Origin of the sequence: Streptomyces sp. NBC_00647, assembly GCF_045207245.1 — a bacterium.
Lineage (GTDB): Bacteria > Actinomycetota > Actinomycetes > Streptomycetales > Streptomycetaceae > Streptomyces.
The window spans coordinates 4,874,910-4,931,039 of record NZ_CP109040.1 but is presented as its reverse complement, the minus strand read 5'-3'; the positions used below and the strand labels follow the sequence as shown (position 1 = coordinate 4,931,039).

51 protein-coding genes, 1 pseudogene and 1 riboswitch (1 of these 53 cut by a window edge) are annotated in these 56,130 nt (G+C 71.5%); of the genes and pseudogenes, 26 read left to right on the top strand and 26 right to left on the bottom strand.

Annotated features, from left to right (window positions below; translation table 11 throughout):
* Window positions 1–341: 341 nt before the first annotated feature.
* Window positions 342–533: a hypothetical protein gene (locus tag OG788_RS21470; RefSeq protein ID WP_406372800.1), complete on the top strand. Its 192-nt coding sequence runs from the start codon at window positions 342–344 to the stop codon at window positions 531–533.
* A gap of 262 nt (window positions 534–795) precedes the next feature.
* Here the strand turns inward: OG788_RS21470 and OG788_RS21465 are convergent, their stop codons facing one another.
* Window positions 796–1,275, bottom strand: a complete 480-nt coding sequence (locus OG788_RS21465; protein ID WP_406372799.1) for a GNAT family N-acetyltransferase — start codon at window positions 1,273–1,275, stop codon at window positions 796–798.
* Window positions 1,276–1,453: 178 nt separating this feature from the next.
* Here OG788_RS21465 and OG788_RS21460 point away from each other — a divergent pair, with 178 nt between their 5' ends.
* Both OG788_RS21460 and OG788_RS21455 read left to right on the top strand, forming a co-directional pair.
* Window positions 1,454–2,107: a rhomboid-like protein gene (locus tag OG788_RS21460; RefSeq protein ID WP_406372798.1), complete on the top strand. Its 654-nt coding sequence runs from the start codon at window positions 1,454–1,456 to the stop codon at window positions 2,105–2,107.
* Window positions 2,108–2,117: 10 nt separating this feature from the next.
* Window positions 2,118–3,524: an NAD(P)/FAD-dependent oxidoreductase gene (locus tag OG788_RS21455; RefSeq protein ID WP_406372797.1), complete on the top strand. Its 1,407-nt coding sequence runs from the start codon at window positions 2,118–2,120 to the stop codon at window positions 3,522–3,524.
* 147 nt (window positions 3,525–3,671) lie between these two features.
* Here the strand turns inward: OG788_RS21455 and OG788_RS21450 are convergent, their stop codons facing one another.
* The 3 genes from OG788_RS21450 to OG788_RS21440 form a co-directional block, all read right to left on the bottom strand.
* Complete coding sequence (locus OG788_RS21450) at window positions 3,672–5,102, bottom strand: MFS transporter (RefSeq protein ID WP_406372796.1); 1,431 nt, start codon at window positions 5,100–5,102, stop codon at window positions 3,672–3,674.
* 149 nt (window positions 5,103–5,251) lie between these two features.
* Window positions 5,252–6,235, bottom strand: a complete 984-nt coding sequence (locus OG788_RS21445) for a zinc-binding dehydrogenase (protein WP_406372794.1) — start codon at window positions 6,233–6,235, stop codon at window positions 5,252–5,254.
* A gap of 87 nt (window positions 6,236–6,322) precedes the next feature.
* Window positions 6,323–7,489 (bottom strand): FAD-dependent oxidoreductase, encoded by a 1,167-nt coding sequence (locus tag OG788_RS21440; protein WP_351537265.1) that lies wholly within the window; start codon window positions 7,487–7,489, stop codon window positions 6,323–6,325.
* A gap of 147 nt (window positions 7,490–7,636) precedes the next feature.
* Between OG788_RS21440 and OG788_RS21435 the strand changes: the two genes are divergently transcribed.
* Window positions 7,637–8,353 (top strand): pentapeptide repeat-containing protein, encoded by a 717-nt coding sequence (locus OG788_RS21435; RefSeq protein WP_406372793.1) that lies wholly within the window; start codon window positions 7,637–7,639, stop codon window positions 8,351–8,353.
* 181 nt (window positions 8,354–8,534) lie between these two features.
* On the opposite strand, the gene OG788_RS21430 is transcribed toward OG788_RS21435, so the two are convergent.
* Entirely contained in the window at window positions 8,535–9,035 is a 501-nt protein-coding gene (locus OG788_RS21430) for a hypothetical protein (protein ID WP_351537270.1), read from the bottom strand.
* Between the two features lie 239 nt (window positions 9,036–9,274).
* Here OG788_RS21430 and OG788_RS21425 point away from each other — a divergent pair, with 239 nt between their 5' ends.
* On the top strand, window positions 9,275–10,684 hold the full coding sequence (locus OG788_RS21425) for a M1 family metallopeptidase (protein ID WP_406372791.1): 1,410 nt from the start codon (window positions 9,275–9,277) through the stop codon (window positions 10,682–10,684).
* A 97-nt stretch (window positions 10,685–10,781) separates the two neighbouring features.
* Here OG788_RS21425 and OG788_RS21420 read toward each other — a convergent pair whose 3' ends face one another.
* Window positions 10,782–11,357 (bottom strand): TerD family protein, encoded by a 576-nt coding sequence (locus OG788_RS21420; protein ID WP_121402233.1) that lies wholly within the window; start codon window positions 11,355–11,357, stop codon window positions 10,782–10,784.
* 193 nt (window positions 11,358–11,550) lie between these two features.
* Between OG788_RS21420 and arfB the strand changes: the two genes are divergently transcribed.
* On the top strand, window positions 11,551–11,976 hold the full coding sequence (gene arfB, locus OG788_RS21415) for an alternative ribosome rescue aminoacyl-tRNA hydrolase ArfB (protein WP_351537277.1): 426 nt from the start codon (window positions 11,551–11,553) through the stop codon (window positions 11,974–11,976).
* Between the two features lie 85 nt (window positions 11,977–12,061).
* Window positions 12,062–13,025, top strand: a pseudogene (locus tag OG788_RS21410) (sigma-70 family RNA polymerase sigma factor).
* Window positions 13,026–13,059: 34 nt separating this feature from the next.
* On the opposite strand, the gene OG788_RS21405 reads toward OG788_RS21410, so the two are convergent.
* Window positions 13,060–13,569, bottom strand: coding sequence for a flavin reductase family protein (locus OG788_RS21405; protein ID WP_406372788.1), 510 nt, complete (start codon window positions 13,567–13,569; stop codon window positions 13,060–13,062).
* Window positions 13,570–14,093: 524 nt separating this feature from the next.
* Between OG788_RS21405 and cdgB the strand changes: the two genes are divergently transcribed.
* Both cdgB and OG788_RS21395 read left to right on the top strand, forming a co-directional pair.
* Complete coding sequence (cdgB, locus tag OG788_RS21400) at window positions 14,094–15,818, top strand: diguanylate cyclase CdgB (protein WP_406372787.1); 1,725 nt, start codon at window positions 14,094–14,096, stop codon at window positions 15,816–15,818.
* A 117-nt stretch (window positions 15,819–15,935) separates the two neighbouring features.
* A complete protein-coding gene (locus OG788_RS21395; RefSeq protein WP_406372785.1) occupies window positions 15,936–16,904 on the top strand; it encodes a CBM35 domain-containing protein in 969 nt (322 codons plus the stop codon).
* A gap of 73 nt (window positions 16,905–16,977) precedes the next feature.
* On the opposite strand, the gene OG788_RS21390 is transcribed toward OG788_RS21395, so the two are convergent.
* From OG788_RS21390 to OG788_RS21375, 4 genes are all read right to left on the bottom strand, one after another.
* Window positions 16,978–17,328: a hypothetical protein gene (locus OG788_RS21390; protein ID WP_356758336.1), complete on the bottom strand. Its 351-nt coding sequence runs from the start codon at window positions 17,326–17,328 to the stop codon at window positions 16,978–16,980.
* Between the two features lie 142 nt (window positions 17,329–17,470).
* Complete coding sequence (locus OG788_RS21385) at window positions 17,471–18,400, bottom strand: 1-phosphofructokinase family hexose kinase (RefSeq protein WP_406372783.1); 930 nt, start codon at window positions 18,398–18,400, stop codon at window positions 17,471–17,473.
* A 145-nt stretch (window positions 18,401–18,545) separates the two neighbouring features.
* Window positions 18,546–19,694 (bottom strand): N-acetylglucosamine-6-phosphate deacetylase, encoded by a 1,149-nt coding sequence (nagA, locus tag OG788_RS21380; protein ID WP_406372781.1) that lies wholly within the window; start codon window positions 19,692–19,694, stop codon window positions 18,546–18,548.
* A gap of 7 nt (window positions 19,695–19,701) precedes the next feature.
* Window positions 19,702–20,697 (bottom strand): ROK family protein, encoded by a 996-nt coding sequence (locus tag OG788_RS21375; RefSeq protein WP_406372779.1) that lies wholly within the window; start codon window positions 20,695–20,697, stop codon window positions 19,702–19,704.
* Window positions 20,698–20,840: 143 nt separating this feature from the next.
* Between OG788_RS21375 and OG788_RS21370 the strand changes: the two genes are divergently transcribed.
* The 3 genes from OG788_RS21370 to otsB all read left to right on the top strand — a co-directional run bounded on the left by OG788_RS21370 (window position 20,841) and on the right by otsB (window position 23,625).
* Window positions 20,841–22,109, top strand: coding sequence for an ABC transporter substrate-binding protein (locus OG788_RS21370; RefSeq protein ID WP_406372777.1), 1,269 nt, complete (start codon window positions 20,841–20,843; stop codon window positions 22,107–22,109).
* A 90-nt stretch (window positions 22,110–22,199) separates the two neighbouring features.
* Window positions 22,200–22,427, top strand: coding sequence for a DUF3263 domain-containing protein (locus tag OG788_RS21365; protein ID WP_266760020.1), 228 nt, complete (start codon window positions 22,200–22,202; stop codon window positions 22,425–22,427).
* 343 nt (window positions 22,428–22,770) lie between these two features.
* Window positions 22,771–23,625 carry a trehalose-phosphatase gene (otsB, locus tag OG788_RS21360; protein WP_406372776.1) on the top strand — a complete coding sequence of 285 codons (855 nt, stop codon included), beginning with the start codon at window positions 22,771–22,773 and terminating at the stop codon, window positions 23,623–23,625.
* 192 nt (window positions 23,626–23,817) lie between these two features.
* On the opposite strand, the gene OG788_RS21355 is transcribed toward otsB, so the two are convergent.
* Together OG788_RS21355 and OG788_RS21350 are read right to left on the bottom strand one after the other, a co-directional pair.
* Window positions 23,818–25,275, bottom strand: a complete 1,458-nt coding sequence (locus OG788_RS21355) for a trehalose-6-phosphate synthase (protein ID WP_406372775.1) — start codon at window positions 25,273–25,275, stop codon at window positions 23,818–23,820.
* Between the two features lie 78 nt (window positions 25,276–25,353).
* Window positions 25,354–26,298: a glucosyl-3-phosphoglycerate synthase gene (locus OG788_RS21350; RefSeq protein WP_351537309.1), complete on the bottom strand. Its 945-nt coding sequence runs from the start codon at window positions 26,296–26,298 to the stop codon at window positions 25,354–25,356.
* Window positions 26,299–26,503: 205 nt separating this feature from the next.
* Window positions 26,504–26,660, top strand: a riboswitch (SAM riboswitch).
* Window positions 26,661–26,677: 17 nt separating this feature from the next.
* On the opposite strand from OG788_RS21350, the gene thrC reads away from it, so the two are divergent.
* The 4 genes from thrC to groL all read left to right on the top strand — a co-directional run bounded on the left by thrC (window position 26,678) and on the right by groL (window position 30,900).
* Entirely contained in the window at window positions 26,678–27,985 is a 1,308-nt protein-coding gene (gene thrC / locus OG788_RS21345; protein WP_351537312.1) for a threonine synthase, read from the top strand.
* On the top strand, window positions 27,982–28,257 hold the full coding sequence (locus OG788_RS21340) for a MoaD/ThiS family protein (protein WP_266760012.1): 276 nt from the start codon (window positions 27,982–27,984) through the stop codon (window positions 28,255–28,257). Before thrC ends, OG788_RS21340 begins: the two co-directional genes overlap by 4 nt.
* Before the next feature lie 441 nt (window positions 28,258–28,698).
* Window positions 28,699–28,902, top strand: coding sequence for a cold-shock protein (locus OG788_RS21335; RefSeq protein WP_005315736.1), 204 nt, complete (start codon window positions 28,699–28,701; stop codon window positions 28,900–28,902).
* A gap of 372 nt (window positions 28,903–29,274) precedes the next feature.
* Window positions 29,275–30,900, top strand: coding sequence for a chaperonin GroEL (groL, locus tag OG788_RS21330; RefSeq protein WP_266760010.1), 1,626 nt, complete (start codon window positions 29,275–29,277; stop codon window positions 30,898–30,900).
* Between the two features lie 126 nt (window positions 30,901–31,026).
* On the opposite strand, the gene OG788_RS21325 is transcribed toward groL, so the two are convergent.
* A complete protein-coding gene (locus OG788_RS21325) occupies window positions 31,027–33,525 on the bottom strand; it encodes a phospholipase D-like domain-containing protein (RefSeq protein WP_406372774.1) in 2,499 nt (832 codons plus the stop codon).
* A 414-nt stretch (window positions 33,526–33,939) separates the two neighbouring features.
* On the opposite strand from OG788_RS21325, the gene OG788_RS21320 reads away from it, so the two are divergent.
* A complete protein-coding gene (locus tag OG788_RS21320) occupies window positions 33,940–35,061 on the top strand; it encodes an NADH:flavin oxidoreductase (protein WP_356464049.1) in 1,122 nt (373 codons plus the stop codon).
* Between the two features lie 83 nt (window positions 35,062–35,144).
* On the opposite strand, the gene OG788_RS21315 is transcribed toward OG788_RS21320, so the two are convergent.
* Both OG788_RS21315 and OG788_RS21310 read right to left on the bottom strand, forming a co-directional pair.
* Window positions 35,145–35,351: a DUF397 domain-containing protein gene (locus OG788_RS21315; RefSeq protein ID WP_406372772.1), complete on the bottom strand. Its 207-nt coding sequence runs from the start codon at window positions 35,349–35,351 to the stop codon at window positions 35,145–35,147.
* Window positions 35,332–36,174, bottom strand: coding sequence for a helix-turn-helix domain-containing protein (locus OG788_RS21310; RefSeq protein WP_406372770.1), 843 nt, complete (start codon window positions 36,172–36,174; stop codon window positions 35,332–35,334). The genes OG788_RS21315 and OG788_RS21310 overlap by 20 nt, the downstream gene beginning before the upstream one ends.
* Window positions 36,175–36,295: 121 nt before the next feature.
* On the opposite strand from OG788_RS21310, the gene OG788_RS21305 reads away from it, so the two are divergent.
* Together OG788_RS21305 and OG788_RS21300 are read left to right on the top strand one after the other, a co-directional pair.
* Entirely contained in the window at window positions 36,296–36,526 is a 231-nt protein-coding gene (locus OG788_RS21305) for a hypothetical protein (RefSeq protein ID WP_266848518.1), read from the top strand.
* The gene (locus OG788_RS21300; protein WP_351537425.1) at window positions 36,523–36,723 is read left to right on the top strand and encodes a hypothetical protein; all 201 of its coding nucleotides are present in this window, start codon (window positions 36,523–36,525) and stop codon (window positions 36,721–36,723) included. The genes OG788_RS21305 and OG788_RS21300 overlap by 4 nt, the downstream gene beginning before the upstream one ends.
* Before the next feature lie 60 nt (window positions 36,724–36,783).
* On the opposite strand, the gene OG788_RS21295 is transcribed toward OG788_RS21300, so the two are convergent.
* The 4 genes from OG788_RS21295 to OG788_RS21280 form a co-directional block, all read right to left on the bottom strand.
* Entirely contained in the window at window positions 36,784–37,371 is a 588-nt protein-coding gene (locus OG788_RS21295; protein WP_266759998.1) for a hypothetical protein, read from the bottom strand.
* A 46-nt stretch (window positions 37,372–37,417) separates the two neighbouring features.
* Window positions 37,418–38,830 (bottom strand): PTS transporter subunit EIIC, encoded by a 1,413-nt coding sequence (locus OG788_RS21290; protein WP_406372768.1) that lies wholly within the window; start codon window positions 38,828–38,830, stop codon window positions 37,418–37,420.
* A 16-nt stretch (window positions 38,831–38,846) separates the two neighbouring features.
* A complete protein-coding gene (gene murQ / locus OG788_RS21285) occupies window positions 38,847–39,782 on the bottom strand; it encodes an N-acetylmuramic acid 6-phosphate etherase (RefSeq protein WP_351537339.1) in 936 nt (311 codons plus the stop codon).
* A gap of 154 nt (window positions 39,783–39,936) precedes the next feature.
* The gene (locus OG788_RS21280) at window positions 39,937–40,857 is read right to left on the bottom strand and encodes a MurR/RpiR family transcriptional regulator (RefSeq protein ID WP_351537342.1); all 921 of its coding nucleotides are present in this window, start codon (window positions 40,855–40,857) and stop codon (window positions 39,937–39,939) included.
* Window positions 40,858–40,913: 56 nt separating this feature from the next.
* On the opposite strand from OG788_RS21280, the gene OG788_RS21275 reads away from it, so the two are divergent.
* Complete coding sequence (locus tag OG788_RS21275; protein WP_406372765.1) at window positions 40,914–41,309, top strand: hypothetical protein; 396 nt, start codon at window positions 40,914–40,916, stop codon at window positions 41,307–41,309.
* Entirely contained in the window at window positions 41,306–41,569 is a 264-nt protein-coding gene (locus OG788_RS21270) for a DUF4031 domain-containing protein (RefSeq protein ID WP_406372763.1), read from the top strand. Before OG788_RS21275 ends, OG788_RS21270 begins: the two co-directional genes overlap by 4 nt.
* A gap of 28 nt (window positions 41,570–41,597) precedes the next feature.
* On the opposite strand, the gene OG788_RS21265 is transcribed toward OG788_RS21270, so the two are convergent.
* The 3 genes from OG788_RS21265 to OG788_RS21255 all read right to left on the bottom strand — a co-directional run bounded on the left by OG788_RS21265 (window position 41,598) and on the right by OG788_RS21255 (window position 44,843).
* Window positions 41,598–42,704 carry a GNAT family N-acetyltransferase gene (locus tag OG788_RS21265; RefSeq protein ID WP_406372761.1) on the bottom strand — a complete coding sequence of 369 codons (1,107 nt, stop codon included), beginning with the start codon at window positions 42,702–42,704 and terminating at the stop codon, window positions 41,598–41,600.
* A gap of 20 nt (window positions 42,705–42,724) precedes the next feature.
* Window positions 42,725–43,933 (bottom strand): Cmx/CmrA family chloramphenicol efflux MFS transporter, encoded by a 1,209-nt coding sequence (locus tag OG788_RS21260; RefSeq protein WP_406376809.1) that lies wholly within the window; start codon window positions 43,931–43,933, stop codon window positions 42,725–42,727.
* Between the two features lie 226 nt (window positions 43,934–44,159).
* On the bottom strand, window positions 44,160–44,843 hold the full coding sequence (locus OG788_RS21255; protein ID WP_406372759.1) for a hypothetical protein: 684 nt from the start codon (window positions 44,841–44,843) through the stop codon (window positions 44,160–44,162).
* Window positions 44,844–44,891: 48 nt separating this feature from the next.
* On the opposite strand from OG788_RS21255, the gene OG788_RS21250 reads away from it, so the two are divergent.
* The 3 genes from OG788_RS21250 (at window position 44,892) to OG788_RS21240 (ending at window position 47,919) form a co-directional block, all read left to right on the top strand.
* Complete coding sequence (locus tag OG788_RS21250) at window positions 44,892–45,569, top strand: maleylpyruvate isomerase family mycothiol-dependent enzyme (protein WP_406372757.1); 678 nt, start codon at window positions 44,892–44,894, stop codon at window positions 45,567–45,569.
* A gap of 138 nt (window positions 45,570–45,707) precedes the next feature.
* Complete coding sequence (locus OG788_RS21245; RefSeq protein ID WP_406372755.1) at window positions 45,708–46,412, top strand: copper homeostasis protein CutC; 705 nt, start codon at window positions 45,708–45,710, stop codon at window positions 46,410–46,412.
* Window positions 46,413–46,701: 289 nt separating this feature from the next.
* Window positions 46,702–47,919 carry a trypsin-like serine peptidase gene (locus OG788_RS21240; protein WP_406372753.1) on the top strand — a complete coding sequence of 406 codons (1,218 nt, stop codon included), beginning with the start codon at window positions 46,702–46,704 and terminating at the stop codon, window positions 47,917–47,919.
* Window positions 47,920–47,976: 57 nt separating this feature from the next.
* Here the strand turns inward: OG788_RS21240 and OG788_RS21235 are convergent, their stop codons facing one another.
* Window positions 47,977–50,046 (bottom strand): HelD family protein, encoded by a 2,070-nt coding sequence (locus OG788_RS21235; RefSeq protein WP_406372751.1) that lies wholly within the window; start codon window positions 50,044–50,046, stop codon window positions 47,977–47,979.
* A gap of 426 nt (window positions 50,047–50,472) precedes the next feature.
* Between OG788_RS21235 and OG788_RS21230 the strand changes: the two genes are divergently transcribed.
* Window positions 50,473–50,667, top strand: a complete 195-nt coding sequence (locus OG788_RS21230) for a hypothetical protein (RefSeq protein WP_351537372.1) — start codon at window positions 50,473–50,475, stop codon at window positions 50,665–50,667.
* Between the two features lie 836 nt (window positions 50,668–51,503).
* On the opposite strand, the gene OG788_RS21225 is transcribed toward OG788_RS21230, so the two are convergent.
* Entirely contained in the window at window positions 51,504–53,150 is a 1,647-nt protein-coding gene (locus OG788_RS21225) for a DNA repair helicase XPB (RefSeq protein WP_406372749.1), read from the bottom strand.
* A 75-nt stretch (window positions 53,151–53,225) separates the two neighbouring features.
* Window positions 53,226–55,769: a helicase C-terminal domain-containing protein gene (locus tag OG788_RS21220; RefSeq protein WP_406372746.1), complete on the bottom strand. Its 2,544-nt coding sequence runs from the start codon at window positions 55,767–55,769 to the stop codon at window positions 53,226–53,228.
* Between the two features lie 196 nt (window positions 55,770–55,965).
* On the opposite strand from OG788_RS21220, the gene OG788_RS21215 reads away from it, so the two are divergent.
* Window positions 55,966–56,130, top strand: partial view of an HAAS signaling domain-containing protein gene (locus tag OG788_RS21215; RefSeq protein ID WP_406372744.1) — the 5' end (the start) only. The gene runs 846 nt beyond the window's last position; only the first 165 of its 1,011 coding nucleotides appear in the window; the start codon lies at window positions 55,966–55,968; its stop codon lies beyond the right edge, outside the window.

Below are 56,130 nucleotides of genomic sequence, written 5' to 3'. Positions count from 1 at the left end.
GTGGCCCGTCGGTTGCTTCGTGTTATTCTGATCGTCGCGACGCGACACCCTCCAAGGGAGACGCGCCTACATGGTCTGTACGGGTAGCGATGGATGCCCGGAGGGCCGGTGAGTACGGGCAGTTGGCGGTTCCCGTACATCCGCCACTGGAGCGGCCTAAGGGCCCCCAGAAAGTGATAGCGCTGAACGACGATAAACGACAGTAAGACCCTGAGGAAACCAATCCATCTGCGGCGACCTCAACCGAAGCGACCTGTGTATGACGGGTGGCTCGGTTGAGAGCTGCTCGCATCACGCTTCTCTGCCGAGTTCACCCTTGTGTGAAAGGGATGAAGACAGGCATGAGCGACAACTGGGATCGGTTCGCATGGATCCTTGCGATCCTCGCGATTTCTCTGACCCTCGGATTGGTGGTCAGCGCCGGCATCTGGGGATGGACGCGCAACCCTGGGATTACCGCGACCGTCGGCACCGCCGTATGGATCGGACTCAGCACAGTCGGCTTGATGGCGTTGGCGATCCTTCGTACGTAGCGGGTCACCTGTGGTCTCATCTGCGGTCTCGTCTGCTGTGAGTTCCGGAGTCGTCTGCTGCTGTCCGCCGGAGTCCTGGAACGCTTCCGAGCTGGGAAGACGACCTCTTTGAAGACGGCTATGGACTCCCCCGGATTGAGATCCGACAACTTGTAATGCGTAGGTCGTCGGTTCGAATCCGACAGGGGGCTCGGGCACACGTCATCGAGGGCGGCGCGGACATCCGCGCCGCCCGCGGTCGTGGGCCTTCCGTGCGAGGGGCTCAGCCCTGGTTCCCCAGGGCGTCCAGGGGCTCGTCCGTCAGCCGGTACATCGTCCACTCGTCCTGCGGGCGCGCGCCCAGCGACTCGTAGAAGTCGATCGAGGGGCGGTTCCAGTTCAGGACGGACCACTCCAGGCGCTGGTAACCGCGCTCCCGGCAGATCCGCGCGAGCTCCGTGAGCAGCGCCTTGCCGTGGCCCGCGCCGCGCGCCGTGGGGCGTACGTACAGGTCCTCCAGGTAGATGCCGTGGACGCCGCGCCAGGTCGAGAAGTTCAGGAACCACAGCGAGAAGCCGACCGGCTCGCCCGTGGTGTCGTCCTCCGCCATGTGCGCGTACGCGGCCGGGTTCTCCCCGAACAGCGCCTCGCGCAGCTGCTCCGGTGTCGCCCTCGCCTCCTCCAAGACCTTCTCGTACTCCGCGAGTTCACGGACCAGGGCATGGATGACGGGGATGTCGTCGGGGGTCGCGGTACGGATCATGCGGCGAGACTAGCCGCGGCGGTCGCGCGGCCGCCGTCCGATTCGAGACGCTCCGGGTCCGGGCGACGGCTGTTCTCGAGTTCCCGCAGGGAGTTCCGCGGACTTCGCCCGCGACGCGGTCGGGCCGCCCGGGATGTCGATCGCATAAGGGACACTCCTGGCATGGGTGAATCGGGTCATGCGTATTGACCGGGGCTTCCACAGGGTGTGGATGTACGTGCGCGGCGCCCCGGGCACGTACATCTGGCTGACGATTCTCTTCATCACCACCGTGGCCATGCACCACATGTCTCCGGATTTCGAAGAGGACTTCCTGCGGCAGCGCTCGACGAACATCCATGAGCTGTCGAACAACCCGGTGCGGGTGCTTTTCGCCAGCGCGATGTGGATCGACGGCGGGCACTGGCTGCCGTACGCCGTTCTCTACACGGTCTTCCAGGCGCCGGCCGAACGCTGGCTCGGAACCGCCCGCTGGCTGGCGGTCAACGCGGCCGCGCATGTGCTGTCGACGCTGATCAGCGAAGGTGCGCTGCTCTGGGCGATCCGGCACGGCATGGCACCGCACTCCGCGGTCGACACCCTCGACATCGGGGTGAGCTACGCCCTGGCGGGGGTGATCGGCGTGCTCACGTACCGGATCGCGACACCCTGGCGGTACCCGTATCTGGCGGTCGTGCTGGCGGTGTACGGGGTTCCGTTCGCGACCGCGCGCACCTTCACCGATCTCGGGCATTTCACCTCCGTCCTGATCGGTCTCGCCTGCTATCCGCTGGTCAGAGGGCGGGGAAAAGCATGGAATCCGAAGGAGACAGTGACCGCTCGTCGGGGTTAACGTCCCGCTCATGAGCAGTTCGACGAGCAACGTCGTGAACGGCGGCATCTCCTTCTGGTACGCGGACGACGGCCTCCCCGCCCCCCGGGAGCCCCTGCCCGGCGACACCACCGCCGATGTCGTGGTGGTCGGCGGCGGCTACACCGGACTGTGGACCGCGTACTACCTGAAGAAGGCGGCCCCGTTCCTGCGCGTCACCGTCCTGGAGCAGAAGTTCTGCGGCTACGGCGCCTCGGGGCGCAACGGCGGCTGGCTCTACAACGGCATCGCGGGCCGCGACCGGTACGCGAAGCTGCACGGCCAGGAGGCTGCCGTACGCCTTCAGCAGGCCATGAACGACACCGTGGACGAGGTCGTGCGGGTGGCAGCCGAGGAGGGCATCGAGGCCGACATCCACCAGGGCGGCGTCCTCGAAGTGGCGTACACGCCCGCCCAGCTGGCCCGGCTCAAGGCCTTCCACGCGCACGAGCTGTCCTACGGCGAGAAGGACCGCGAGCTGTACGGCGCGAAGGAGACCGCCAAGCGGATCCGGGTCGCCGACGCGGTGGGCTCGACCTGGACCCCGCACGGGGCCCGGCTGCACCCGGTGAAGCTGGTCAAGGGCCTCGCCGCGGCCGTCGAGGCGCTCGGCGTCACCATCCACGAGCAGACGCCGGTGACCGAGATCCGCCCGAAGCACGCGGTGACGCCGTACGGCACCGTCCGTGCCCCCTACGTCCTGCGCTGCACCGAGGGCTTCACCGCGAATCTCAAGGGCCAGAGGCGGACCTGGCTGCCCATGAACTCCTCCATGATCGCGACGGAGCCGCTGACCGCCGAGCAGTGGGCGGAGATCGGCTGGGAGGGCCGCGAGACGCTCGGCGACATGGCGCACGCGTACATGTACGCGCAGCGCACCGCCGACGGCCGCATCGCGCTCGGCGGCCGGGGTGTCCCGTACCGCTTCGGCTCGCGCACCGACAACGACGGCCGCACCCAGCAGGCGACCGTCGACGCCCTGCACGAGATCCTCGTCCGCTTCTTCCCCTCGCTGACCGGCGTCCGGGTCTCCCACGCCTGGTCGGGCGTCCTCGGCGTCCCGCGCGACTGGTGCGCCACGGTCACCCTGGACCGCTCGACGGGCCTCGGCTGGGCCGGCGGCTACGTCGGCTCCGGCGTCGCCACCACCAACCTCGCCGCCCGCACGCTGCGCGACCTCGTGCAGTGGGACTCCGGCCAGGCGGGCGCGACCGACCTGACCGCCCTGCCCTGGGTCGACCACAAGGTCCGCAAGTGGGAACCGGAGCCGTTCCGTTGGATCGGCGTCCACGGCATGTACGCGACCTACCGCACGGCGGACCGCCGCGAACTGACCACCCACAGCGCGGACTCGTCGCGGCTGGCGCGGCTCGCGGACCGGGTGGCCGGACGGCACTGACCGGGCCCGACGGGCGGGGGACGGGCCCGACGGGCGGGGGACGGGCCCGGCGGGCGGGGGACGGGCTCGGCGGCCGAGGAGACGGACTCGGCGGCCGGGACCATGGCCTCCGGCGGCCGAGGGCGCCTCTGGCGGGGGCCGGTGCCGTCAGACGGCGGATTCCGGGACGGTCGCGTTCGAAGGCGTCTGCCTCGGGGCCTTGGCCGTGACCATGAGGCCGGCGACCAGGCCCGCCAGCAGCATGATGCCGGTGGCCCACCAGATGGCCACGGTGTAGCCGTGGACGACGCCCTCGCTGACGATCTGTGCCTTCTGGGCGGGGTTGCGGAGATGGGCGGCGATGTAGGTCGCGCTGCTGGTGGTCGCGATGGTGTTCAGCAGGGCCGTGCCGATGGAGCCGCCCACCTGCTGCGAGGTGTTGACCGTCGCGGAGGTCACGCCCGCGTCCTGCGGGGCGACGCCGGCGGTGGCCGTGGCGAAGACCGGCATGAAGGTCAGGCCCATGCCGAGACCCAGCAGGAGCAGCCCCGGAAGCAGCTCGCCGGCGTAGTCGGATTCGACGGTGAGCTGGGTGAAGAACAGCATGCCGCCGGCCGCGAGGATCATGCCCGGGACCATCAGCATGCGCGGCGCCACGTGGGGCAGCAGCCGCGCCGAGATCTGCGTCGAACCGATGATGATCGCGACCGTCAGCGGCAGGAACGCGAGACCGGTCTTCACCGGCGAGTACCCGAGGATGACCTGGAGGTAGTAGGTCATGAACAGGAAGACGCCGAACATGCCGATGACCGCCAGACCCATCGTCAGGAAGCAGCCGGCGCGGTTGCGGTCCTTGACGATGTGCAGCGGCAGGAGCGGGCTCGGCGCCCTGTTCTGCCACCACACGAACGCGACCAGCAGCGCGACTCCGCCCGCGATGAGGCCCAGCACCAGCGGGTCCGTCCAGCCGTGCCCGTTCGCCTCGCTGACCCCGTAGACGATCGCCACCAGTCCGCCGCAGCCCAGCACCGCGCCGGGCACGTCGAGCCGGACGTTCTTGTGGCCCGGCCGGTCGCTCAGCAGCGCGAGCGCGCCGATGACCGCGATGACCGCGATGGGGATGTTGACGTACAGACACCAGCGCCAGTTCAGGTACTCCGTCAGCAGGCCGCCCACGATGAAGCCGATCGCCGCGCCCGAGCCCGCGAGCGCCCCGTAGATGCCGAAGGCCTTCCCGCGCTCCTTCGGATCGGTGAAGGTCGTGGTCAGCAGGGACAGCGCGGAGGGGGCGAGCAGGGCGGCGAAGGCGCCCTGGAGCGCGCGGGCGCCGAAGAGCATCCCGGAGGTGGTGGCCGCGCCGCCGATCCCGGACGCGACGGCGAAGCCGATCAGCCCGATGACGAACGTGCGTTTGCGGCCGACGAGGTCGGCGATCCGGCCGCCGAGCAGCAACAGCCCGCCGAAGGCCAGCGTGTAGGCCGTGATGACCCACTGCCGGTTGCCGTCGGACATGCCGAGGTCGCGCTGTGCGGACGGGAGCGCGATGTTCACGATCGTCGCGTCCAGCACGACCATCAGTTGGGCGAGAGCGATGATCACCAAGCCCCACCAACGATGGGGATCGGGACCCGCGAGAGCCTCTGGTTCACCTGTCCGGGTGACACTCACCCGCCCAGAAGACCATGAAACGGGATGTGTCGCATCTTCGGTCGGGACGGCGTCTCGGGACGCGTTCTTCGGGTTCGTGGTCATGGCTCCAGCACCACCTTTCCGATCGTGGCCCTGTTCTCCAGGGCCCGGTGCGCGGCTGCCGCCTCGGCCAGCGGGAAGCGGGTGACGGCCGGGGTGAGGCGCCCGGCCGCGGCCTCGGCGAGGGCCCGCAGTTCCAGGGTCCGTACGGGGTCGGGGCCGCCCGCCCTGCGCATCATCACGGGGCCGAGCACCTGCTCGGACACCCCTTCCACGAGGTACGGGGAGCCGTCGCGGATGCCCTCGCCCGACCAGCCGAAGACGATGTGCCGGCCACCGGGTCCGAGCAGGGCGACGGCGTCCCGGGCGACGTCGCCGCCGACGCCGTCGAGCACGACGGTCGCCGCCCGGCCGCCGAGGTGCGCGCGGACCTTCTCCGGCCAGCCGGGGTCGGTGTAGTCGACGGCCGGATCGGCGCCGTTCGCGCGGGCCCGCGCCACCTTCTCCGGGCCGCCTGCGAGGCCGACCACGGTCGCTCCCGTGTGGTGCGCGTACTGCACGAGGAGCGTGCCGATGCCGCCCGCGGCCGCGGGCACGACGACCACGGAGGAGGGGCCGAACTCGGCGAACTGCACGATCCCCATGGCCGTACGCCCTGTTCCGATCATCGCGACGGCCTGCGCGAAGTCGAGGTTCTCGGGGATGTCGTGGAGGCGCTCGACATCCGTGACGGCCAGTTCGGCGTAGCCCCCGGGGGCGAAACCGAGGTGGGCGACGACGCGCCTGCCGAGCCAGAGTCCGGCGACGCCCTCGCCGAGGGACTCGACGGTTCCGGCGACCTCGCGGCCGGGGACGGTCGGCAGGGCCGCGGGCGCGGGGGCCGGGCCGCCCCGCATGCCCTCGCGCAGGGCGGCGTCCAGGAGATGGACGCCGGCGGCGGCCACGGCGATACGGACCTGGCCGGGGCCCGGCTCGGGGTCCTCGGTCCGCTCGTGGACGAGGTTCTCGGCGGGACCGAAGGCGTGCAGGCGGATCGCGTACATCGGGGCTCCTCAAAATCTACGAGGTTCGGGGTCCGTGAGGTCCGCGGGAGCGCCTCGTGAGGTCGGTGGAATGTCCACTCTTCAACCTCAAGCTCGCTTGAGGTCAAGGCGCTCCCGGATCCGCAGGGCCAGTGCCACCGCCTCCATCGCGCTGTTGAAGGAGACCTCCGAGAGCACCCCGGGAGCGGCGACCTGGTCGCCCACGAGGTAGACGCCGTCGCCGCGGTCGATGCGGGGCCGGTCCCGCCAGCTGGTGCCGGGCAGGTCGACCGCGCCCGTACGGCCGTTCGCGACGCTCTCGCGCCGCCAGGTGACCCGCTCGCGCCAGCCCTCGAAGGCGAGGTCGAGCAGGTGCTCGGCGCGCGCGACGCCATCGGCCCCGGACTCTCCCGGCGCGATCGGGATCTGCCCCTGGAGCAACTGCTCCCCGGCCGGGGCGAGGGTGCGGTCCCGCGCGGTGAACCGTTCGATCCAGCCCGGCGCGTCCAGGTCGGAGACGGCGAACGCGTCGCCGCGCCGGCTCCGCAGAGCCAGGTCGACGAGGGCGGTACGGCCGCTCGTCCAGGTCAGCGACGCGTCCTTGAGGAGACGGCGGGCGGAGTCGAGCGAGGTGGCGACGACGACCGGGCCCCGGTCCACGGGGAGCGTGTCCACCCGGGCCAGCGTCTCCATCCGTACGCCGAGGTTCCAGGCCCGCGCCGCCATCCGGTCGATGACGTTCGCCCAGCCGCCCCGGGGGCAGTGCGCCTCCGGCGGCAGTTTCATGGTCCGGCGCAGCCGCTCCTGGACGAACGCCGCCGACAATGACCCGGGATCGTGATGGAAGAGGGCGACGGCGGAGTAGTGGGCGGCGGCCCGCGCGCCCTCCGCTCCGGCCTGTCCGGTCGCCCAGGTCATGAAGTCGACGTCCACGGGGGCCTGTTGGCAGGAGCGGCGGAGCAGCTTGAGCATCGCGAAGGGCGGGGTGCGGCGCAGCACGCCCTTGTGGCGCAGCCGAAGCCGCGCGGCTTCCAGGGGCGGGATCGGGGCGAGTGCCCCGATCAGGTCGCGCTGTTTGAGCCATGTCCAGTGCGGGCCGGCGCTGTAGAGGGCGTGCGGGCCCTCGTTCGTCCGGTACGGGCCCTCGGCGGTCCGGGCGCGCCCGCCGAGGGTGTGGTGCGCTTCGTACACGGTGACCTCGGCCCCCGCTTCGGCGGCGGTGATCGCGGCGGTGAGTCCGGCGAAGCCGCCGCCGATGACGGTGATGCGGTACATGGCTGGAGGTCTCCTCTGCTCGGGGTCCGACGGGGTCTGGCTGCGGGCCTTCCTGTGAGTACGACTGGTTGGGGCGCCGGAATGTGACATGCGGGGAGTCCTCGCAGGTCAGGGGCGACTGTCAGTGGGGGCGGGCAGGATGAGGGCATGGCGAGGAGAGTGGCGGGCGGGCAAGGCGGGACGGCTGCGAGGGCACCGGGGCCGAAGGCGGCTCGGCGGCCGGAGGTGCGGCTGCCCGCGCTGGAGCCGTACGGGGGCGCGGAGTTGGAGCCGGACGGTGATTACGACGGACTGGAGTTCCGGGACCAGGACTTCGCCGGTCAGGACGGCGGGGGAGCCCGCTTCATGGACTGCGCGCTGACGGGCTGCGCGCTGGACGAGACGCGCCTGCACCGCGCGCGCGTGCTGGACTCGGTCCTGACGGGCATACGGGGTGTGGGCACCGATCTGGCCGAGTCGACGCTGCGCGATGTCGAGGTCGTCGACGCCCGCCTCGGCGGAGTGCAGCTGCACGGCTCCGTCCTGGAGCGGGTGCTCGTGCGCGGCGGGAAGATCGACTATCTGAATCTGCGCAAGGCGCGGCTCAAGGACGTCGTCTTCGAGGGCTGCGTCCTGGTCGAGCCGGACTTCGGGGGCGCCCGCCTGGAGCGGGTGGAGTTCGTGGACTGCGTCCTGAAGGGGGCGGACCTCACCGGGGCCACCCTGACGGACGTGGACCTGCGCGCGGCGGCGGAGCTGGACATCGCGCGGGGCGTGGACCGGCTCGCGGGCGCGGTCATCAGCACGGCCCAGCTCCTGGATCTGGCACCGGTGATGGCGGCGGCGCTGGGGGTGCGGGTGGACGGCGGCCCGGAGGGGGGCTGAGGCTCCCGCCCGGACGGGGCGGCGGCTCTGGGGCAGGGGGCGCGGGGCCCGCGGGAAGGCCGCCGGAGCGCGGGGCTGCCCCGGGACGCGGAGGAGGTCTCCGGGGTGTGCGGCCGACGGGACCGTGGCGTGACGGAAGGCCGGGGCCGGCGTTTGCCGGACGGGGTCTGCCGGACGGGGTCTAGGAGATGCGCGGGAAGCGGGCCTGGAGGGTCCAGATCGCCGGGTTCTCGGCGAGGTCGTCGTGCAGGTCGGTGAGGTCCGCGAGCAGGTCGTGCAGGAAGTCACGGGCCTCGCGGCGGAGCTCGGTGTGGGAGAAGGTCAGCGGTTCCTCCTCGCCCGGCATCCAGTCGGCCTCGATGTCCACCCAGCCGAAGCGGCGCTCGAAGAGCATGCGGTCGGTCGACTCGGTGAAGTCCAGCTCCGCCTGCTGGGGGCGGGAGGCCCGGCTGCCGAGCGGGTCGCGGTCGAGCTGCTCCACGATGTCGCACAGCGCCCACGCGAAGTCGAGCACCGGCACCCAGCCCCAGCCCGTGGACACCTCGCGGTCCGCCTTGGTGTCGGCGAGGTAGACGTCACCGCAGAACAGGTCGTGCCGCAGCGCGTGGACGTCCGCGCGGCGGTAGTCGGTCTGCGGGGGGTCGGGGAAGCGGTTGGAGAGGGCGTAGCCGATGTCGAGCACGTAGGTGATGGTGTCACGCCGGGGGTACCGCTTCCCGTCCGGCGGTTTCCTGTCGCCGGCCGGGGGTGTGGGGCCGGGGGAGCTCAGGGCCGTCTCGCGGGTGCGCGAGGTGCGGGGCCGGGCGCCTTCGCCGGCTCGGCGGCACAGGGCGGCGGTTTTCGGTCCGGCTCGGGGGCCTCTGGCCGGTGGGTGCCGCTCGCCCCGCGGCCCGGGGCGTGCGGCCGCCTAGGATCGCGGATGTGCCCCGATCTTCCGTCACCGTCCCCTTTGCCCTGGCCCTCTCGCTCGTCCTCGGCGTCACCGCCTGCGGTGGGGACGACGTGCACGGGAAGCCCGGCGCGTCCGGTGTCGGCGACCCGTACTTCCCGAAGATGGGAAACGGCGGGTACGACGTCACGCACTACGGACTGACCCTGTCCTACGAGCCGCGGGGCAAGCGGCTGAAGGGGACGGCCGAGATCACCGCGCGGGCCTCGCAGGACCTCAGCGCCTTCCATCTGGACCTGCTGGGGCTGAAGGTCTCCGACGTCACAGTCGAGGGCCGTGAGGCCGGCTGGAGCCGGGCCGGGCAGGAGCTGACCGTGCGCCCGCACGACGACCTCGACAAGGGGGAGACGTTCCGTGTGACGGTCCGCTACTCCGGAAGCCCCGAGACGATCACCGACCCCGACACCTCCGAGGAGGGCTGGCTGCGCACGGCCGACGGCGCCCTCGGGCTCGGGGAGCCCACGGGGTCGATGACCTGGTTCCCCGGCAACCACCACCCCTCGGACAAGGCGGCGTACGACGTCAGGATCACCGTCCCGGAGGGCCTCCAAGCCGTCTCCAACGGTGAGTTGACGAGCGAGACGACCGCGAAGGGCCGTACGACGTACGCCTGGCACACGGCCGAACCGATGGCGAGCTATGTGGCGACACTGGCGATCGGCCGGTACGACATCACCCGCTCCACGACGAAGAACGGGCTGCCGGTGTACGTGGCGGTGGACCCGACCCAGGCGGAGGCGAGCAAGAAGGTGCTCGGGGGGATCCCCGGGATCATGGACTGGGCGGAGTACAACTTCGGCCCCTATCCGTTCTCCTCCACCGGGGCGATCGTGGAGCGCGGCGAGGACGCGGGCTACGCCCTGGAGACCCAGACGCGCCCCGTCTTCCCCGGTGCCCCCGACACCGCGACCCTGGTCCACGAACTGGCCCACCAGTGGTTCGGCGACTCGGTCACCCCGAAGTCCTGGCGGGACATGTGGCTCAACGAGGGGTTCGCCACCTACGCGGAGTGGCTGTGGCAGGAGGACCACGACGGCGACACGGCCGACGAGATCTTCAACTCCCTCTACCAGGGCGACTACCGCGAACCGGCCGACAACAGCGAGATCTGGGCCTACCCGCCCGCCGATCCGCCCGGGGCCGCGCAGATCTCCGACCCGCCGGTCTACTACCGCGGCGCGATGGTCCTGCACAAGATCCGCGAACTGGTGGGCGACGACACCTTCTACGACATCGTCCAGGGCTGGGCCGCCACCCACCGCCACGCGAGCGCGGACACGGCCGACTTCACCGCCTACGTCGAGAAGACCGCGCCGGACAAGGACTTCAGCGGGATCTGGAAGGACTGGCTGTACGGGAAGGGCAAGCCGGACCAGCCGTGAGCCGCCGGGCGCCGTGGCCGGCACGCCTCGCAGACCGCACGAGAGGAGCCCCCGGCCGAAGTCCGGGGGCTCCTCTCGGTCGTGCGTGTGCTCAGGGTCAGACGCTGACGCCGAAGTCCTGGGCGATGCCCACGAGGCCCGAGGCGTAGCCCTGGCCGACCGCGCGGAACTTCCACTCCGCGCCGTTGCGGTAGAGCTCGCCGAAGACCATGGCGGTCTCGGTGGCGGCGTCCTCGGAGAGGTCGTAGCGGGCGATCTCGGCGCCGCCGGCCTGGTTCACGATGCGGATGTACGCGTTGCGGACCTGGCCGAAGTTCTGCGAGCGGTTCTCCGCGTCGTAGATGGAGACCGGGAAGACGATCTTCTCGACGTCGGCGGGGAGGCCCGCCAGGTTGACGTTGATCGCCTCGTCGTCGCCGGCGCCCTCACCGGTCCGGTTGTCGCCGGTGTGGACGATCGTCTGGTCCGGCGTCTGCTTGTTGTTGAAGAAGACGAAGTGGCCGTCCGAGTAGACCTTGCCCTGGGGGTTGACCGCGATGGCCGAAGCGTCCAGGTCGAAGTCGGTGCCGGTGGTGGTGCGGACGTCCCAGCCGAGGCCCACCGTGACGGCGGTCAGGCCCGGAGCCTCCTTGGTGAGCGAGACGTTGCCACCCTTGGACAGGCTTACAGCCATTGTTGGGAGTCCCTTCCCTCGTTGACGTACGGGCTTCGTACTGGGGACGAAGCTACCGTCACCCCTATGAACGCCGAGGGGGGTCCCCGAGGTTCCGCCTGTCTTTACTTTCTTTACCTGGATGAGCTTGTTCACCCGGAGAGACGCTGAAAACCGGGTGACGCGGACCCGACGGACACGGGACCATGAACACATGTCCGGTCCCTATGTCATCCGCGGCTCCGTCTCCCTGCCCGAGGCCGAGCTCATGTGGCGTTTCTCGCGCTCGGGCGGGCCGGGCGGGCAGCACGTCAACACCAGCGACACGCAGGTCGAGCTCCGGTTCGACCTCGCGAACACCGAGGCGCTGCCGCCCGTGTGGAAGGACCGCGCCCTCGCGAAGCTGGAGGGCCGGCTCGTCGACGGGGTCATAAGCGTCCGGTCCTCCGAGCACCGCTCCCAGTGGCGCAACCGCGAGACGGCGGCCGTACGCCTGGCCTCCCTGCTCGCCGAGGCCACCGCGCCGCCGCCCAGGCCGCGCCGTGCCACCCGCATCCCCCGGGGCATCAACGAACGCCGCCTGCGCGAGAAGAAGCAGCGCTCCGACACCAAGCGCGGCCGCACCGGACGCGACTGGTAGAGCCCGCTCCGGGCCGGGCTGTCACATCCTCGGCCCGCGATCCGTCACCCTCATGACGGCCCGCGACGAGGAGTGGTGACCAACGATGAGCGGCAGCGCCCACGAGGACTTCCCGGAAGACGCCCCGGAGGACGCGCGGACGCCCGACGCCGGGGGAGCGCCCGCGCAGGACGGCACCGACTTCCTGGCCGCGCGGTTCGAGAGCCACCGCGGTCATCTGCGTGCCGTCGCCTACCGGATGCTCGGCTCGCTCACCGAGGCCGACGACGCCGTGCAGGAGGCGTGGCTGAAGCTGAGCCGCGCCCGACTCGAGCCGGGTCGACAATCTCGGGGGCTGGCTGACGACCGTGGTGGGGCGGGTCTGCCTGGACATGTTGCGTTCGCGCAGGACCCGCGGCGAGGAGCCGCTGGAGCCGTCGGCGGAGCGGCAGGGGGTGCGGATGCCCGAGCCGGTGGTCAGTTCGGTCAGCGGCGCCGACCCGGAGCAGGAGGCGCTGCTCGCCGACTCGGTCGGCCTCGCCCTGCTCGTCGTCCTGGAGACGCTGACACCCGCCGAGCGGCTCTCCTTCGTACTCCACGACCTGTTCGCCGTGCCGTTCGACGAGATCGCGGCCGTCCTGGGCCGTACGCCCGTGGCGTCCCGTCAGCTGGCCGGCCGTGCCCGCCGCCGGGCACAGGGGGGCGCGCCGGTGTCGGACGCCGATCAGGGCCGGCAGCGGGAGGTCGTCGACGCGTTTCTTGCGGCGGCCCGCGAGGGCGACTTCGAGGCGCTCGTCGCCGTCCTGGACCCGGATGTCGTGGCCCGCTCGGAGGGCGGCGTGACGGCCGGCGCTGCCGCCGTGGCGTCCGGCGCGGGCAGCTTCGCGCACCTGGCCCGCATCGCGCGGCCCGCCCTCGTCAACGGCGTCGCGGGTCTCGTGGTGGTCGCCGAGGGACGCCCGGCCGGCGTTCTCGCCTTCACAGTCGTACACGGCAGGATCGCCGTGATCGACATCGTCAACGACCCGGAGCGACTGGCGGGCCTCGACGTCACCGTCCTGGACCACTGAGCCGGTCGGTCCGGCCGCCGGGCGGGCCGGCGGGTCAGCCCAGTTGCCGGTAGCGGCCCTTGAAGTACGCCAGCGGGCCGCCGTCCGCGCCCGGCACGTGGGCCGTCAGGACGCGGCCGATGACGAGGGTGTGGTCGCCCGCGGGGATCCGCTGCTCGGTGCGGCACTCCAGGGTCGCCAGGGCGCCGCCCATCAGCAGCGTTCCGGTCGCCTCGCCGCGGACGTACGGGATGTCCTCGAAGAGGAGCCGGTCGCTGATGCGGCCCTTCATGGAGAAGCGGCCCGCGATGTGGCGCTGGCTCTCCGAGAGCACGGAGACGCCCCACAGGGGCTGTTCGTCGAGCAGGTCGTCCATCCGGGAGCCCTCGCGCAGGCTGACCAGGACCAGAGGCGGGTCCAGGGAGACGGACATGAAGGCCGTCGCGGTCATGCCGACGTCCTCGCCCGCCGGTCCGCCCGGGGCCAGCGCGGGCTCGTGCGCGGTCACCAGGACCACGCCCGCGGTCAGCCGGGACATGGCGGCGCGGAACTCGTCGTTGCTCACCCCCTCAGCATGCACGGAGGGGGTGAGGGGAACAGCGGCGGGAGTCGTGAGCACGCCGAAACGCTAGTCTCCGCTCCCGGTGCGGCACATCGGACCTCGGCCCTAGCCGGGACCTAGGTCCGGGGGCGGAGAGAAGGCGGCGGGAACGCTGAGGCGGGGTGGACGGAGGCGCCGGGCGGGACGGTCGTACTCTCATCCGTACGCATTCGGCGGGCACAAGGGCGCACAGGTTCTGCACAGTCGTCCCATAATGCGTTCAGTAAACGCACGGTGAAATGCAGAAACTCCACTCAATTGCTCATCTTCCGCTGTGACTTGAGTCACAGGGGCCATATTTTGTTGACCCTGTGTACCGAGTGGGCAGCGCGCTGTGATTCAGTGGCGGGGGCGTTGCCCAGGAAGCTACCCAGCAGTACGGCGCGAAGCGGTTCAGGAGGAGCGCCGAGCAGTCAGCACGGAACCGAAGAGCACCTAGTACGCCGAGAGAACCCTGGAGTTGCTGCGAGGTCTCGAGGGGAGGGCGAATGGAGACCGAGTCGGAGCCCTACGTCCGTCTTGCGACCCTGCGGCAGCTGCACCAGGTGATGGCGGACATGAACACGGCCCGCAGCCTGGCCGACACGCTGCAGACCGTCGCCGACGGTGTGGTCACCGGGCTCGGCTACGAGCTGGCGTGCGTGAACCTCGTACGCCCCGACGGCGACCTCGTCGTCGCCGCCTTCGCCGGCAACTCCGCCGCCGAGGCCCTCATCACCGGCCGCGTCGGCTCCCGCACCTCCTGGGACCGCCGGCTGAACATGGGCGAGGCCTGGGGCGACCTCCGGTTCATACCGCACACCGAGGGCTGGGTCCTCGACGAGGACGACGTGCCGCAGTGGTACACCGACGGCCCCGCGCCCCGCTTCGAGGACGAGTGGCACCCCTCCGACCGCCTCTTCGCGCCGATGTACACCCCGAGCGTCTCCGGCGGCGGCAGCGGCCACGGCGAGCTGATCGGCGTGCTGTCGGTGGACCGGCCGCGCAACGGCCGCAAGCCGGGAGCCTGGGGCCGCGAGGCGCTCCAGATGTACGCCTTCCAGGCCGCCATCGCGATCAGCAACGCGCGTCTACGCGCGAATATGCAGCGCGCCCTGGTCCGCCTGGAGCGCGAGCAGCAGGCCCTGCGCGCCAGCGAGGAGTCCTTCCGGCAGGCCTTCGAGTACGCCCCCTCCGGCATGGCGATCGCCGAGATGGGCGGCGACCAGCACGGCCGCATCCTGCGCACCAACGACGCCCTGTGCCGGCTCCTCGGCCGGCCCGCGTCGGCGATGCGCCGGTACTCCTTCTCCGACCTCGTGCACCCCGAGGACATCGGCACCCTGCTGCGGACCTCCGCCGAGGGCGGGCGGGCCGAGCTGCGGCTCGGGCGCCGCGACGGCACCTACGTCTGGGTCCATCTGCGCAACTCCGTCGTCGCGGACGCCGCCGACGGCCCCCGTTTCCTGCTCACCCATGTCGAGGACATCGAGGAGCGCAAGCGCCGTGAGCTCCAGCTCGCGCACCGCGCCTCGCACGACGCCCTCACCGGCCTGCCCAACTCCGCCGAGCTGCGCTCGCGGCTCAGCGCCCGTCTCTGCCAGCGCCCGCAGTCACTGCCGCCCGGCGCGGTCGCCTCGCTGGACGCGGCGTACGGTCACGGGGACTTCGCGGAGCCGCCGGGAGGGGAGTACGACGGCGGCGGCCACCCCGCCTACGACGGGAACGGGAACGGGAACGGGCACGGCTTCGACTTCCACTCCGGCTCCGAGGCGTTCGACGCCTTCGACCACCATGTGCACACCATCGCGCCCGAGGGCGAGACGGACGACGGCACCAAGGGGCTCGCGGTGCTCTTCTGCGACCTCGACGGCTTCAAGTCGATCAACGACCGGTTCGGGCACAACGCGGGTGACGAGGTTCTCATCGAGGTCGCCCGGCGCCTCACCCACGGGGTCCGGGACGGCGACACGGTGGCCCGGCTCGGCGGCGACGAGTTCGTGGTGCTCGCCGACGGTCTCGGCCGGGCGGACGCCCAGGACCTCGCCGTACGCCTGCGGAACGCGATCATTCCGCCCATCAGGGTCGACGGACGAGCCGTCCGCGTGGGCGCGAGTTTCGGCATCGGGTGGGCCCACTGCGGCATGACGGCGGACGAGGTGTTGAAATCCGCTGACGAGCGGATGTACGTCGAGAAACGGTCTCGTCCCAAACAGCACAGGCGTGCGGGATAAGGCGCAGGTCACTAGGTTGATGCGGTGAAGGCCCCCCGTTCGGCCCAGCCGGACCGGGTAGGCTCGCCATTCATTCGTGTACCGCATCTGAACCGCACCCGCTGAGGAGACCAAGGGATGACGCCCGGCAACAACGGCGCGAGCACGCCCGAGGAGGACGACCCGTTCGGCTATCTGTACGCCGACGGCCAGGCCAACGGAGCCACGCCGCCCTCTGGAGGCGGCGGCTACGGCTACCCGGGCTCGGTCAACCGGGTGCGGGCGGTCGGCGAGCGCAAGTACGGCCAGCAGGCCGCTCAGGGCGCCTACGGCCAGCAGGCTCCGACCGCCCCGTACGGCCAGGTGCCGCAGCAGCCCGGCCACAACCAGCCGAACGCGCACTACGCGGCCCCCGAGACCGTCCCCGGCGGCGCCCAGACGACGCGGTCGCCGATGCCCGGTCACGGTGACGGCGGCGGACGCGGTCGTGGCCCCAACACCAAGGGCCTTCTCATCGGCGCGATCGCCGTGGTCGCGGCCGTCGTCATCGGCATCGGCATCGCGATGATGGGCGGCGGCGGGGACGACGACAAGGGCGGCGACCAGGCGGCCTCGACCCCGACGACCTCCCAGAGCGCGTCCCCGAGCCAGACCACGACGAAGGCGCCCGGCGCGGCCGTGGAGCTCCCCAAGATCGACGCGAAGGCCCTGAAGCTGGGCACCGGCGTGACGACGGCCTCGGACGTCAAGGGCGCCAAGGCGGACGGCGGCGTCTACGTCACGGGGTTCAATCAGGCCGGTGCGTCGGTCACCTGGAACGTCAGCGGCATCAAGAAGGCCGGCAAGTACACGCTGTACGTCAACTACGGAGTGCCCGGCAAGGACGCCAGCGCCACCCTCACCGTCAATGCCACGGCCCAGGACCGCCCCCTCAACCTGGGGAATTTCGCCAAGGGCCCGGAGGGCGACTACGCGAAGGGCTGGACCAACACCTGGGGGGACATCACCCTCAACAAGGGCACCAACACGATCGAGATCTCCTGCGGCGACGGCAACCAGTGCGACGTGAACTTCGACCAGCTCTGGTTGGAATCGGGCTGGAGGTAGTCCGTAGCCGGTAGGCGATCGCCGAGGGGCGTCATGGCAGCGCGGCTGCCGTGGCGCCCCTCGGCCTGTCGGCTCAGATCCAGTTCGTGCACGAGTTCAGGAGGGTGTCACCCTCGTACCTGGCCACCTGGACACCCCAGTCGAAGATGCCCGAGCTGTTGATGGCGTAGGAGTTCAGGTCGAGGCTGGTGTTGTTGCCGCCGTAGTTGGCGTGCCACGGCCAGTTCTTCCGCACGCCGTTGACGTCCTTGGTGATGAGCCGGGCCCTGACGTGGTGCCCGTCGGCCAACGAGTCGAAGACGGTCATCGAGAAGTCGAGCCGGGTGTCGGCTCCATAGAAGTCCGAGTAGATGTACCCGTACGCGCCAGTGGTCGAGCATTCCGCCTGCGTGGGGTTGGCCTGGGCGACGTTGGATGTCGCCACCGTCAGAACCAGGGCTCCCAGGGCAGTGGCCCCAAGCTGAACGGTTCGTCGCAGATTCGACTTAGACATAGACATGCTCATGACACTAGTCGATCTTGGGTCGGTTCGGCGGGGATTTTGTCTCACGCCCGGCGGGGCCGGGTCACGCCGCCGTCGCGTCCCTGGTGACCGCGATCTGGTTCACCAGCGTCTCGTAGGCCGACCGGTCGAACTCGCCCGCCGTGGGGGCCAGTACGGTCGCCATGGACAGGGCCGCGGCGCGGGCCAGGCGGGCCGGCCAGGGGAGGTTTTCGACCAGGCCCGACAAGAGGCCCGCCACCGCTGAGTCGCCCGCGCCCGTGGGGTTGCCGGGGATCCGGCGGGGTGGGGTGGCGCGCCAGTGGCCGTCGGGGGTGTGGGCGAGCAGCCCGTCCGGGCCGAGTGAGGCGACCACCGCGTGGGCGCCGCGCCGCCGGGCGTTGCGGGTGGCCTGCAACGGGTCGTGGGTGCCGGTGAGTTCGGCGAGTTCCTCGGCGTTCGGCTTGACGATGTCGGGGCGGGCGGCGACCCCCCGGCGCAGCGGCTCGCCACTGGTGTCCAGCAGGACCGGGACGGCCAGGGTGCGGGCGGTGCGGACCAGTTGGGCGTAGGCGCCGACCGGTACCCCCGGGGGCAGGCTGCCGCACAGGGCCACCGCCGAGGCGGAGCGCAGCAGACGCTCGTACGTCTTCTGGAAGGCCGACCACTCGGCGGCGGTTATCGCCGGTCCCGGTTCGTTGAGCTGGGTCGTGTCACCGGTGCCGGCGTCGACCACGGCTATCGTGCGGCGCGTCGATCCCTCCACCGGGACGAGGGCGTCCACCACTCCGGCCGTCCCGGTGAGCTGGTCCCGCACCGTCCGGCCCGTCGCTCCGCCCGTGAAACCGGTGACCGTCACCTCGTGCCCGAGCGCCGCGAGCACCCGCCCCACGTTCAGGCCCTTGCCGCCCGGACGTTCGGTCACCTCGGTCACCCGGTGCGAGCTGTGCGGACGCAGTGCCCGCACGCGATAGGTGATGTCGAGAGCGGTGTTCAGCGTGACCGTGAGGATCACCTGGGCCGACCTCCCCCGAAGAGTTGTGTGACGTGCGCGCCGGTCGGGCGCCCGCCGATGGTTGCGGAGGTCTGATCATGCCAAAGACAACGGCGGTCGGCCCAGTCCCCCCGGGCCAACCGCCGTACGGCAACAAAGGTGTGAATCACCCCAGTTGGGGATCGACCACCCATTCACCCCTGCGCATCACGCCCTTGAGCGCGAAGTCGGCGTCGAGGACCACGAGGTCCGCGTCCTTGCCCGGCTCCAGGGAGCCCACCCGGTCGTACACGCCGAGCAGGCGGGCGGGGTTGGCGGAGATGGCCGCCACGACGTCCTCGACCGGCAGCCTGTCGACCGTGACGGCGCGCTGGAAGGCGCGGTCGAGGGTGAGCGTGGAGCCCGCGATCGAACCGCCCTCCACCAGGCGGGCCACCCCGTCCGCGACCTCGACCTCCAGCGGGCCGAGCATGTAGCGGCCGTCGCCGAAGCCCGCCGCGTCCATCGCGTCGGTGATGAACGCGACCCGGCCGGGGCCCGCGTGATGGAACGCCAGCTCCAGCGAGGCGGGGTGCAGATGCGTGCCGTCGTTGATCAGCTCGACGGTGATCCGCTCGTCCTCCAGGAGGGCGGCGATGGGGCCCGGCGTGCGGTGTCCGAGTGCGGGCATCGCGTTGAACAGATGCGTCGCCACGGTCGCGCCCGCGTCGATCGCCGCCTGCGTCTGCTCGTACGTCGCGTCGGTGTGCCCGATCGCGGCGATCACCCCGTGTTCGGCGAGCAGCCGCACGGAGTCGAGGCCGCCCGGCAGTTCGGGGGCGAGCGTGACCATGCTGGCCCGGCCGCGCGCCGCGTCGACGAGCTTGCGGACCTCGGCCGGGTCGGGGTCGCGCAGGAGTTCCTCGGAGTGCGCGCCCTTGCGGCACGGCGAGATGAACGGGCCCTCGAAGTGGATGCCCGCGAGGTCGCCCTGTTCGGCAAGCTCGGAGAGCATCCCGGCGCGCTCGGCGAGGCCGTGCATGTCACCGGTGACGGTCGAGGCGACGACGGTCGTGGTGCCGTGCAGACGGTGGGTGTGGATGCCCCGGAGGACGTCCTCGACCGTTCCCGAGGTGAAGGACGCGCCGCCACCGCCGTGGTTGTGGATGTCGACGAAACCGGGGACCAGCCAGTGGCCGGACAGGTCGGTCACGGGCGCGTCCGCGGGAGCCCGCACGCCGGAGATCCGCGCACCGTCGATGATCACGCGGCCGTCGTGCACGATCCCGGTGGGCAGTACCACCCGGGCGCCGGCGAGAACCTTGCTAGGGGCCATCGGGTGGTTACCTCCGGGGAGTCGTAGAAGTGGTGTTCAGGAGGTCCCGGGCGAGGAGCCCGGCACCGAGGCATCCGGCGGTGTCCCCGAGAGCGGCGGGGACGATGGACGGCAGCTTCTGGAAGGTGACGCGTCGCTCGACCGCGGCCCGCAATGGTGTGAACAAGGTTTCCCCCGCCTCGGCGAGCCCGCCACCGATGATCAGCGTGCGCGGGTCCAGGAGGGTGAGCGCGGTGACCAGCCCGTCGGCGAGCGCGTCGACGGCCTCCTGCCAGACGGCCCGCGCCCTCGGGTCGCCCGACGCGACGGCCTTGGCGCAGTCCGCCGCGTCCGCCTCCGGGTCGCCGGACGCCTCGGCCCAGGCCTGGCTGACGGCCGCCGCGGAGGCGAACCGTTCCAGACAGCCGCGCTGCCCGCACGGGCACGGGGCCCCGCCGGGCCGTACGACGATGTGGCCGATCTCGCCCGCGAAGCCGTGCGCGCCCTCCTCGACGCTGCCGTTGATGCCGATGGCGCCCGCTATGCCGGTGCCGAGCGGGACGAAGAGGAAGCGGTCCGCTCCCTGTCCGGCGCCGATGCGGCCCTCCGCGAGCCCGCCGGTGCGCACGTCGTGCCCGAGCGCGACCGGTACGCCGCCGAGCCGCTCGCCGAGCAGCCGGCGCAGCGGGACGTCGCGCCAGCCGAGGTTGGCGGCGTAGACCGCGATGCCGTTCTGGGAGTCGACGATGCCGGGGACGGCGACGCCGGCGGCCAGGGCGCTCTCGCCGAAGTGCTTCTCGCCGTGGGCGCGCAGTTCGGCGGCGAAGTCGAGGATGTCTTCGACGACGGCGTCGGGCCCGCGCTCACGGCCGGTCGCCCGGCGGGCCTGGTGCAGCAGCGCGGGGGGCCCGGAGGTCCGCCGCGGCGGCACGTCGGGGCGGTCCGCGGAAGGCTCGGCGTCCACCCCGACGAGGGCTGCCTTCATCCCGGTGCCGCCCACATCGAGGGCGATGACATGTCTCACGGGGGACAGTGTCGCCCCTTACCCCTAGAGAGGTCTAGTCCACTCACGTGGTGTAGACCTTGTATCCGCATTCCGAGACGGGTGCAACGGACGCAGAAGCAAAGAAGCAGCCGATACGGCTCAGGGGTTGGGGAGTGCAAGCGGTGCAGCGGCGCAGGACAGGAACGATCGCGGCGATCTCGGCTCTCGGCATGACGGCGGCCCTCGCGGGCTGCGGCGGCCCGGGCGGCGATTCCTCGGACGTGTCACTGAGACTCGTGGCCGCCGACTACGGCGCCTCCAAGGCCAACAGCTCCCAGAAGTACTGGGACGACCTGGCCGAGGACTACGAGGCCGGTCACCCGGGGATCAAGGTCGAGGTCAGCGTCTACCCCTGGACCGACGTGGACCGCAAGGTCAAGGAGATGGTCGCGGCGGGCCACGCCCCGGACATGGCGCAGATCGGCGCCTACGCCGACTACGCCGCGCAGGGCAGGCTCTACAAGGTGGAGGACCTGCTCTCCATACCCGTTCAGGCCGACTTCGTCTCGGAACTCAACGACGCGGGGCAGACGGACCGGACGCAGTACGGCATGCCGTTCGCCGCGTCCACGCGCCTGCTCTTCTTCAACAAGACCCTGTTCTCCGAGGCCGGCATCACCCCGCCCACGACCTGGAGCGAGCTCGCGGCCGACGCGAGGGCGCTCAAGGCCAAGGGCGTGAAGTTCCCCTACGCGCTGCCGCTCGGCCCCGAGGAGGCGCAGGCGGAGACCATGCAGTGGCTGCTGAGCGGGGGGAACGGCTACACGGACGACGTCGACACGTACTCCATCGACTCCCCGCAGAACATCCACACGGTCACCTGGCTGAAGGACGAACTGGTGGGCAAGGGGCTCACCGGACCCGTCGCACCTGCCAAGCTGAACCGTGCGGCCGCCTTCTCGGCGTTCACTCGGGGTGAGGTCGGGATGCTCGTCGGGCACCCCACCCTGATGAAGCAGGCCGCCGCCAAGGGCGTGAAGTTCGGCATGGTGCCGATGCCCGGCGTCGACGGCAGGTCCAAGGCCACCATGGGGGTCGCCGACTGGATGATGGCCTTCAAGAAGAACGGCCACGGCGAGCAGGTCGGCGACTTCCTCGACTTCGTCTACCAGGACAAGAACGTCCTCGCCTTCTCCCGCGAGTACGACCTGCTGCCGGTCACCTCTTCCGCGTCCGACGCGATGGCGTCCGACCCGGACGACGCGGACCTGGAGCCCTTCCTCGCCGAGCTGCCCTCCTCGGTGCTCTACCCGGTCGGCAAGACCTCCTGGGCCGAGGTCAGCGCCGACGTGAAGAGCGAGATCGCCAAGGCGGTGAGCCCGGACGGCAACCCCGCCGAGATCCTCGGCTCCCTGCAGACCAACGCCACCATGGCGGACAGCGGCTACTAGGACAGCCCCGCTCCCCTCCCGCTCTCCGGTCCCGGTCCCGGCTCCGGCTCCGGCTCGGCACTGTCGGTGCCGGGGGCTACCGTGCTGTCCATGGAAGAGCTGCCCGCGCGCGAACGGAGCATCCTCGCCCTGGAGCGCCGCGGTTTCCCCGGCCCCGGCGCCAAGGAACGTGCCGTACGAGAACGGCTGGGCCTGGCCCCGGTCCGCTACTACCAGCTGCTCAACGCGCTGCTGGACGACCCGAGGGCCCTGGCGCACGACCCGGTGACCGTGAACAGGCTGCGCCGGGTCCGGGAGGCCCGCAGGGCGGAGCGCTGAGACCGAGGCCTCCGGCCGGACGGCTCGGCGAGACCGAGGCCCCTGCTGCACGGCACGGCTCGGCGAGACCGAGGCACCCGGGCAGGATGCATCACGGCTCGGCGAGACAGAGGCACCCGGGCAGGATGCATCGGTGAGACGAGCCTCCGGACCGGCATCCGGATCAGTCGGATCGAGCCTCCGGGCCGGACGGATCCGTCGGACCGGGCCTCCGGCCGGGCGGATCGTCGGACCGGGGATTCGGCTCGGGGGAGCCGTCAGAGCGAGGCATTCCGGCCGGGCGGGTACCCCGCTCGGCCATGAGCCATGGGTGCGCCCGCCCCCACCCGGATAGGGTCGCCCCATGGGCAGCCATCCCGAATCCAAGGACCCCTTGCCGGCCCCGGTGACCCCCGCCGGGCGCGACGCTCTGGACGCGATCCTCACCCGCCCCACCCGGACGGTCGTCGCACTCGACTTCGACGGGACCCTCGCCCCCATCGTCCCCGACCCCGATCAAGCCCGTGCGCACCCCGACGCGGTGCCCGCCCTCGCGGCACTCGCCCCGAAGGTCGCCTCGATCGCCGTGGTCACCGGCCGTCCGGCCGGTGTGGCCGTACGCCACGGCGGCTTCGCGGGCGTCCCCGGGCTGGAGCACCTCGTCGTCCTCGGCCACTACGGCGCCGAGCGCTGGGACGCGGTGAGCGGCACGGTGACCGCCCCCGCCCCGCACCCCGGCGTGGCCGCCGTCCGCGCCGAACTGCCGGGATTCCTCGACCGGATCGGCGCCTGGCAGGGCACCTGGATCGAGGAGAAGGGCCGTGCGGTCGCCGTGCACACACGCCGCGCCGCGGACCCGCAGGCCGCCTTCGAGGCGCTCCGCGAGCCACTGGCCGATCTGGCCACCCGGCACGGCCTGATCGTCGAGCCCGGCCGCATGGTCCTGGAGCTGCGCCCGCCGGGCATGGACAAGGGGGTCGCCCTCCTGGAGTACGTCCGGGAGGTCGGCGCCGAGGCCGTCCTCTACGCGGGTGACGACCTGGGCGACCTGCCCGCCTTCGCCGCCGTCGACAAGCTCCGCTCCGACGGTGTCCCCGGACTCCTGGTGTGCAGCGGCAGCTCCGAGGTCGGCGAACTCGCCGAGCGGGCGGACCTGGTGGTCGACGGCCCGTCCGGGGTCGTACGGCTGCTCGCTTCTCTCGCGGCCGAACTCGCCTGACCGGCCGCTCGTCGCCCGTGCGGGCGAGGGCGGCGGAAGGCTTGTTTCGCCCCCTCCGCCCCTACCCGTCCCGTACCCGGGCTCCGCCCCGGACCCCGCTCCTCAAGCGCCGGAGGCGCTGAAGTTCATTCCCCGGCCGGGGCTGAAAAGTGCAGCCGCAGCCGGGATCCTGCCGGAGGGGCTGGACTGTGTTCAGGTCTCCAGCGCCTGCAGCTGATCAAGGAACCACTGGGCCGGCGGCAGAGCGGTGGCCGCGGCGGCCAACCGCTTGGTGCGCTCCGCCCGTTCGCCCGGCTGCATGGTCAACGCCTCGTGCAGCGCCCGTGCCGTACCGATCACGTCGTACGGGTTCACCGAGATCGCGTCCTCGCCCAGTTCCTCGTACGCCCCGGCCTCCCGCGAGAGCACCAGCACGCAGCCCTCGTCGGAGACGACCGGGACCTCCTTGGCGACGAGGTTCATGCCGTCCCTGATGGGGTTGACGAGGGCGACGTCGGCCAGCCGGTACGCGGCGAGCGAGCGCGCGAAGTCGTCCTTGACGTGCAGGACCACCGGGGTCCAACCGGGTGTTCCGTACCGGGAGTTGATCTCGTCGGCCACGCGCTGCACCTCGGCCGTGTACTCCCGGTACACGGCGAGGTCCTGCCGCGAGGGGTAGGCGAAGGCCACGTGGACCACCCGCTCGCGCCACTCCGGGTGGTCGTCCAGCAGCTGCCGGTACGCCAGCAGTCCCCGCACGATGTTCTTGGACAGCTCGGTCCGGTCGACGCGCACGACGGTCCGGCGTCCCTCGCCGATCTCCGTGCGCAGTGCGGCCATCCGCTGCTCGACGTCCTCCCGGTGGGAGCGTTCGCGCAGGAACTCGGCGTCCGCGCCGAGGCCGTGCACGCCGACGAGGGTCTCGCGCACGGGCGGCCGGGCGCCGTCCAGGTGCTCGATCGCCCGGGGGGCGCCCGAGGGCCAGGTGGCGCTGTAGTGCTCGGGGTCGGCCTCCTCCGCGCAGCGCATGAAGGCCGTCGCCCACCGCCAGGTCAGGAACGCCACCCGGTCCGCTCCGAGCATGCCTCCCACCAGTTCCGCGCGGATGTCGTCGGGGAGCATCCGGAAGTAGTCCTCGGGCGCCCACGGCGTGTGGGAGAAGTGGCCGATGCGCAGGTCGGGGCGCAGCTCACGGAGCATCCCCGGCACCAGGCACAGGTGGTAGTCCTGGACCAGCACCGCCGCGCCCTCGGCTGCCTCCTCGGCCAGCGCCTCGGCGAAGGCGCGGTTGTAGGTCCGGTACGACTCCCACTGGCGCCGGAACTCCGCGTCGAAGACCGGCTCCAGCGGGGTCTGGTACAGCATGTGGTGGACGAACCACAGGACGGAGTTGGCGATGCCGTTGTAGGCGTCGGCGTGCACGTCGGCGTCGATGGCCAGCATGCGCACGCCGTCCTCGCCGACTCCGCGCGCGACGGCCTCCCGGTCGCCGTCGCCGAGGGCCGAGCACACCCATAGGGCGCCCGCGTCGGGCCCGATCGCCGAGAGGCCCGAGACGAGGCCGCCGCCGCCGCGCCGGGCGTGCAGCGAACCGTCCTCCCGTACCTCGTAGGTGACCGGGCCGCGGTTGGACGCGACCAGAATCCGGTGGGCACCGTGCGTTGAAGCCATGCCTCGAAACCTAGCCCCGTGTCGAAACGCTCAAACGTTCCCTTCGGCCGTATGCGATCGCGGGCCGGGAGGGCTGGTCTACGCGGCTTTGCGCCGCTGGTACTCGGAGATTTCGCTCATCGGGGGCCTTTCCTCCGTGTCCACCGAGTACGTGCGCGGCTGGAAACCGTCCCGGCCGCGCTCGAACTGGGTGAGGGCGGGGCGGATCAGGTGGCCGCGGGCCAGCCGGAGCTGGGCGGTGCGGTAGATCGCGGCGGCCATACGGCCCAGGGCCTGGCCGTCCTGGTGGCGGTGCTTGCGGACGCCGACGTCGACCTGGGCGAGGGCGTCCAGGCCCACCAGGTGCAGGGCGTCGACGAGCATGCCCAGCTCCACGCCGTAGCCGACGGGGAACGGGAGCTGTTCGAGCAGGGAGCGACGGGCCGCGTACTCGCCGCCGAGCGGCTGGACGAAGCCCGCCAGCTGCGGCCAGTGCATGTTCAGCAGGGGGCGGGCCATCAGCTCGGTGACCCGGCCGCCCTGTCCCGAGGCGCCGCCCAGCGGGCGGTCGTACATGGCCTTGACCAGATCGACCCCGGGGTCGGTGAGCAGCGGGCCCACGATCCCGGTGACGAAGTCGGACGAGAACTCCTTGAGGTCCGCGTCGATGAAACAGACGATGTCCCCGCTCGTCACGAGCAGCGACCGCCACAGCACCTCGCCCTTGCCGGGCACCGCGGGAATCCGAGGGAGGATGTCGTCGCGGTGCACGACTCTCGCGCCCGCGGCGGCGGCGACCGCCGAGGTGCGGTCGGTCGAGCCCGAGTCGACGACGACGATCTCGTCGACGAGGGGCACCTGCTGCATCAGGTCGTGGCGGATGATCGCCACGATCTCGCCGACCGTCTCCTCCTCGTTGAGCGCGGGCAGCACGACGCTGACCGTCGATCCGGTGGAACGTTTCGCGGCCATGAGCTTGTGGAGCGGGCGGTCGGTCAGGGACCAGGAGCGTGTGCTCAGCCAGCTTTCGACGTCTTTCAGCACGGTCTGCGGCTCCTCACTGTCTGATCACACGCTCTCATCAGCGTGCCCGCTGCGGCCAGCGGCAGATCGATTGCCGTCGTCTCGCGGTTCGGACGACTATCTCAACTGTCCTGGCCTTCGGTTACAGTCTTGAACAACGCGGATGACCATCGCATGTCCTCGATCATCGGCGCGTAGCACGTTCAACAGTTCAACAATCAAATACCGCTCATCCAGAGGGGCAGAGGGATACGGCCCGATGAAGCCCCGGCAACCCTCCAGCCGGTCTCGTACCGATCGATGTCGATCGCGTCGCGAGGCTCCCGGCTAGGGAAGGTGCCAAATCCGTCTCACGGCGAAGTGCGTCGTGAGGAAGATGAGGAGAAAGGGCCTCGCCTCCATGGCTGCGCAGACAGTTGCAAGCACCACGAACTCCGTGAACTCCGCCGATGCGGTGGACCTCGGCCCGGCAGCGGCGCTTTCCTGCCGCGAGTGCGGACACCGCGTCCCGCTCGGCCCGGTCTTCGCCTGCGAGGAGTGTTTCGGCCCGCTGGAGATCGCCTACGACTTCTCGGCCTACGAGACCGAAGAGCTCCGCAAGCGCATCGAAGCGGGACCCGCGAACATCTGGCGCTACGCGCCCCTCCTGCCCGTCCCCGCGGACGTGGCGGACAAGCCGAACATCAACCCCGGCTGGACCAAGCTCGTCCAGGCCGACAACCTGGCCCGCGAGCTCGGTGTCGACGCCGGCAAGCTCTTCGTCAAGGACGACTCCGGCAACCCGACGCACTCCTTCAAGGACCGCGTCGTCGCCCAGGCCATCGAAGCGGCCCGTGTCTTCGGCTTCACCACCCTCTCCTGCTCCTCCACGGGCAACCTCGCCGGCGCCGTGGGCGCCGCGGCGGCCCGTGCCGGCTTCCGCTCCTGCGTGTTCATCCCGCACGACCTGGAGCAGGGCAAGGTCGTCATGGCCGCGGTCTACGGCGGCGAGCTCGTCGGCATCCAGGGCAACTACGACGATGTGAACCGTTTCTGCTCCGAGCTGATCGGCGACCCGGCCGGCGAGGGCTGGGGCTTCGTCAACGTCAACCTGCGGCCGTACTACGCCGAGGGCTCCAAGACGCTGGCGTACGAGATCTGCGAGCAGCTCGGCTGGCGGCTCCCCGACCAGCTGGTCGTGCCGATCGCCTCCGGCTCCCAGCTCACGAAGATCGACAAGGGCCTGCAGGAGCTGATCAAGCTCGGGCTCGTCGAGGACAGGCCGTACAAGATCTTCGGTGCCCAGGCCGAGGGCTGCTCGCCGGTGTCCGTCGCCTACAAGGCCGGTCACGACGTCGTGCGCCCGCAGAAGCCGGACACCATCGCCAAGTCGCTCGCCATCGGCAACCCCGCGGACGGGCCGTACGTGCTCGACATCGCGCGACGCACCGGCGGTGCCGTGGAGGACGTGAACGACGAGCAGATCGTCGACGCGATCAAGCTGCTCGCGCGCACCGAGGGCATCTTCGCGGAGACGGCCGGCGGCGTGACCGTCGGCGTCACCCGCAAGCTGATCGAGAACGGTCTCCTCGACCCGACTCTGACCACGGTCGTGCTGAACACCGGCGACGGCCTCAAGACTCTGGACGCGGTGGCCTCGGACACCGGGCTGACCGCGACCATCCGCCCGAACCTCGACTCCTTCCGAGAGGCAGGCCTCGCATCATGAGCGTCAACGTCCGCATCCCCACCATCCTGCGCACCTACACCGGGGGCGTCGCCGAGGTGACGGCCGAGGGTACGACCCTCGCCGAGGTCATCGCCGACCTGGAGAAGAACCACACGGGCATCGCCGCGCGCGTTCTGGACGACCAGGGCAAGCTGCGCCGCTTCGTCAACGTGTACGTCAATGACGACGACGTCCGGTTCGAGCAGGGCCTGGAGACGGCGACCCCGGACGGTGTGGGCGTCTCGATCATTCCGGCCGTCGCCGGAGGCTGATCGTTACCCTCGGTAATGCCGAACACGCTGAGTTCATCGAATTGCCCCCTCCGTGAGAGAAACGGAGGGGGCAATTCTGTAGGGTTGAGCGCGCTACAGTTGGGGAAGTCGCTTCGCTTTCGATGTTGGTTTCATGCCGGACGCATATGAGTCCTCGCCCGGCATCCGACAAGAAGTAGCCAAACTACCGCTCCTTTTTGAGCCGTTTATGGCATTTACGGGGCCCGACTTGCCCTGAATCCTTGCGAATTCTCCGCATTTCAACGATCAGCCATGCCCAGAATTCTCGTCCGATTGACCTGTTGCAGACGGCAGTTGGACAGATACATTCAGCCGCGGTCGACGCGTTCCGGCGCACACCCCCAACCAATGGGGGGTGAGGTCTGACCCGGATCCGCGAAGTGTGGATCTGTGCAAGGGCCAGTAATAGGGGAGTTAGGCATGGCTCAGGGCACCGTCAAGTGGTTCAACGCGGAGAAGGGGTACGGCTTCATCGCGGTCGACGGTGGTGCGGACGTCTTCGTGCACTACAGCGCGATTCAGATGGACGGCTACCGCACCCTTGAAGAGGGTCAGCGAGTGGAGTTCGAAATCTCGCAGGGCCAGAAGGGTCCGCAGGCGGACATGGTCAAACTCGCCGTCTGATCCGGGCGCGAACGGCCACCGACGCACTCACGCCGAGGGGCCCGCATCCCACCAGGGATGCGGGCCCCTCGTGCGTCCCCGGCCACCCTCGGGGTCCCCTGTTCTGTCTCGCGCGCGCCCGCGAGCGCGCTCCGTCCGGGCGCCGTGCGTGCGCTCCACCAGGGGCCCGTTTTCATGAGAGGCGCTTGCACTCGCAGGGGTCGAGTGCTAATCATTGGCGTTAGCACTCTCCCAGTGAGAGTGACAGAACTTGGATCGGGCCGGCGAGGCCCGCGGGCCTGTGGGGCAAGGAACCACAAGGCTTGCAGGCCGTCCGTCGCGGGCGCGGGCACGATCCGGAGCAATCCACCCCGTCCGGGAGGACCACTTCACATGGCCAAGATCATCGCGTTCGACGAGGAGGCACGGCGCGGTCTCGAGCGCGGGATGAACCAGCTCGCCGACGCCGTCAAGGTCACCCTCGGCCCCAAGGGCCGTAACGTCGTCCTCGAGAAGAAGTGGGGCGCGCCCACGATCACCAACGATGGTGTTTCCATCGCCAAGGAGATCGAGCTCGAGGACCCGTACGAGAAGATCGGCGCCGAGCTGGTCAAGGAAGTCGCCAAGAAGACGGACGACGTCGCCGGTGACGGTACGACCACCGCGACCGTCCTGGCTCAGGCGCTCGTCCGCGAGGGCCTGCGCAACGTAGCCGCCGGCGCCAACCCGATGGCCCTCAAGCGCGGTATCGAGAAGGCCGTCGAGGCCGTCTCCGGTGCCCTGCTCGAGCAGGCCAAGGATGTCGAGACCAAGGAGCAGATCGCTTCCACGGCCTCCATCTCCGCCGCCGACACCCAGATCGGCGAGCTCATCGCCGAGGCGATGGACAAGGTCGGCAAGGAAGGCGTCATCACCGTCGAGGAGTCCCAGACCTTCGGTCTGGAGCTGGAGCTCACCGAGGGCATGCGCTTCGACAAGGGCTACATCTCGGCGTACTTCGCCACCGACATGGAGCGTATGGAGGCCGTCCTCGACGACCCGTACATCCTGATCGCGAACTCCAAGATCGCGAACGTCAAGGACCTGCTCCCGCTCCTCGAGAAGGTCATGCAGGGCGGCAAGCCGCTGCTGATCATCGCCGAGGACGTCGAGGGCGAGGCCCTGTCGACCCTGGTCGTCAACAAGATCCGTGGCACCTTCAAGTCCGTCGCCGTCAAGGCTCCGGGCTTCGGTGACCGCCGCAAGGCCATGCTCGGCGACATCGCCATCCTCACGGGCGGCGAGGTCATCTCCGAGGAGGTCGGCCTCAAGCTGGAGAACGCGGGTCTGGACCTGCTGGGCCGTGCCCGCAAGGTCGTCATCACCAAGGACGAGACCACGATCGTCGACGGCTCCGGCTCTGCCGACCAGGTCGCCGGCCGGGTCAACCAGATCCGTGCCGAGATCGAGAACTCGGACTCGGACTACGACCGCGAGAAGCTCCAGGAGCGTCTGGCGAAGCTGGCCGGCGGCGTGGCCGTCATCAAGGCCGGTGCCGCCACCGAGGTCGAGCTCAAGGAGCGCAAGCACCGCATCGAGGACGCCGTTCGCAACGCGAAGGCGGCCGTCGAGGAGGGCATCGTCGCCGGTGGTGGCGTGGCCCTGCTCCAGGCTTCCTCGGTCTTCGAGAAGCTCGAGCTCACCGGTGACGAGGCGACCGGCGCCAACGCCGTGAAGCTCGCCCTGGAGGCCCCGCTCAAGCAGATCGCCGTCAACGGTGGTCTCGAGGGTGGCGTCATCGTCGAGAAGGTGCGCAACCTGCCCGTCGGTCACGGCCTGAACGCCGCGACCGGTGAGTACGTCGACATGATCGCCGAAGGCATCATCGACCCGGCGAAGGTCACGCGCTCTGCCCTGCAGAACGCCGCCTCCATCGCCGCGCTGTTCCTCACCACCGAGGCCGTCATCGCCGACAAGCCGGAGAAGGCCGCTGCCGGCGGCGCTCCGGGCGGCATGCCGGGCGGTGACATGGACTTCTGATCCCTTCGCGGATCAGCGGTTCGTCGCAGTACGAGACCGAGGGCGGCATCCCCTTCAACGGGGGTGCCGCCCTCGGGCGTTCACGCTCTCCCGCCGCGGCTGTCCGAGCCGCGGCGGGAGAGGTGATCAGGAGTTGCCGAACGCGTCGCGCAGCCGCATCTCGTTGAAGCCGTTGGCGTCGTAGTCGTCCGAGTACGTCAGCGCGAGCCGGCCGTTCGAGGCGACGGCCACGGCCGGGCCGCCCTGGCCGCCGCCGGTCACCACGTTCATCCGGGTGGCGGGGAACCTGCCGGTCGTCGTGCCGTCGGCGTTGAAGCCGCGGGCCCACACGTCGTCCTGGCCCGCGTACAGGGTGGCCGGGTTGCCGACGAGCACGTCGAAGGCCTCCTTCCACGCGACGACGAAGGTGCCGTCGTCGGCGACCGTGACATCGGCGTCCGCCTGGTCGGAGACCGGTCGCTTGCCGTCGATGTAGGGGCCGGTGTCCGTGCCGTCCTCGGTGGTCCGCCGGTCCGCCGCCGCGGGGCTGCCGGTCGCCGAGAAGAAGCGCTGGTTGATCCGCTGCGGCCGCACCAGCGTGCCGGTGCCGGTGGTGTACTCGTCCGTCCAGGCCACGACGAAACGGCCGTCGCCGGTGGACGCCACCGCGGGCTTGGTCTGCTGTCCGTCGGTGAGGGAGTTGCCCACCTTGCGGGCCACGGAGAACGCGCCCGAGGTGTTCAGCTTGGCGACACCGATGTTGAGGCCGCCGTTGCCGTCCGCGTCCTCCTCCCAGGCGATCACGGTGTTCCCGGCGTCGTCGATCGCCGCGTCGGGCCGGCGGTTCGATCCGGCGGCACCGGAGTTGATCGTGCTGACCTGGACGTCCTGGTAGCGCAGCGCACCGGTCGGGGACCAGCTGCTCGCGTACACCTGGTTGAGGGTCGAGCCGTCGGCCGTGTTCTCCCAGGCGACGCTGTAGGAGCCGTCGCCGGCCACCGCGACCGTCGGCCGCAGCTGGTCTCCGTCACCGGAGGCGTGCGGGCGCGGCAGGGTGGTGACCGTGCCGTCCGGGGTCACCTTGCGCACCGCGATGTCGGCGTACTTGTTGCCGTCGTCGTCCTTGGCCCACACGACGATCGCGTTGCCCTGGTCGTCCACGCCGACGTCGGGCTTCTGGTGCGACCAGGTCGTGCCGGTACCGGTGTTGCCGTTGCTCAGGAGCTTCTCGTCCCACAGCGGCGCGCCGTCCTTGTACAGGCGCAGGTACACGTCGGTGCCCAGCTCACTGTCCGAGGAGTCGTGCCGGTCGCCCTGCTCGTAGGCCACCGCGGTGTAGACGGACGAGGTGCCGCCGGAGGCGATGGCGCTGTAGTGCTGGTCGCCGTTCGCGTTCACGTTGACCCGGGAGTAGTGCTGGGACGTCGAGCCGTACTTCGCGGCGTCGAGGTCGACCGCGCTCGCGCGCACCTTGTTGAAGTTGGCGACGTAGGCCTGGTAGGTGCCCGCGTCGTCGATGCGCAGAATCGTCTCGTCGTTCGTCTTCAGCGAGCCCGCGGTCCAGTTGTGGGAGCCCGTGTACACGTGCTGGACCTGGGTGCCGTCGCTCTTCTTCCACTCCGTCAGCAGGTACTTGGAGTGGGTGGTGCCGTGGTTGCAGGAGGACCCCGCCGAGGTCTTGTAGCGGCAGCCGCCGGGGCGGTTGCCGTAGGCCGCGATGTCGAGGGCGGTCAGGTCGTTGATGCCCTTGTTGCCGCCGCCGTCACTGAGGTCGCGGGCGTTCGCGTCGACGCTGCATCCCTGGGACCGCTTCGTCGCCAAGGCGTCGTAGACGGCCGGGCGGGTGGTCCGCTGATCGAGTTCGGCGGCGGAGATCCTGATCTTTCCGTCGATCGAGCAGTCGACCTGGTCGATGAACGAGGCGAGGATGTCGGCGTTGCCGTAGTGGGAGGCGTCCGAGGCGGTGTCGCGCGGGGAGAAGTACGCCTCGACCGGGGACGTCGGGTCGCCGGTGGTGTAGTCGTACGTCGTGTGCAGGCTGTCGGCGGCGTGCCTGACCTGGTCGTTGAAGTGCGCGCGGTACCGGGACGCGAGGGTCGCGTTGCCGGACACGACGACCGCGTTGTTGATCTCGCCGTCCTGTCCGCCCGCGAGGTTCTGCGAGGCCTGCCAGACGACGTTCTTGCGTCCGTCGGTGAGTGAGTCGAGCACGAGGTACTTGTCGTGGTCGATCGCGTTCGTGTCGCCCGAGCCGTTGCCCAGGCAGCCGCGGGAGCACCAGGTGAGGGTGGAGTTGCCGGTCAGCGCGAGGCTGTCCAGGTCGCTGCTGGGCCGGTTCGCCGACTCCGAGATGATGCGCAGCGTGACGCCGCGGCTCTGGGCGGCGGTGAGCTTCGCCCGCAGGTCCGAGCTGTTGAACCAGTACATGCCCATGTACAGGGTCGAGCCGGGAGCCGTGAGGTCGATCAGGTCGCCGACCGAGGTGTTGATCGAGGAGTCGTAGGTCGTGGGCTTGGGGTAGTTGAAGACCGAGGTGTAGTTCCCGGACACCACGGTCTCTGCCTGAGCGGTGGCGGGAGCCAACAGGGTCGCGCCGAGAGCCAGAGGCGCGGCGAGCGCGGCCATCCGTCGTATGTGTCTGCCCATCAGTTTCCTTTTGTTCGGGGCCCGTTCGAATTGATCACACCTTATAGACAGGCGTGGACCGCCCTTCGCGCGATGCCTGGCACGCGTGGCCTCGCGCGCCGGTCGGCCATGGCCGCGCGGCCCCGCGGTGGCGCGGACCGCCGCGGATGCGGGGGCCGCTCGGGTGCGTCGCTCCAGGCGTCCTCTGCGCTTTCCGCGCTGTCGGCAACCCGTCACGAGGGCGCTCCGTGGCGCCGGACGCTCTCCGCGGGCGTGGCCCGGATCACAGCGTCAGGTGCGGGAGCGGCGGAATGTCGAGCCCGGTGGAGCGGTTGAACCGGGCAGGCAGTCGATGCATGTGCACATACCGCACGGAATCTCCTGCCTCGCCGACCGCACGACGTCATACCGACCACCTCGCCGAGGAGCCCCCACGTGACCGCTGACGCCGCGTCCCGCGCAGCCGAGATCCTTTCCCGTCCCGTCTCCCTGAACGGCCTGACCGTCCCGAACCGGATCGCGATGGCGCCGATGACCCGGCAGTTCTCGCCGGGCGGTGTACCGGGGGAGGACGTGGTCGGTTACTACTCCCGCCGCGCCGCCGCGGGCGTGGGCCTCATCGTGACCGAGGGCACCTACGTCGGCCACGACTCGGCCGGGCAGAGCGACCGGGTGCCGCGTTTCCACGGTGAGGACCAGCTGGCCGGATGGGCGAAGGTCGCCGACGCCGTCCACGCGGCGGGCGGCACGATAGTGCCCCAGCTGTGGCACATCGGCATGGTGCGCAGCGCTGGTGAGCCGCCGTTCGCGGACGCTCCTCCGGTCGGTCCCTCCGGCATCGGCTCCGAGGGCGCCGAGGTCACCGGCAAGGCGATGACCCAGCAGGACCTCGACGACGTCATCGAGGCGTTCGCGAAGGCCGCGGCGGACGCGGAGCGCATCGGCTTCGACGGTGTCGAACTGCACGGAGCCCACGGCTACTTGATCGACCAGTTCCTGTGGTCCGGCACCAACCGGCGCGAGGACGCGTACGGCGGCGACCCGGTGGCCCGTACGAAGTTCGCGGCGGAGATCGTCGCGGCGGTGCGTGCCGCCGTCTCGCCCGAGTTCCCCGTCCTCTTCCGCTACTCGCAGTGGAAGCAGCAGGCCTACGACGCCCGCCTCGCCGAGACCCCGGAAGAGCTGGAAGCGATCCTCGCCCCGCTGGCGGCGGCCGGAGTGGACGCCTTCCACGCCTCCACGCGCCGCTACTGGCTGCCCGAGTTCGACGGTTCCGACCTCAACCTCGCCGGCTGGACGAAGAAGCTGACGGGCAAGCCCTCCATCACCGTCGGCTCGGTCGGCCTGGACGGTGACTTCATCAAGGCATTCATGGGCGAGGGTTCCGCCGTCAAGGGCATAGACGACCTGCTCGACCGCATGGAGCGCGACGAGTTCGACCTCGTCGCCATCGGCCGCGCGCTGCTCCAGGACCCCGAGTGGGCGGCCAAGGTCCTCGCCGGCCGCTTCGACGAGCTGGCCCCCTACGACGCGGCGGCGCTGCGCTCGCTCAGCTGACCGGCTTCCCCGTACGGGGGCACGGGGGAGGGACGGCGCCCGCTACTGCGCGGGCGCCGTCCCTTTGTGCTGCCCCGCGCCGGTCAGCCGGTGGTGCGGAGATGGCCGACGAAGGCGGCCCAGGCTTCGGACCCGAAGGTGATAGCGGGGCCGAGGTTCTTTGAGTCCCGGACGGGGAGCGTGGGGTAACCATGGGCGACCTCCAGGCAGTTGCCGCCTTCGCCTCCGCTGTGGCTGGACTTGTGCCAGGTGGCGGTGGTCAGGTCGTTTTCACGGGCGTTGGTCTCCATGTTCGTAATCCTGCGCCACGGATTCGATCAGAGCCAGGGAGTCCTCAGGTGAAAGGGCCGCAGCCTGGAGGAGGCTGAAGGTGAGGTTGTGTCGGGCGACCGTGGCCGGATCGTCCAGCAGCTTTCCCATGTCCGGCGCTTCGGCGAACGACAGCGGAGGTGCGTCCTCGAACTCCATCAGCTTCAACGGACCGGTCATCGATGCGTGCGCTCCAGAGCTGAACGGCAGTACCTGCACGATGATCCGGTGCCGACGAGCCAAACTCGCGATGTGCTGGAGGGCGCCGGACATCACCGGACCGCCGCCGACCTTGCGCCGGAGCACGGCTTCGTCCAGAACCATCCACAACAACGGCGTTGTTGGATCGTCGATGAGCTGAGCGCGTTCGAGTCGGGCCCTCACCAGCGCCTCGATCTCGCTGCCTGGAGCTGTTGGCTTGTACGCGCGGAAGATCTCCTCCGCGTACCCCCGGGTCTGCAACAGCCCTGGAATCAGCAGCGTCGCATACTCCCTGATCGCCGAAGCGACAGCCTCCGCCTCCGCCGCCTCGGCGAAGTGGTCCGGGTACTTGGACCTGGCCAGGGCCTTGCAATTGCGCTCGAAGAACCCGTTGGTCCCCAGGATCTCGTCCAGCTGGACCGCGTACTCGAGGTGCAGGCGGCGGGTCCCGGACTCCAGTTGGCCGATGAACGAACCGCTGACGAAGAGCGGTTCGCCCAACTCGGCCTGGCTGAGGCCGGCGGTCTCGCGGGCGTGCCGCAGCTCCGCACCGATCATGGCGCGCGGCGAGGAGGACGGATCGAGGTCCTTCGGTCCGGGCATGGCAACTCCCTGTCACACAGGTGGGGTTGTTGGAGCGCCGTCTCTGGCCAGGTTAGAGGGGTGATGGCCACGCTGGGTGGCGAATGCGAACACTCAGCGTGGAGGGATCGGTGCGATGGAGATGACGTCGAGTAAGCGCGTACGACCGACGGAGGAGATCGTGGAGGAGCTGCGGGCGGCGCTGACCGGGGTCGGTGTGGTGCTGCCGTCCCTGCGGGTCGATCCGGTGACCGGCGCGAGCGACGAGCCGTTCGCCCTGGTGGCTCTCGGCCGCTGCAACGTGGGCACCGCACGGCGGCTGACCGAGGTGCTGCGCGGGTGCGACGTGCGGGACGGCGGTGGCGACGCGTGAGCGAGGAGTACGCGATCGACGTGCGGGACGGCCGGCTCGGTCAGGTGATGGGGCGCGAGGGCGGCTACGTACAACTGCGGCCGCCCGGCGGCGGATGCGAGTGGGACTGTCCTCCCGAGGCCCTGGGGGAGGCGCCGCCGGGGGAGGTGCTGCGGGCGCGGGTGCGGCGGCTCAACGCGGAGGGGCGACTGCCGTGACCGCGGGCCGGGGAACGGCCCGCCCCGGGGCCCTTCCCGGGCCTGTCCTGCCGATCCCCCCTACAGATTGCCCATCGGCTCGATGTCGACCTTGACGGGTGTGCCCCAGATGCGGAGCACCTCGTAGTCGGTGAACTCATGGACGAGGCGGTAGGCCATGCCGGGGCGGGGGGTCCTGCGCTCGGCGGCGAGGTAGCGCTCGGCTTCGTGGCGGTCGCGGCGGGGAGTGCCGCACAGGTGCCACTCCTGGCCGGTCCAGACTTCCGGGAGCCAGCGCTGCTGGGGCTGGGGGCGGTCGCCCCGCACCCCGTAGCGGGACATCGCGCGGTCGGGGAGCTCGTCCGGGGCGGGCGCCCGGCCGTGCGTGTAGGCGTCGTTGACCTCGGTGCGGCGGGCGGTGCGGCGGCGGGTCTCGCAGAGCAGGCAGCGGTCCGGGGCGCTCTCGTCCACCGGGCCGTTCGGATGCTCGGCGCAGCGGGTGGTCGGCGCCGCCGTCGTCACCGTCTCGTCGAGCAGGTCCAGGGCCCGCTTCAGGTCCGCCTTGACCTCGTGCAGCTTGGCGTCGGGGGTGTCGGCGTTCAGAGCGTCGCCGTGCTCCCCGAGCAGCCGCAGAGCGCGGCCTAGGGCGGTCAGCTGTGCGTGGTTCATGGAACCAGCCTCGCACGCGCCACCGACAGTCCGGCCGGGACAGGTCCTAGACGGCGGCCTGTTCCGTGGCCTGATCCGCCCGGCGGGCCGGTGTCACGCCGCCGAGGCCGAAGAAGTAGGTGGCGGTGAATCCGACGGCGTACCCCGTGAGCAGCCCGCCCGCGTAGATCGCCGCGGTCAGGGCGAGGCCCCGGTTGCCGGACAGCAGCGGGAACAGGGCCCAGCCGGAGGGTCCGATGGCCGTCGAGCCCACCTGGTCGCCCAGCATCGAGAAGAAGCCGATGAAGGCGCCGCCCGCCGCTCCGCCCGCGCAGGCCGTGAGGAAGGGGCGGCCGAGCGGGAGGGAGACGCCGTAGATCAGGGGTTCGCCGACGCCGAGGAGGCCGGCCGGGAGCGCCGACCTGATCGTCGTCCGCAGCGAGGTGTCGTGGCGCAGCCGGACGTACACCGCGAGGGCGGCGCCGACCTGGCCCGCGCCCGCCATGGCGAGGACGGGCAGCAGGACGGTGTAGCCCTGCTGCTCGATGAGCGTGGTGTGGATGGGGATGAGGGCCTGGTGCAGGCCGAGCATCACCAGGGGCAGGAACAGCGCGCCCAGGACGAGCCCGGCGAAGGCGCCCGTGGTGGAGAGCAGCCAGTCCGCGGCCGTGCCGATGGCGGAGGACAGCTCACCGGCGACGTACATCAGGGCGTACAGCGTCACCAGGCCGGTCAGCAGCACGGTGACGGTCGGGGTGACCAGGACGTCCAGGGTCGGCGGGACCCGACGGCGGCACCACTTCTCCACGTACGTCCCGAGGAGGGCGGCGGCCAGGGCGCCCAGGACGCCGCCCTGGCCCGGGGCGAGGGTCACGCCGAGGACCGTCACCTTGGCGACTCCCGCGTACACGACGACCGAGGCCACCGCGCCGCCCAGGATCGGTGTGCCGCCGAACTCCTTGGCCGTGTTGTAGCCGACGAAGACGGCGATCAGCGCCATGAATCCGGAGGCGATCGCGGTCAGCGCGGGGGTGAGGCCCGTCAGCAGGCCGAGGTTGATCAGCAGGCCGTTGAGGCCCGCGATCACCCCGCAGCCGATCAGGGCGGGGATCAGCGGCACGAAGATGTCCGCGATCCGCCGCAGGAGCAGTTTGAGGGGGGTGGCGTTGCGCCGGCTCCGGTCGGCCTTCAGCTCGGCGCCGCGCAGGGCGAGCCGGTCGGCCGTCGTCGTCAGCAGCGCCTCGAACTCCGGCGTGACGCGGGCGACCGTGCCGGGGCCCAGCACGATCTGGCAGGTGCCGCCGTCCGCGACCAGGCCGAGGACGGCGGGCAGGGCCCGCAGGCCGTCCTCGTCCACCAGGCTTCGGTCCCGCAGACCCAGCCGGAGCCGGGTCATGCAGTGGGCGACGGTCAGGACGTTCGCGGGGCCGCCCACGAGGGGGAGGATCGCTGCTGCTGTGAGGGAATCCGGTGTGCGCACTCCCCGAGCGTGCTGGTCAGCCGGCCGCCGCCGCCAGCGCGGCGCGCAGATGGCCCTCGGACTCCTCCAGAAGGCGGGCGGCCGTCGGGCCGTCCACGTCGCCGAGGATCGTCAGGATGGCGTTCTTCACCTCGCCGTCCGTGGCGGCCAGCGCGCGCTCGATCTCCTCGTCGGAGGCACCGGTGGCGAGCGCGACGATCCGGCGGGAGCGGGCCCGCAGCTTCTCGTTCGAGGCGCGTACGTCGACCATCAGGTTCCCGTACGTCTTGCCGAGGCGGATCATCGTGATCGTCGAGAGCATGTTCAGGACGAGTTTTTGCGCCGTGCCGGACTTCAGGCGGGTTGAGCCGGTGAGCAGTTCGGGGCCGACCACGACCTCGATGCCGTGGTCGGCCGCGGCCGCGAGCGCGCTGTGCGCGTTGCAGGACAGGCCGATCGTGAGCGCGCCCTGTTTCCGGGCGTGCTCGACCGCGCCGACGGCGTACGGGGTGCGGCCCGAGGCGGAGACACCGACCACGGTGTCGTCGGCCGTCAGCGCGAGGGCGTCCAGGTCGGTGGCCGCCAGCTCCTTGGAGTCCTCGGCGCCCTCGATCGAGGTGACCATGGCGGTCGGACCGCCCGCGATCATTCCGACGACCTGGGAGGGATCGGTGTTGAAGGTGGGCGGGCACTCGGAGGCGTCCAGGACACCGAGCCGGCCCGCGGTGCCCGCGCCCGCGTAGACGAGGCGCCCGCCGCGGGACATGCGCTCCGCGATGTCGTCGATCGCGGCGGCGATGAGCGGGAGCTGCGCGGCGACGGCCGTCGGCACCGTCGCGTCCTCCCCGTTCATGAGCTTCGCGATCTCCAGCGTGGGCAACCGGTCGATCTCGGACAGTTCAGGGCGGAACGCCTCGGTGGTCAGCGTCTCCAACTCTGCTCGAAGATCGCCGTAGTTGGACATGGAGGTCATGACGGAGCGGCTCTTTCCGGTGAGGTGTTACCGCGCCCCGGGGGCGGGACGCGGGCCGGGACGACATGCGGCACCGCCCCGCGGGCGCGACCAGCCGCCCGCGGACCGCGGTCTCCCCGCTGAATCAGGTCCCCCGGTCGGTCGTGTGCCGCGGCTATCGGCCGCTGCGAGGGGAGTGGCGGTGCGCCAGGGCCTCGTACGAGGCGGACAGCGCCGGTGCCGCCGTCTCGTAGGTGCGCTGGGCGACCCCCACGAACAGACAGTCCACCACCAGCAGCTGGCTGGTGCGCGACGACATGGCCGCCGGACGCAGCTCGCTCTCGCGGGCGGTCGAGGTGGTGAGGATGTGGTCGGCGTACTGCGCGACCGGTCCGCCGGGGCGGCCGGTGATCGCCACCGTCGTCGCCCCGTGCTCGAAGGCGACCCGCAGGGGTTCGATGACGTCGCCGGTCGAGCCGGAGTGCGTGATGGCTATCGCCACGTCCTTGGCGCGCAGCTGCACCGCGTTGGTCACCGCGAGGTGCGGGTCGCTGTGCGCGTGGACTATGAGCCCGATCCGCATGAGCTTCTGCAGGAGGTCCTGGGCGACCAGGCCGGACGCGCCGACGCCGTAGATGTCGATGCGGCGGGCGGTCGCTATGGCGGAGACGGCGGCGCCGAGCTGGACCGTGTCGAGTGCGGCGGCGGTGTCGGCGAGGGTCTGCTGCTCGTCGTAGGCGAGCTTGGCCACGACGTCGGCGATGGGGTCGTCGACCGCGATGTCGGCGGTGACGGCGGGCGCGCGCCCCGACTGCTGCTGGGCGGCGAGCCCGGCGAGCGCGAGGCGCAGGTCGCGGTATCCGGGATAGCCGAGGAGCCGGGCCGTCCGCACGACCGTGGCCTCGCTGGTGCCGGTGAGCTCGGCGAGGCCGGTGACCGTGAGGGCCGCGCAGCCGGCCGGGTCGGCGGCGACGGCCTCGGCGACCCGCTGCATGGAGCGCGTCATCGAGGGGGCGAGGGTCCGCACCTTGGCCGCGAGGGCGGCGGGGGCGGGGGGCGCCTCACCCGCGAAAATTTCCTTCACGTCATGGGTCACACCTTGAAAGATATTTTCCTTTGGGGCATACGGTCAAGGGTGCGCACAATGGGGACATGGACCCCACCGGCAGCCCCCTCAGCCCCCTGGAGCAGGCGTTGCACGCGGCGCGCGCCCGCGTACTCGCCGATCTGATCGCGGGCCAGGTGGCCGAGGCGGACGTGGTCTCCCTCGTCGAGGACTCGGTGGTGCAGCGCCGCTGGTGGGTCGAGCAGTGGCCGGAGGGCGCCGGATTCGTCGCCGGACTCGTCGCCCAGGACGTACAGGACGCGCTCCTGGAGCGGCACGGCCGGTGGCCGCTCTGCCCGGTGTGCGGCAGCGGCGATCCGCACGCCCTGGAGGTCGAGCCCGAGTTGGGCCCCGACCCGCACTGGGTCTGCCACCAGGCGGGCGTGAAGGTCGCCTCGGTGGGCTCCCTGCACTCGGCGACCGGCGGAAACCCGCACTCGTGACCGTCTACATCGATCCCCCCGTCTGGCCGGGGCACGGCCGTGTGTGGTCGCACCTGATCAGCGATGTCTCCTACGACGAACTGCACGCGTTCGCCGAGGAGCTGGGCGCGCCCCCGCGTGCCTTCGAGCGCGACCACTACGACATCCCCTCGCACCGCTACGCCGACGCGGTCGCCGCGGGGGCGGTGGAGGTCAGCAGCCGCGAGGTCGTACGGCTGCTGCACGGGTCGGGGCTGCGCCGCCGCAAGCGCGCGGCCTGACCACACGCCGGGCGCTCTCCCGGGACGCTCAGCTCTCACGGGCGTACAGCCGCAACGACCTCTCCATGCCGTGCAGTTCGTAGGCGGCCCGCTCCTGGTCCGCGCTCACCCGGGTGAAACCGGCGCGGGCGATCACGCGCTGGGACGGGGCGTTGTCCCGGTCGATGGCGGCGAACAGGAGCTTCACGTCGTCGCGGGCGAGGGCCCACTCGGAGAGGGCGCGCAGGGCCTCGGTCGCGTAGCCGTGGCCGCGGGCGCTCTCCGCGAGGTCGTAGCCGACCTCGGCGCGCCCCTCCTCGTCGGGCACGCCGTGGAAGCCCATCCCGCCGACCGCCAGCCCGTCCGCGCGCCGTACGAGGACGAACATGCCCCACTCCGGCCGGTGCACCCCTTCCTCGTAGGCGCTCACGATCATCCCGGCGGCGTCCCGCGTGCCCTCGAACGGGCCGCCCTCGATCCACTCGAAGCCGCCCGCGCCGCCCGCGCGCAGATCGGCGGCGGCGGCCGGGGTGACCCCCTGGAGCGTGAGCCGCTCGGCGTCGATCACCAGGTTGTTGCTCCAGCGCCACTCGGTGAGCGGGGCGCGGCCGGGCAGTTCACCGCGCCCGGTGGCCCACAGGAGCGTGCTCCACGGCGCGTCGGGCTCCGGCCGGACGTGCGGGAAGATCCGGGTGAGGACCCAGGTGCACAGCCCGGCCGGCGGCCGGTACGGCAGGCCGAGTCCCTCGGCGATGTCGTGGGTGTGCAGCAGGACTTCGGCGACCCCCATCGCGGCGAAGCCCTCACGGTTCGCGCTGCGGAACGGGTACGGATGGAAGGCGCGCACCTCGCGCGGCGTCGTCCGTACGGCGGCGGCGAGCAGCCCGCCGGTCGCCTCGATCACGTCGACGACCCCCGCGTTGCCGGTGCCCTCGTCCAGCGCGATCTCGAACGGGACGTACGCCGTGGTGGCCCGTCCTGCCAACTGCCCCGCGTACGCGATGAGATCACTGGCGATGTGCTCGGCGGTCCGTCGGCAGCTCCACTCCAGCCGTCCCGCCCTGACACCGTCCCAGTCCCGCCCGGCCGCCGGCCGGAGCAGCGCGGCACAGTCCGCGACGGCTTCTTCCACCCGGTCCCCACCCATGTCTGCCATGCGGCCGAGAATAGGACGGATCACGCCTGGGAACGTACGGGATTTTTCGCCGCGCCCGCCTTCCGCACGACCCGCGAGCCCGGCGTACGCCGGTGCAGCCGCAGCGAGACGACGGCCAGGCCGATGGCCGCGGCCGTCAGCACCGCGCCCGCCCAGGCGGTGGCCGTGTACCCGAGCCCCGCGTCGATGACGGCGCCGCCGAGCCAGGGACCGGCGGTGTTGCCCAGGTTGAAGGCGGCGGTGGTGGTGGCCGCGGCCAGGGTGGGGGCGGCCGAGGCGACGTTGAACATGAGGGCGTTCAGGGCCGGGGCGGTGCAGAAGCAGGCGACCCCGAGGAGGAAGGAGAGCAGGACGGCCGCGACGGCGTACCGCCCGAGGAGGGCGAACGCGACGAGGATGACGGTGTCCGACGCCATGCCGATGATCAGCACCCCGAACAGGTGCGCGTCGGCGAACCGCCCGCCGATGGTCGTCCCGATGAGCGCGCCCACGCCGAACAGCGCCAGCACGGTCGGGACCCAGCCGTCGTCGAGGCGGGCGACATCGGTGAGCAGCGGGGCGAGATAGCTGAACGCGCAGAAGACACCGGCCGCGGCGAGCGCGATCGTGCCGATGGACAGCCAGACCTGCCGGTCACGGTAGATGAGCACCTCCCTGCCGAGCCGCGGCCGCTCGTCCGGGGGCGGAATGCGCGGGACGAGCGTCACGATGCCGACGAGCGCGACCGCGGACGCCGCTCCGACGGCCCAGAACGCGGACCGCCAGCCGAGCCCTTCGCCGAGGAAGGCACCGGCGGGCACACCCAGCACGTTCGCGATCGACAGGCCGCCGATCATCACGGCCAGCGCCCGGGCCCGCGAGGTCACCGGCACCATCGCGATGGCCACGGCGGCTCCGACCGCCCAGAAGCCCGCGCAGGCGAACGCGCTGACGACGCGTGACGCGAAGAGCACGGCGTACCCGGGCGCGAGGGCTCCGGCCACCTGGCCGAGCCCGAAGACCGCGATCAGGGCGACGAGGGTGGTCCGCCTCGGCAGGCGGAGCGTCGCCACGGCGAGCAGCGGCGCGCCGACGACCATGCCGATCGCGAACGCCGAGATGAGCAGGCCCGCCTGCGGGATCGTCACGCCCATGTCGTCGGCGATGGGAGGCAGCAGCCCGGACAGCATGAACTCGCTGGTGCCGAGGGCGAAGACGGAGAGGGCGAGGATGTAGACGGACAGGGGCATCCGGGGCCGGTCGTCGGCGGAGGCGGTCGCGGGTATGTCCGGCTTCAGGGGTCCGGGGCTCGGGGGCATGTCTCCTTCGTACGTGGTCCGGCGCCCGCCGTCGAATCCGTTTCCCGTCAGCCCCTCCGCCGACGGGGCCTGACGCCCGTGGGCGAGCGTGGACCGGCGCCCGGGACTCCGGCGCGGCTGCGGGCCGGCGCCCGCTGGTCGGGTATCCGGCGGCCCGTCACGCCTGGGTCAGTGTCGCCAGTTCGTCCCCCATGTTCCGGCGGGCCGGGTCCGCCCACACGCGTTGCCCGTACGGCGTCCTGAACAGCATCGGCAGGTCGAGGAGTTGGCGCAGCACGGCCGCCCGGCCCGCGCGGAAGGCGTCGTCGGGGACGAAGGCGTACTCCTCGCGGACGGCGGCGGTGTAGGCGGCGTACGCGTCCGGGGGCGAGGCCAGGACCGCCAGATCGGCGTCGCACAGGACGGCGCCGTTCGTGTCGTCGGCGGCGGGGTCGTGGGAGACGGTGAGCCGGACGAGCCGGGCGACCTCGGCCGTGCGGTCCGCGCCGACGCCCAGCTCGGCCAGGGCGCGTTCGGCGAGCCGGGCGGAGCGCTCCTCGTTCTCCGAACGGTCCGGGAGGTACACCGCGTCGTGGAACCAGGCCGCCAGGCGCACGGCGGCCGGGTCCTCGGCACGCTCCCCGTGCGCCTCCAGCACGTCGACGTGGTCGAGGACCGCGAGGAGGTGGTCGGTGGTGTGGTACCGGCGTCGGGGCTCGGCCCAGCGGGCCAGGAGGTTCGCCGCGTAGGGGAGCGGTGAGGGGCCGGACCCGTCCTCGCCGCCGCGGGCGTCCCGGACGGTGTCCGCCCAGCGCTTCGTCAGGTCCTCTTGGGCCGGGTGGCGGGTGCTCTCTGCTGCCATGACGCCATTGTCCTCGCCGCGCGGCCGACGCCTTCCTACGGTGGAGTCATGATTCCTGGAGACGCACACGATGTACGGGACCCGGAACTGCCCGGTCTGCTCCTGCGCACCGAGCGCGACGCGCTGATCCCGCTGTTGCGGGCCAGGCCGGAGGGCGACTTCGCGCGTCCGACGGCCGGGTGTCCGGCTTGGACGGTGCGGGAGCTGCTGGCGCACTGCTCGGCCGCGCTGATGCGGGTCGTCGAGAGCCGTTTCGAACCAGGGGTGTTCAGCCCCGAGGCCAACGACCGCGACATCGCCGAGCGCGGCGACTGGCCGACGGCACGGGTCATCGACGAGCTGGAGCGCGGGATGACCGAGGCGGGGCCGGCGATCGCCCGGGCCGGCGGTGTCCTCGACGCGGTCGCGCTCGGCGAGTGGGTCCACGCCGGGGACGTGCGCGAGGCGTTCGGGGAAGCGGGCGCCTACGGGGGCGCGGGACTTCCGCACGCCCTCACGCTCCTGGTCCGCGTCAGCCGCGAACGCGACCACGTGCCGCTGCACGCGGACCTCGACGACCTGGACGACCCCCTGCGCCTGGGCGGCGTCCCCGGCGACCGGCCCCCGGCCCGCTACATCGGCGGCGCCGCGACCCTTGTACGGCTCTGCTCGGGGCGGCCGGTCGCGGGTGCGACCAAGTACGAGCTGGTGGGTGCGGAGGAGGAAGAACTGAATCTGTTCGGGTGAACGGCGGGGGTGGGGGAGGGGCCGCGGGGGAAAACCCTCGACGGCCCCTCCGCCCGCCGTGATCTTCTCGCGCCGCCGCTCCCGCGCGCGTACTCTTGGATTGGACTAGACCTGTAGCCGCCCAAGGGAAGAGGTCCGATGAGCGAGCGGAAGAGCGCAGTCCTGGAGGTGATCGCCCTCGGCGTGGAGGACGCGGTCGCCGCTCAGGCCGGCGGTGCGGACCGGCTGGAGCTGGTCACCGACATGGCCGCCGACGGGCTGACCCCGTCGGCGGAGACCTTCGCCGGGATCCGTGCCTCCGTCGACATCGCGCTGCGCGTGATGCTGCGTCTCTCGGACGGCTTCGCGGCGGGAGGCGCGGCGGGTGCCGACGCGCTCGTCCGGGCCGCGGGCGAGATGCGGGCCGCGGGCGCGGACGAGTTCGTGCTCGGCTTCCTCGACGAGCACGGGGGCCCCGACCTGGCCGTCCTGGAGCGGATCGTCGCCGAACTCGACGGCTGCCGCTGGACGTTCCACCGCGCGATCGACCGCGCCGCCGACCGTGACGCCCTGCGCAAGCAGCTCGCGGACCTGCCGGGTCTCGACGCCTATCTCACCGCCGGGTCCCCGGCGGGCGTCGACGACGGGCTCTCCACCCTCGTGACCGAGGCCGCCCGCGGCGGCGAACCGGGATACGAGCCGACGGTCATGGTCGGCGGCGGCCTGCGCCTCGACCATGTGCCGCGGCTGCGCGCCGCGGGCCTCGACGCCTTCCACATCGGCGGCGCCGCCCGTCCGGAAGGCTGGACGGGACCGGTCTCGGCGGAGGCGGTACGGGAGTGGCGGGCCGCCCTCGACGCGTAGGACGAGCGAGCAGGGCCCCGCCTCGCAGGGCCCTGCTCTGCGGCGCCTGCGACATGTCCTGGGTTCCGGTCCCGCCCTCCCGTCGTCCGGCCGGAGGGGTCGGCCGTCAGGTCACGGATCCATCTCCGCCAGGTAGTTGTTGTGTTGTGAGAGCCACGCGGCGATCACCGTCCGCCCCCGGGCGTGCATATTGGGGATGCCCCGATCGGCCGGGGCATGACAATCACACGGATGTGCGGGCCGGTACGAGAGGCGCCGCAGTACAGCAGCATCAGGGGGACAAGGCTCCATGCCATCCATACGCAGCCGCACGCTCGCGACCGCCGCGGCCGTGATCGCGGCGGTCATGATCGCCAGCACGGCCTGTGACAGCGGGAAGGGCGACGAAGGGGCAGCCGCCCGGTCCTCGTCGTCCGCCCAGGCGGACCAGGGTGTCGATACCGGTCAGGACGACGACGGCTCCACCACGGTCGGCGGCTACAAGCTGCCCGCCGGCATTCCCACCGACCTCAGCGGCGCCGCCCTGGACAAGTGGAAGAACGGGGGGTGGAAGGACTACGGCGACTGGGCGTCCAAGGCGGAGGACTTCGCCAACCCGTACATCAAGGACTTCTGGTCGCCGGAGAAGATGGCCGAGGCGAAGGCCCGGATCCCGGTCGCCCAGGCGGGCAGCACCAGTTCGGGCTCGGGCAGCGGCGCCACCTCCTACCTGCCCGACGGCACGGTGAGGAAGCAGGCCGCCGCCAAGGTCAAGGCGACCTACCACCACTACGCGCCGCCCGTCGGCAAGCTGTTCTTCTCCTCGCCCGAGGGCAACATGGTCTGCTCGGCCGCCGTCGTCACCGACCCGGCGCACCCCGGCAAGTCCAACCTCGTGTGGACCGCGGGCCACTGCGTGCACGCCGGCAAGGGCGGCGGCTGGTACCGCAACATCGCCTTCGTCCCCTCGTACAACAACAGCGGGAAGCTGAGCAACCGCCAGATCACCGACCCGCGCGCCAAGGCCGTCTCCCCGTACGGTGTCTGGTGGGCCAACTGGGCCACCACCTCCGGCCAGTGGATCAAGGGCGGATCGCACCAGGGCAACGCGGCCTCCGGCTACGACTACGCCGTGCTCCACGTCAAGCCCGAGAGCGGGAGCAAGTCCCTTCAGGAGCAGCTCGGTTCGGCCCTGCCGGTGTGGTTCGACGCGCCGGCGGCCAACAAGGTCACGTCCATGAAGGTCCGCGGCTACCCGGCCGAGGCGCCCTACGACGGCTCGAAGATGTACGACTGCCACGGCGCCACCAAGCGGTTCGTGCTCGCGAAGAGCGTCCCCGCCCAGTTCATGATCGGCTGCACGATGAACGGCGGTGCCTCCGGCGGCCCCTGGTTCATGAGCCACAGCGGCCGGACCTATCTGGTCTCCAACAACTCCCTGAGCGACCGCAAGACGTTCATCACCGGGCCGCGGCTCGGGAGCAACGCCAAGCAGGTCTACCTGGCGACCAGCAACAAGTTCAAGTAGGGCCCCTCGCCGAGCGGTCGGCGGCCCCCGGCGTACGCGCCGGGGGCCGCCGGCCGGTCAGGCCAGCTCGGCCGGGAGCGGCGCCGTGTGCGTCACGATCAGCCCGGACACCGCACGGGTGAGCGCCACGTACAGGCGGCGCAGGCCGGTGCGCTCGTCCGGTTCGCCGTCCACGACGGCCCGCGGCTCGTCCAGGACCACGTAGTCGTACTCCAGGCCCTTGGCGAGCGAGGCCGGCACCAGGGTCAGCCGGGTCTCGGCCGTCGTCTCCTCGCCCGGACCGAGGTACGTCCGCCCGGCCGCCGCCAGCGCCTCGGCGAGCACCGGGATCCGGGCGTCGGCGGCGATCAGCCCGACCGACCCCTCCTGGCCCAGCAACTCCTCCACCGCACCCACGACATCGGCGTCCGCCGTACTCCCGCGCACCTCGAAGAAGCCCGGGTTCTCCCGCACCGACGCGACCGGTGTGAGACCGGGCGCGATGTGCGGCAGCAGTCGGGACGCGTAGGTGATGACGTCCGTGGGGACGCGGAAGCCCGCGGTCAGCTCCTCCACCACGGCGTCCCCCTTGCCCAGATGGCCGAGGGCCTCCTCCCAGCTCCGGGTCGCCCACGGGGTCGTCCCCTGCGCCAGGTCCCCGAGCACGGTCGCCGAACCCGTCGTGCAGCGCCGCCCCACCGCGCGGTACTGCATCGGCGACAGGTCCTGCGCCTCGTCGAGCACCACGTGACCCAGCGAGTGCGTGCGCTGGACCAGATCGGTGGCCTCGTCGATCAGCACGGCGTCGGCGGCCGACCACTTGGCGGACTTGACGCTGCGCACCGGCTTCGCCCAGAGGATCTCCTTCTGCTCGGCCTCGTCGAGCAGCCCCTCCGCGTGCGCGGCGAGGAAGTCCGCGTCGGTCAGCAGCCGGAGCACGAGCTTTGCGGGGTCGACCTGCGGCCAGACCGCCTTCACGGCGGCCTTCACGGCGGTGTTGCGGGCGACCGCGTCCTGCACCCGGTCGTCGGGTGCCTCTCCCGAGCGCTCCATCTGGACGAGCACGGCATGCGCGATCCGCTGCGGAAGGGCCTGGTGCGCGGCGCCGTAGCGGATGTCGCGGTCGAGCAACTCCCGGACGATCTGCTCGAGTTCGTACGCCGGGACACGCCAGCGCCGTGATCCCCTGACCACCACCACCGGCTCGGTCGGCAGGGTCACGTGCGAGCGGACGGCCCGGCGCAGCACCTGCGCCATCCGGGCGTCGCCCTTGATCACGGCCGCGGGCGCGTCATCGCTGCCGCGCACCTCGACATGCGCGACGAGATCGTCGACGGTCGCCTGCTTGACCTCCAGCTCACCGAGGGCGGGCAGGACTTGCTCGATGTAGTGCAGGAAGGACTTGTTCGGCCCGATGACCAGGGTGCCGGTGCGGGCGAGCCGCTCGCGGTGCGCGTACAGCAGATACGCGACCCGGTGCAGGCCGACGGCGGTCTTCCCGGTGCCGGGACCTCCCTGCACACAGACGGAGCCGGACAGCCCGGACCGGACGATCTCGTCCTGTTCCGGCTGAATGGTCGCCACGATGTCGCGCATCGGGCCGACGCGCGGGCGCTCGATCTCCTGCTGGAGCAGCTTGCTGGTGGCCGCGGCCTCGGCCGGGTCGGAGAGGTGCTCGTCCTCGTAGGCCGTGAGGTCGCCGCCGGTATAGCCGAAGCGGCGGCGCAGCCCGACATCCATCGGGTCCTTCTTCGAGGCCCGGTAGAACGGCTGCGACACCGGCGCGCGCCAGTCGATCACCATCGGGTCACCGCCGGCGTCATGCACATGCCGCCGCCCGATGTAGAAGCGCTCGCCCTCCGCGCCCTCCGCCAGGTCGATGCCCGGCGCGTGCAGATAGTCGAGGCGTCCGAAGAACAGCGGGGTGTGGCTGAGGTCGGCGAGGGCCTTGATGCGCTCACCGATCTGCCGGTGCAGCACCTCGGCGTTCACCCAGTTCGCGGTGACATCGCGGATGTCGAGGTTCTCCGCGTCCTCGCGCATCGCGCGGAGCGCCGAACGGGAGTGGGCGAGGTGGCCGCGCTCGTGGGCGAGGGGGTCGTCTGACGGGGAAGGGGGGCCGGACGGATCGTCGGACAGGGTGGACACGGGGAATTGCCTCCGGGGGCCTGCTGCGGGAGTGATTCAGGCGGTGAATCTCTGCGGAACCGGTGCGGAATCCGTGCGGAATCCCTTCGGAATCCGCGGGTGATTCCAGGTGCCGTCCGGTTTCCGGCCGGGCGGCGGCACTCCGTGAAGGGAGGCGGGCAAGACGAAAGATTCTAGGCGAGGGACGGATGCCGGTGCCAATGGGTTTTTCCGGCGCGGGTTCCGCGCAGCGCGGGCATGAGCCGCCGTCCCAGTGCCGTCCCCGTGCCGTCTCAGTGCCGTCTCAGGGTCGGGCTCCGGGGCCCGTAGGGGGTGGTGTCCGTCCTGAGGTGGAGGGCGGGCGGGCCCGGAGGTGGACTCGCGGGATGCCGAGGTTCGGTCGGAAGACCGACGCCGTTCGGGGACGGGGGGCCGCACCATGGAGGTATGAGTGCAGCCACTTTCACCCCAGGCCCTGCCCGTCCCGGCGCCGCCGCCCGCGGGGCGACGGCCGTCACCTCCGTCCACCACCGCCACCTCCTCGGCGACGCCCTGCGCGCCGTGAAGGTCTTCGCGACGGCCGCGTTCGACGTCGTCGTGCTCGGCGAATACGGCGAGGAAGCAGGCGTACGCCGCCACTGACGTGTACGCCCGCTCCTCACACCACTGAGCTGTACGCCGCCTCACGCGGGCGGTGAGGTGTACGCCGCCTTACGCGGGCGGTGGCTGTACCCCGCCTTACGGGGGCGGTGAGCTGTACGCCCGTCTTCTTATGCGGGCGGTGAGCCGCACGCCGCCTTACGCGGGCGGTGAGCTGTATCCCGCCTTACGCGGGCGGCTGACCGGTACGCCGCCTTGTGCGGGTGGTGAGCTGCACGCCCGTCTTATGCGGGTGGTGAGCTGTACGTCCGCCCACGCCGGCGGTGAGCTGTACGCCCGCCTCACGCGGGCGGTGGCCGTGCCCCGCCTCACGCGGGCGGTGTATCCCGCCTTACGCGTGCGGCTGACCGGTACGCCGCCTTGTGCGGGTGGTGCGCTGTACGTCCGCCCACGCCGGCGGTGAGCTGTACGCCCGCCTCACGCGGGCGGTGGCCGTGCCCCGCCTCACGCGGGCGGTGAGCTGTATCCCGCCTCAAGCGGGTGGTGAGCTGCACGCCCGTCTTGTGCGGGTGGTGCGCTGTACGTCCGCCCACGCGCGCGGTGGCTGTACCCCGTCTCACGCAGGCGGTGAGCCGTACGTCCGCCCACGCGGGCGGTGGCCGTACCCCCCGCCTCACCAGGCGGTGAGCTGTATCCCGCCTCAAGCGGGTGGTGAGCTGCACGCCTGCCCACGCGGGCCGTGAGCTGTCCGTCCGCCCACGCGGGTGGTGAGCTGTACGGCTGTCCTGTCGCGCCGGGTCGTCCGGGCCGTCGGTCGGGCCCCGGCGCTTTGCGGCGGCCGGCGCGGTACCTCACTGGTGACCCGCGCCGGCGGAAGCTCACTCGCTGTCGCTCAGCAGTTCGTCGGCGTCCATGATCCGGTAGGCGTAGCCCTGTTCCGCCAGGAAGCGCTGGCGGTGGGCGGCGAAGTCCTGGTCGATGGTGTCGCGGGCGACCACCGAGTAGAAGTGGGCCTGGTGGCCGTCGGCCTTCGGGCGCAGGACGCGGCCCAGGCGCTGGGCCTCCTCCTGGCGCGAGCCGAAGGTGCCCGAGACCTGGATGGCCACCGTGGCCTCCGGCAGGTCGATGGAGAAGTTGGCGACCTTGGACACGACGAGCACGCTGATCTCGCCCTCCCGGAAGGCGCCGAACAGCTTCTCGCGCTGGGCATTGCTGGTCTCGCCCTTGATGACGGGCGCGTTCAGATGCTCGCCCAGCTCGTCGAGCTGGTCGATGTACTGGCCGATCACGAGGATCTGCTGACCCGCGAACTTCCGGACCAGCGCCTCGGTCACCTTCCGCTTGGTCGCGGTGGTGGCGCAGAAGCGGTACTTCTCCTCGGTCTCGGCGGTGGCGTACGCGAGCCGCTCGGTGTCGGTGAGGTTCACCCGCACCTCGACACAGTCGGCGGGCGCGATGTAACCCTGCGCCTCGATCTCCTTCCAGGGCGCGTCGAACCGCTTGGGTCCGATGAGCGAGAAGACGTCCGACTCGCGCCCGTCCTCACGCACGAGCGTGGCGGTCAGCCCCAGCCGGCGCCGGGCCTGGAGGTCGGCGGTGAACTTGAAGACGGGAGCGGGCAGCAGATGGACCTCGTCGTAGAGGATGAGGCCCCAGTCGCGGGAGTCGAAGAGCTCGAGGTGCGGGTAGACGCCCTTCCGCCTGGTCGTCAGCACCTGGTAGGTGGCGATGGTGACCGGGCGGATCTCCTTGCGCGTCCCGCTGTACTCGCCGATCTCGTCCTCGGTCAGTGAGGTCCGCTTCACCAGCTCGTGCTTCCACTGCCGGGCGGAGACGGTGTTGGTGACGAGGATGAGGGTGGTCGCCTTGGCCTGCGCCATGGCACCGGCCCCGACGAGGGTCTTGCCCGCGCCGCAGGGGAGCACGACCACACCGGACCCGCCGTGCCAGAAGTTCTCCACGGCCTGCTTCTGGTAGGGCCGCAACGCCCAGCCGTTCTCCACGAGGTCGATGGCGTGCGCCTCGCCGTCGACGTAACCGGCGAGGTCCTCGGCCGGCCAGCCGAGCTTCAGCAGGGTCTGCTTGATCTGGCCGCGCTCGGAGGGGTGCACGGCCACGGTGTCGGGGTCGATCCGGTTGCCGACGAGCGGCGCGACGCGCTTGGAACGCAGCACCTCCTCGAGCACGGGCCGGTCGGTGGTGGTGAGGACGAGTCCGTGGGCCGGGTGCTTGCTCAGGGTGAGGCGTCCGTAGCGGTCCATCGTCTCGGCGATGTCCACGAGCAGCGCGTGCGGGACCGGATAGCGGCTGAACTCGACGAGCGCGTCCACGACCTGTTCGGCGTCGTGCCCGGCGGCACGCGCGTTCCACAGGCCGAGCGGAGTGATCCGGTAGGTGTGGATGTGCTCGGGGGCCCGCTCCAGCTCGGCGAAGGGGGCGATGACGCGACGGCAGGCGTCGGCCCGCTCGTGATCGACTTCGAGCAGGAGCGTCTTGTCGGACTGGACGATGAGGGGTCCGTTCACACCCGTCCCTTTCTGCGTGGCGGCATCCGGCGCGGATGCTCGGCCAAACCTCCAGTGTGCCCTACCGGCGGGTGATCACGGCTGGTCGTCCGCCAGCTCCGCGACCCCCGTGACCCGGTGCAGCGGATAGGTCCGGACCTCGTCCGCCGTGTGGTCGTACGCCGTGACGAAGCCGCCCTCGACCCGGATGGGGGCGATGACGCGCTGGCTGGCGGCGCCCTCGGCGTTGACGTAGCCGATCCACACCGCCTCACCGGTCATGACGGCGGCCTGCATGGTGGCCAGGGTCTCGGCGGAGCTGGTGCGGGGCAGCTCGCCGTCGCCGGGGCGGTGGCCCGCCGCGTCAGCCTTGCGCGGGGTGGTCGAGGCGAGGTCACCGGCCCGGATGGCACGGATCGCGGCGCCGAGAAGGGTGGCGTCCGGGACCGGCGGGCCCTCCGGGACGGGCTCCGGGGCGGTGCGCGGCGGGGTGCGGTGGGCGTGCGCCCGGGTGATCAGGACGTCACCCTCCGCGGACTCGGCGGCGGGTGCGAAGCCCATCGATCGGAGGCCCGCGAGAAGGGCCGCCGGGTCGGCCTGCGCGGCCAGCACCGTGGGCGCGAGCCGCCGAAGCCCGAGCCCCTGCGAGCGCTTGTCGGCGAGGATCTCGCTGAGCACCGCGTCGTCGTCGCAGCGGACGTACGCCGACGCCGCCCCGATCCGCAGATGGCCGTGCCGGCGTGCCACGTCGTCGATCAGATAGGTGAGCGGCTGCGGGATCGGCGTACGGGAGTGGGCGGTGAGGAAGGCGTGCAGGTCGGACGCCGAACGGCCCGCGTCGAGCGCCCGGCGCACCGAGCCCGGGGTGAAGCGGTAGACGGTCGCCCCGCCCTTGGACTCGATGTCCGCGAGCACACCGAGGGTGTCGGCCAGGGGGCGCTCCAGGGGGCCGGGCGCGACCGCCGTCAGGTCCGCCTGGAGCAGGACGTGGTCGAGCGGTTCGGGCAGCAGCGGGGCGAGGAGCCGGGAGGCCCGGGCGGCCGCGGCGGCCCGCTCGGCGGGGGAGTGCGGCGCCGGGGCGGTCACCGGGTGGTGCCGCTTGTGGGCGGGGAGCTTGTCGCCGGGACCCGACGGTTCCGCCCCCTTGGCGCCCGCCGCCCCCGGCAGACCCAGCAGTGCCCGGCCCTGCGCGGACAGCGCGCCCCGGCCGGTGACCCCGAGCAGCTCCGCCTCGGACAGCGTCCACCGGGCCAGCCGGGCGCGCAGGTCCTCCGGAGAGGGCCGGGCACCGCGCTGCGGGCGCTCCCAGTACAGCCGGGCCAGGACGGAGTCCGCGGCGGGCGTGGCGCCCTCGGGGAGCGCGGCGAGGAGGGTGAGGACGCGGTGGCGGACCTCGGGCGCCGCGGAACGGTCGAGTCCGGGGCCGAGCGCCGAGAGCGTACGGTCCTTCGTGTCCCGTCCGCCGACCAGCCCCGCCGTGCGGGTCGCCGCGAGCCAAGCCGAGGCGAGCCGTGTCCAGCGCTCGGCGGCGGGCAGTTCCAGCCACTCGTCGTAGGCCGGGGTCGCCGCGTACCGTTCCTCCGCCTCGCCGTCCGACGCCACCAGGCCCGCCGCGTGGGCGAGTTCCACCCAGAACGCGGCGACGGGTTCGGAGACGTCGAGCGCCACCGCCGTCCGCTTCAGGTCGCGCACACTGAGCCCGCCCGCGCGCAGCACCGCCGGACCGCCCTCGTGCCAGTCCTTCAGCAGTTCCTCGACGGTCGCCAGCGTCGTGTACGCCTGGCCGGCCGCGGCGGCGTCCACAACCTGTGGACGGTGGGTCGTCGCGGCCTCGACCGCGGGCGCCACCGGCTCCGTCACCCGGTGCGCACGGCCCGCGCGCAGATGCAGGGCGACCTCACGCGGCAGGACGACCGTGCCGGGCCCCGTCGGCAGCAGCAGTCCCCGGCCGATCAGCCAGCGCAGATGTGCCGCCGGTTCGGCCGTCACCTGCCCGTACGGCGGCCCCCACACCAGCCGTGAGAGCACCTCCACCGCCTCGGCGGGCGCTTCGTCCAGCAGGTTCGACATCCGGGCCCGGTCGCTGAACAGGGCACTCAGCGAAGCCACCGCCGACACGGAGTCATGGGTGCTCGGCAGCCCCGCCGCGGCCACGATCTCCTGGATGCGCCCCGGCGACATGCCCGCCGTGGACTCACCGACCGTCGGCCCGAGCCCCGTCGGGGACGGGTGCTGCGGCGACGGGGCCAGCAGCTCGCGTGCCGTCCGCACGAGCCGGAGGCGGTCGTCGCCGCCCCAGACGAGGGCCTGTTCGCGGAGCGTCCCGAGAGCGTGCGGGTAGGCCGCCGTGACCGTGGGGTCGCCGTCGTCGCCCGCGAGCAGCCCGAGCAGTTCGTCGTACGTCGCCGGTTCCGGCGCCACCGCCAGGGCCTCCGCCGTCTGGAGCGCGAAACGGTCCAGGCGCTCCAGGGCACGGACGACCGACGCACGGGTGCCCGCCCGGGTGGCCAGCTGGGTGAGATCCGTGGGGACGGGCGTGATCAGGTCCGGACGCGACCGCAGGAGGGCGGACAGCGAGGCGTCGTCCCGCGCGCGGAGGGCTTCCGCCAGGGACCGCGGGGCGGTCGTCTCGGGGCTCATCCTGTCAACGGTAGCGGGTGGCGGGCCCCCGGGGACCGGCCCCCGGCCCGTGGATCGTCCACCGGCCGCGCGGTTCCGGCGGAGAGGGGAACGTCGTACGGCTGCCCGAGCCCCGGGCGGGGCGCTCCCGCGCACGGAAAAGCCGGTACCTTCGTCACCACGGGGTATCCAACGCACCGGCCCCGGAGGGGACTTCGTGGGGATCGAGAGCGACCAGCTGGTCTTCGACTATCTGAGCCGGGTCGGCGACCTGGCACAGCAGCGGCAGTTGCCGTCGGCGACCCGGATGCGCCTGGTCTCGGAACTGCGCACCGAGATCGACCGCCGCAGGGCGAAGGGCACCCCCGACAGCCCCGCCGCC

Excerpts from the sequence above, each read along its gene's own strand:
- OG788_RS21470 (WP_406372800.1), top strand. The coding sequence starts at position 342 with ATGAGCGACAACTGGGATCGGTTCGCATGGATCCTTGCGATCCTCGCG.
- OG788_RS21465 (WP_406372799.1), bottom strand. The coding sequence starts at position 1,275 with ATGATCCGTACCGCGACCCCCGACGACATCCCCGTCATCCATGCCCTG.
- OG788_RS21460 (WP_406372798.1), top strand. The coding sequence starts at position 1,454 with ATGCGTATTGACCGGGGCTTCCACAGGGTGTGGATGTACGTGCGCGGC.
- OG788_RS21455 (WP_406372797.1), top strand. The coding sequence starts at position 2,118 with ATGAGCAGTTCGACGAGCAACGTCGTGAACGGCGGCATCTCCTTCTGG.
- OG788_RS21445 (WP_406372794.1), bottom strand. The coding sequence starts at position 6,235 with ATGTACGCGATCCGCCTGCACGCCTTCGGTCCCGCCGAGAACCTCGTC.
- OG788_RS21440 (WP_351537265.1), bottom strand. The coding sequence starts at position 7,489 with ATGTACCGCATCACCGTCATCGGCGGCGGCTTCGCCGGACTCACCGCC.
- OG788_RS21435 (WP_406372793.1), top strand. The coding sequence starts at position 7,637 with ATGGCGAGGAGAGTGGCGGGCGGGCAAGGCGGGACGGCTGCGAGGGCA.
- OG788_RS21420 (WP_121402233.1), bottom strand. The coding sequence starts at position 11,357 with ATGGCTGTAAGCCTGTCCAAGGGTGGCAACGTCTCGCTCACCAAGGAG.
- arfB (WP_351537277.1), top strand. The coding sequence starts at position 11,551 with ATGTCCGGTCCCTATGTCATCCGCGGCTCCGTCTCCCTGCCCGAGGCC.
- cdgB (WP_406372787.1), top strand. The coding sequence starts at position 14,094 with ATGGAGACCGAGTCGGAGCCCTACGTCCGTCTTGCGACCCTGCGGCAG.
- OG788_RS21395 (WP_406372785.1), top strand. The coding sequence starts at position 15,936 with ATGACGCCCGGCAACAACGGCGCGAGCACGCCCGAGGAGGACGACCCG.
- nagA (WP_406372781.1), bottom strand. The coding sequence starts at position 19,694 with ATGGCCCCTAGCAAGGTTCTCGCCGGCGCCCGGGTGGTACTGCCCACC.
- OG788_RS21365 (WP_266760020.1), top strand. The coding sequence starts at position 22,200 with ATGGAAGAGCTGCCCGCGCGCGAACGGAGCATCCTCGCCCTGGAGCGC.
- otsB (WP_406372776.1), top strand. The coding sequence starts at position 22,771 with ATGGGCAGCCATCCCGAATCCAAGGACCCCTTGCCGGCCCCGGTGACC.
- OG788_RS21355 (WP_406372775.1), bottom strand. The coding sequence starts at position 25,275 with ATGGCTTCAACGCACGGTGCCCACCGGATTCTGGTCGCGTCCAACCGC.
- thrC (WP_351537312.1), top strand. The coding sequence starts at position 26,678 with ATGGCTGCGCAGACAGTTGCAAGCACCACGAACTCCGTGAACTCCGCC.
- OG788_RS21340 (WP_266760012.1), top strand. The coding sequence starts at position 27,982 with ATGAGCGTCAACGTCCGCATCCCCACCATCCTGCGCACCTACACCGGG.
- OG788_RS21335 (WP_005315736.1), top strand. The coding sequence starts at position 28,699 with ATGGCTCAGGGCACCGTCAAGTGGTTCAACGCGGAGAAGGGGTACGGC.
- groL (WP_266760010.1), top strand. The coding sequence starts at position 29,275 with ATGGCCAAGATCATCGCGTTCGACGAGGAGGCACGGCGCGGTCTCGAG.
- OG788_RS21325 (WP_406372774.1), bottom strand. The coding sequence starts at position 33,525 with ATGGGCAGACACATACGACGGATGGCCGCGCTCGCCGCGCCTCTGGCT.
- OG788_RS21315 (WP_406372772.1), bottom strand. The coding sequence starts at position 35,351 with ATGGAGACCAACGCCCGTGAAAACGACCTGACCACCGCCACCTGGCAC.
- OG788_RS21310 (WP_406372770.1), bottom strand. The coding sequence starts at position 36,174 with ATGCCCGGACCGAAGGACCTCGATCCGTCCTCCTCGCCGCGCGCCATG.
- OG788_RS21305 (WP_266848518.1), top strand. The coding sequence starts at position 36,296 with ATGACGTCGAGTAAGCGCGTACGACCGACGGAGGAGATCGTGGAGGAG.
- OG788_RS21295 (WP_266759998.1), bottom strand. The coding sequence starts at position 37,371 with ATGAACCACGCACAGCTGACCGCCCTAGGCCGCGCTCTGCGGCTGCTC.
- murQ (WP_351537339.1), bottom strand. The coding sequence starts at position 39,782 with ATGACCTCCATGTCCAACTACGGCGATCTTCGAGCAGAGTTGGAGACG.
- OG788_RS21275 (WP_406372765.1), top strand. The coding sequence starts at position 40,914 with ATGGACCCCACCGGCAGCCCCCTCAGCCCCCTGGAGCAGGCGTTGCAC.
- OG788_RS21265 (WP_406372761.1), bottom strand. The coding sequence starts at position 42,704 with ATGGCAGACATGGGTGGGGACCGGGTGGAAGAAGCCGTCGCGGACTGT.
- OG788_RS21260 (WP_406376809.1), bottom strand. The coding sequence starts at position 43,933 with ATGCCCCTGTCCGTCTACATCCTCGCCCTCTCCGTCTTCGCCCTCGGC.
- OG788_RS21255 (WP_406372759.1), bottom strand. The coding sequence starts at position 44,843 with ATGGCAGCAGAGAGCACCCGCCACCCGGCCCAAGAGGACCTGACGAAG.
- OG788_RS21250 (WP_406372757.1), top strand. The coding sequence starts at position 44,892 with ATGATTCCTGGAGACGCACACGATGTACGGGACCCGGAACTGCCCGGT.
- OG788_RS21245 (WP_406372755.1), top strand. The coding sequence starts at position 45,708 with ATGAGCGAGCGGAAGAGCGCAGTCCTGGAGGTGATCGCCCTCGGCGTG.
- OG788_RS21240 (WP_406372753.1), top strand. The coding sequence starts at position 46,702 with ATGCCATCCATACGCAGCCGCACGCTCGCGACCGCCGCGGCCGTGATC.
- OG788_RS21230 (WP_351537372.1), top strand. The coding sequence starts at position 50,473 with ATGAGTGCAGCCACTTTCACCCCAGGCCCTGCCCGTCCCGGCGCCGCC.
- OG788_RS21220 (WP_406372746.1), bottom strand. The coding sequence starts at position 55,769 with ATGAGCCCCGAGACGACCGCCCCGCGGTCCCTGGCGGAAGCCCTCCGC.